The 53,823-nt window shown below is 66.6% G+C and carries 61 protein-coding genes (2 of these 61 cut by a window edge); 25 read left to right on the plus strand and 36 right to left on the minus strand.

What is annotated here, in order from left to right:
• Positions 1–297, plus strand: partial view of a hypothetical protein gene (locus AC3WS4_RS16705; protein ID WP_492736719.1) — the 3' portion only. 132 nt of this gene lie to the left of the window's left edge; the window shows 297 of its 429 coding nt (coding positions 133–429); the start codon falls outside the window, past its left edge; it ends in the stop codon at positions 295–297.
• Between the two features lie 183 nt (positions 298–480).
• On the opposite strand, the gene AC3WS4_RS16710 is transcribed toward AC3WS4_RS16705, so the two are convergent.
• From AC3WS4_RS16710 to AC3WS4_RS16725, 4 genes are all read right to left on the minus strand, one after another.
• Positions 481–825, minus strand: coding sequence for a winged helix-turn-helix domain-containing protein (locus tag AC3WS4_RS16710; protein ID WP_492736720.1), 345 nt, complete (start codon positions 823–825; stop codon positions 481–483).
• On the minus strand, positions 825–3,560 hold the full coding sequence (gene secA / locus AC3WS4_RS16715) for a preprotein translocase subunit SecA (protein WP_056346314.1): 2,736 nt from the start codon (positions 3,558–3,560) through the stop codon (positions 825–827). Before secA ends, AC3WS4_RS16710 begins: the two co-directional genes overlap by 1 nt.
• A 115-nt stretch (positions 3,561–3,675) precedes the next feature.
• The gene (locus AC3WS4_RS16720) at positions 3,676–3,921 is read right to left on the minus strand and encodes a hypothetical protein (RefSeq protein WP_235535621.1); all 246 of its coding nucleotides are present in this window, start codon (positions 3,919–3,921) and stop codon (positions 3,676–3,678) included.
• A gap of 117 nt (positions 3,922–4,038) precedes the next feature.
• Positions 4,039–5,079, minus strand: coding sequence for a TonB family protein (locus AC3WS4_RS16725; protein ID WP_492736722.1), 1,041 nt, complete (start codon positions 5,077–5,079; stop codon positions 4,039–4,041).
• Between the two features lie 158 nt (positions 5,080–5,237).
• On the opposite strand from AC3WS4_RS16725, the gene AC3WS4_RS16730 reads away from it, so the two are divergent.
• The gene (locus AC3WS4_RS16730; RefSeq protein ID WP_492736724.1) at positions 5,238–6,041 is read left to right on the plus strand and encodes an SDR family oxidoreductase; all 804 of its coding nucleotides are present in this window, start codon (positions 5,238–5,240) and stop codon (positions 6,039–6,041) included.
• A gap of 33 nt (positions 6,042–6,074) precedes the next feature.
• On the opposite strand, the gene AC3WS4_RS16735 is transcribed toward AC3WS4_RS16730, so the two are convergent.
• The 8 genes from AC3WS4_RS16735 to AC3WS4_RS16770 are packed head-to-tail and all read right to left on the minus strand — an operon-like array spanning position 6,075 to position 11,166.
• Positions 6,075–6,785, minus strand: coding sequence for a GIN domain-containing protein (locus tag AC3WS4_RS16735; RefSeq protein WP_492736726.1), 711 nt, complete (start codon positions 6,783–6,785; stop codon positions 6,075–6,077).
• 43 nt (positions 6,786–6,828) lie between these two features.
• Entirely contained in the window at positions 6,829–7,599 is a 771-nt protein-coding gene (locus AC3WS4_RS16740; protein WP_492736728.1) for a head GIN domain-containing protein, read from the minus strand.
• Between the two features lie 58 nt (positions 7,600–7,657).
• On the minus strand, positions 7,658–8,308 hold the full coding sequence (locus tag AC3WS4_RS16745; RefSeq protein WP_492736730.1) for an NrsF family protein: 651 nt from the start codon (positions 8,306–8,308) through the stop codon (positions 7,658–7,660).
• A 1-nt stretch (position 8,309) separates the two neighbouring features.
• Entirely contained in the window at positions 8,310–8,831 is a 522-nt protein-coding gene (locus tag AC3WS4_RS16750; RefSeq protein WP_492736731.1) for a sigma-70 family RNA polymerase sigma factor, read from the minus strand.
• Entirely contained in the window at positions 8,828–9,286 is a 459-nt protein-coding gene (locus AC3WS4_RS16755) for a DoxX family protein (RefSeq protein WP_187140911.1), read from the minus strand. The genes AC3WS4_RS16750 and AC3WS4_RS16755 overlap by 4 nt, the downstream gene beginning before the upstream one ends.
• Positions 9,274–9,996 (minus strand): HvfC/BufC family peptide modification chaperone, encoded by a 723-nt coding sequence (locus AC3WS4_RS16760; protein ID WP_492736734.1) that lies wholly within the window; start codon positions 9,994–9,996, stop codon positions 9,274–9,276. The genes AC3WS4_RS16755 and AC3WS4_RS16760 overlap by 13 nt, the downstream gene beginning before the upstream one ends.
• Entirely contained in the window at positions 9,989–10,858 is an 870-nt protein-coding gene (gene bufB, locus AC3WS4_RS16765) for an MNIO family bufferin maturase (protein WP_492736736.1), read from the minus strand. The genes AC3WS4_RS16760 and bufB overlap by 8 nt, the downstream gene beginning before the upstream one ends.
• Before the next feature lie 11 nt (positions 10,859–10,869).
• Positions 10,870–11,166 carry a BufA1 family periplasmic bufferin-type metallophore gene (locus AC3WS4_RS16770; RefSeq protein WP_492736737.1) on the minus strand — a complete coding sequence of 99 codons (297 nt, stop codon included), beginning with the start codon at positions 11,164–11,166 and terminating at the stop codon, positions 10,870–10,872.
• A gap of 159 nt (positions 11,167–11,325) precedes the next feature.
• On the opposite strand from AC3WS4_RS16770, the gene AC3WS4_RS16775 reads away from it, so the two are divergent.
• The 5 genes from AC3WS4_RS16775 (at position 11,326) to AC3WS4_RS16795 (ending at position 16,296) form a co-directional block, all read left to right on the plus strand.
• On the plus strand, positions 11,326–11,802 hold the full coding sequence (locus AC3WS4_RS16775) for a GreA/GreB family elongation factor (RefSeq protein WP_492736739.1): 477 nt from the start codon (positions 11,326–11,328) through the stop codon (positions 11,800–11,802).
• Positions 11,799–11,978, plus strand: a complete 180-nt coding sequence (locus AC3WS4_RS16780) for a hypothetical protein (protein WP_492736740.1) — start codon at positions 11,799–11,801, stop codon at positions 11,976–11,978. Before AC3WS4_RS16775 ends, AC3WS4_RS16780 begins: the two co-directional genes overlap by 4 nt.
• 6 nt (positions 11,979–11,984) lie before the next feature.
• Positions 11,985–13,163 (plus strand): BaiN/RdsA family NAD(P)/FAD-dependent oxidoreductase, encoded by a 1,179-nt coding sequence (locus AC3WS4_RS16785; RefSeq protein ID WP_492736742.1) that lies wholly within the window; start codon positions 11,985–11,987, stop codon positions 13,161–13,163.
• 128 nt (positions 13,164–13,291) lie between these two features.
• A complete protein-coding gene (locus tag AC3WS4_RS16790; protein ID WP_492736743.1) occupies positions 13,292–15,136 on the plus strand; it encodes a DEAD/DEAH box helicase in 1,845 nt (614 codons plus the stop codon).
• Positions 15,137–15,318: 182 nt separating this feature from the next.
• On the plus strand, positions 15,319–16,296 hold the full coding sequence (locus AC3WS4_RS16795) for a quinone oxidoreductase family protein (RefSeq protein ID WP_492736745.1): 978 nt from the start codon (positions 15,319–15,321) through the stop codon (positions 16,294–16,296).
• Positions 16,297–16,387: 91 nt separating this feature from the next.
• Here AC3WS4_RS16795 and fghA read toward each other — a convergent pair whose 3' ends face one another.
• A complete protein-coding gene (gene fghA / locus AC3WS4_RS16800; RefSeq protein WP_492736747.1) occupies positions 16,388–17,251 on the minus strand; it encodes an S-formylglutathione hydrolase in 864 nt (287 codons plus the stop codon).
• A 131-nt stretch (positions 17,252–17,382) separates the two neighbouring features.
• On the opposite strand from fghA, the gene AC3WS4_RS16805 reads away from it, so the two are divergent.
• Entirely contained in the window at positions 17,383–18,366 is a 984-nt protein-coding gene (locus AC3WS4_RS16805) for a serine hydrolase domain-containing protein (RefSeq protein ID WP_492742899.1), read from the plus strand.
• 304 nt (positions 18,367–18,670) lie between these two features.
• Positions 18,671–18,907 carry a hypothetical protein gene (locus AC3WS4_RS16810; RefSeq protein ID WP_492736749.1) on the plus strand — a complete coding sequence of 79 codons (237 nt, stop codon included), beginning with the start codon at positions 18,671–18,673 and terminating at the stop codon, positions 18,905–18,907.
• A 61-nt stretch (positions 18,908–18,968) separates the two neighbouring features.
• Here the strand turns inward: AC3WS4_RS16810 and AC3WS4_RS16815 are convergent, their stop codons facing one another.
• The 5 genes from AC3WS4_RS16815 to AC3WS4_RS16835 are packed head-to-tail and all read right to left on the minus strand — an operon-like array spanning position 18,969 to position 22,406.
• Positions 18,969–19,472 (minus strand): prolyl-tRNA synthetase associated domain-containing protein, encoded by a 504-nt coding sequence (locus AC3WS4_RS16815; RefSeq protein ID WP_492736751.1) that lies wholly within the window; start codon positions 19,470–19,472, stop codon positions 18,969–18,971.
• Positions 19,473–19,481: 9 nt separating this feature from the next.
• Positions 19,482–19,862, minus strand: a complete 381-nt coding sequence (locus AC3WS4_RS16820) for a VOC family protein (protein WP_492736753.1) — start codon at positions 19,860–19,862, stop codon at positions 19,482–19,484.
• A 32-nt stretch (positions 19,863–19,894) separates the two neighbouring features.
• Positions 19,895–20,371, minus strand: coding sequence for a hypothetical protein (locus tag AC3WS4_RS16825; protein WP_056346273.1), 477 nt, complete (start codon positions 20,369–20,371; stop codon positions 19,895–19,897).
• Between the two features lie 54 nt (positions 20,372–20,425).
• Positions 20,426–21,286 carry a formyltetrahydrofolate deformylase gene (gene purU, locus AC3WS4_RS16830; protein ID WP_492736755.1) on the minus strand — a complete coding sequence of 287 codons (861 nt, stop codon included), beginning with the start codon at positions 21,284–21,286 and terminating at the stop codon, positions 20,426–20,428.
• A gap of 7 nt (positions 21,287–21,293) precedes the next feature.
• Positions 21,294–22,406 (minus strand): S-(hydroxymethyl)glutathione dehydrogenase/class III alcohol dehydrogenase, encoded by a 1,113-nt coding sequence (locus tag AC3WS4_RS16835; RefSeq protein ID WP_492736757.1) that lies wholly within the window; start codon positions 22,404–22,406, stop codon positions 21,294–21,296.
• Positions 22,407–22,557: 151 nt separating this feature from the next.
• Between AC3WS4_RS16835 and AC3WS4_RS16840 the strand changes: the two genes are divergently transcribed.
• Both AC3WS4_RS16840 and AC3WS4_RS16845 read left to right on the plus strand, forming a co-directional pair.
• Positions 22,558–22,764, plus strand: a complete 207-nt coding sequence (locus tag AC3WS4_RS16840; protein WP_492736758.1) for a hypothetical protein — start codon at positions 22,558–22,560, stop codon at positions 22,762–22,764.
• Between the two features lie 73 nt (positions 22,765–22,837).
• On the plus strand, positions 22,838–23,227 hold the full coding sequence (locus tag AC3WS4_RS16845) for a hypothetical protein (protein ID WP_492736760.1): 390 nt from the start codon (positions 22,838–22,840) through the stop codon (positions 23,225–23,227).
• A gap of 18 nt (positions 23,228–23,245) precedes the next feature.
• On the opposite strand, the gene AC3WS4_RS16850 is transcribed toward AC3WS4_RS16845, so the two are convergent.
• The 7 genes from AC3WS4_RS16850 to AC3WS4_RS16880 all read right to left on the minus strand — a co-directional run bounded on the left by AC3WS4_RS16850 (position 23,246) and on the right by AC3WS4_RS16880 (position 32,684).
• Entirely contained in the window at positions 23,246–24,625 is a 1,380-nt protein-coding gene (locus tag AC3WS4_RS16850; protein WP_492736762.1) for an L-serine ammonia-lyase, read from the minus strand.
• Complete coding sequence (locus tag AC3WS4_RS16855; RefSeq protein WP_492736764.1) at positions 24,622–26,490, minus strand: acyltransferase family protein; 1,869 nt, start codon at positions 26,488–26,490, stop codon at positions 24,622–24,624. Before AC3WS4_RS16855 ends, AC3WS4_RS16850 begins: the two co-directional genes overlap by 4 nt.
• Before the next feature lie 116 nt (positions 26,491–26,606).
• The gene (locus AC3WS4_RS16860) at positions 26,607–27,218 is read right to left on the minus strand and encodes a superoxide dismutase (protein ID WP_492736766.1); all 612 of its coding nucleotides are present in this window, start codon (positions 27,216–27,218) and stop codon (positions 26,607–26,609) included.
• A 201-nt stretch (positions 27,219–27,419) separates the two neighbouring features.
• Positions 27,420–29,000, minus strand: a complete 1,581-nt coding sequence (locus AC3WS4_RS16865) for a cisplatin damage response ATP-dependent DNA ligase (protein WP_492736767.1) — start codon at positions 28,998–29,000, stop codon at positions 27,420–27,422.
• Positions 28,997–30,010 carry a ligase-associated DNA damage response exonuclease gene (locus AC3WS4_RS16870; protein WP_492736769.1) on the minus strand — a complete coding sequence of 338 codons (1,014 nt, stop codon included), beginning with the start codon at positions 30,008–30,010 and terminating at the stop codon, positions 28,997–28,999. Before AC3WS4_RS16870 ends, AC3WS4_RS16865 begins: the two co-directional genes overlap by 4 nt.
• Positions 30,010–31,425 (minus strand): UdgX family uracil-DNA binding protein, encoded by a 1,416-nt coding sequence (locus tag AC3WS4_RS16875; RefSeq protein ID WP_492736771.1) that lies wholly within the window; start codon positions 31,423–31,425, stop codon positions 30,010–30,012. The genes AC3WS4_RS16870 and AC3WS4_RS16875 overlap by 1 nt, the downstream gene beginning before the upstream one ends.
• Before the next feature lie 8 nt (positions 31,426–31,433).
• The gene (locus tag AC3WS4_RS16880) at positions 31,434–32,684 is read right to left on the minus strand and encodes a putative DNA modification/repair radical SAM protein (RefSeq protein WP_492736773.1); all 1,251 of its coding nucleotides are present in this window, start codon (positions 32,682–32,684) and stop codon (positions 31,434–31,436) included.
• A gap of 178 nt (positions 32,685–32,862) precedes the next feature.
• Here AC3WS4_RS16880 and AC3WS4_RS16885 point away from each other — a divergent pair, with 178 nt between their 5' ends.
• On the plus strand, positions 32,863–33,282 hold the full coding sequence (locus AC3WS4_RS16885; RefSeq protein WP_492736775.1) for a hypothetical protein: 420 nt from the start codon (positions 32,863–32,865) through the stop codon (positions 33,280–33,282).
• Between the two features lie 7 nt (positions 33,283–33,289).
• Here the strand turns inward: AC3WS4_RS16885 and AC3WS4_RS16890 are convergent, their stop codons facing one another.
• Entirely contained in the window at positions 33,290–34,027 is a 738-nt protein-coding gene (locus tag AC3WS4_RS16890; RefSeq protein WP_187140931.1) for a Crp/Fnr family transcriptional regulator, read from the minus strand.
• A gap of 19 nt (positions 34,028–34,046) precedes the next feature.
• The gene (locus tag AC3WS4_RS16895) at positions 34,047–35,522 is read right to left on the minus strand and encodes a GAF domain-containing protein (protein ID WP_492736777.1); all 1,476 of its coding nucleotides are present in this window, start codon (positions 35,520–35,522) and stop codon (positions 34,047–34,049) included.
• A gap of 254 nt (positions 35,523–35,776) precedes the next feature.
• On the opposite strand from AC3WS4_RS16895, the gene AC3WS4_RS16900 reads away from it, so the two are divergent.
• Positions 35,777–36,571 (plus strand): response regulator, encoded by a 795-nt coding sequence (locus tag AC3WS4_RS16900; protein WP_056346249.1) that lies wholly within the window; start codon positions 35,777–35,779, stop codon positions 36,569–36,571.
• 41 nt (positions 36,572–36,612) lie between these two features.
• Here the strand turns inward: AC3WS4_RS16900 and AC3WS4_RS16905 are convergent, their stop codons facing one another.
• Together AC3WS4_RS16905 and AC3WS4_RS16910 are read right to left on the minus strand one after the other, a co-directional pair.
• Entirely contained in the window at positions 36,613–37,227 is a 615-nt protein-coding gene (locus tag AC3WS4_RS16905) for a sigma-70 family RNA polymerase sigma factor (protein ID WP_492736779.1), read from the minus strand.
• Between the two features lie 136 nt (positions 37,228–37,363).
• Positions 37,364–37,759, minus strand: coding sequence for a BLUF domain-containing protein (locus tag AC3WS4_RS16910; protein WP_262408246.1), 396 nt, complete (start codon positions 37,757–37,759; stop codon positions 37,364–37,366).
• A 242-nt stretch (positions 37,760–38,001) separates the two neighbouring features.
• Here AC3WS4_RS16910 and AC3WS4_RS16915 point away from each other — a divergent pair, with 242 nt between their 5' ends.
• The 4 genes from AC3WS4_RS16915 (at position 38,002) to AC3WS4_RS16930 (ending at position 40,877) form a co-directional block, all read left to right on the plus strand.
• A complete protein-coding gene (locus AC3WS4_RS16915; protein ID WP_187140935.1) occupies positions 38,002–38,202 on the plus strand; it encodes a NepR family anti-sigma factor in 201 nt (66 codons plus the stop codon).
• Positions 38,199–38,831: a sigma-70 family RNA polymerase sigma factor gene (locus AC3WS4_RS16920; RefSeq protein WP_056346241.1), complete on the plus strand. Its 633-nt coding sequence runs from the start codon at positions 38,199–38,201 to the stop codon at positions 38,829–38,831. Before AC3WS4_RS16915 ends, AC3WS4_RS16920 begins: the two co-directional genes overlap by 4 nt.
• A gap of 67 nt (positions 38,832–38,898) precedes the next feature.
• Complete coding sequence (locus tag AC3WS4_RS16925) at positions 38,899–40,080, plus strand: PQQ-dependent sugar dehydrogenase (protein ID WP_492736782.1); 1,182 nt, start codon at positions 38,899–38,901, stop codon at positions 40,078–40,080.
• 47 nt (positions 40,081–40,127) lie between these two features.
• Positions 40,128–40,877 (plus strand): esterase/lipase family protein, encoded by a 750-nt coding sequence (locus tag AC3WS4_RS16930; protein WP_492736784.1) that lies wholly within the window; start codon positions 40,128–40,130, stop codon positions 40,875–40,877.
• Here AC3WS4_RS16930 and AC3WS4_RS16935 read toward each other — a convergent pair whose 3' ends face one another.
• A complete protein-coding gene (locus AC3WS4_RS16935; protein WP_492736786.1) occupies positions 40,878–41,390 on the minus strand; it encodes a GNAT family N-acetyltransferase in 513 nt (170 codons plus the stop codon). It abuts the gene before it with no gap.
• A gap of 195 nt (positions 41,391–41,585) precedes the next feature.
• Positions 41,586–42,935 carry a M1 family aminopeptidase gene (locus tag AC3WS4_RS16940; RefSeq protein ID WP_492736788.1) on the minus strand — a complete coding sequence of 450 codons (1,350 nt, stop codon included), beginning with the start codon at positions 42,933–42,935 and terminating at the stop codon, positions 41,586–41,588.
• Between the two features lie 131 nt (positions 42,936–43,066).
• On the opposite strand from AC3WS4_RS16940, the gene AC3WS4_RS16945 reads away from it, so the two are divergent.
• Together AC3WS4_RS16945 and AC3WS4_RS16950 are read left to right on the plus strand one after the other, a co-directional pair.
• Complete coding sequence (locus tag AC3WS4_RS16945; protein WP_492736790.1) at positions 43,067–43,525, plus strand: RrF2 family transcriptional regulator; 459 nt, start codon at positions 43,067–43,069, stop codon at positions 43,523–43,525.
• On the plus strand, positions 43,518–44,213 hold the full coding sequence (locus tag AC3WS4_RS16950) for a class I SAM-dependent methyltransferase (protein ID WP_492736792.1): 696 nt from the start codon (positions 43,518–43,520) through the stop codon (positions 44,211–44,213). Before AC3WS4_RS16945 ends, AC3WS4_RS16950 begins: the two co-directional genes overlap by 8 nt.
• Before the next feature lie 20 nt (positions 44,214–44,233).
• Here AC3WS4_RS16950 and AC3WS4_RS16955 read toward each other — a convergent pair whose 3' ends face one another.
• Together AC3WS4_RS16955 and AC3WS4_RS16960 are read right to left on the minus strand one after the other, a co-directional pair.
• Positions 44,234–44,662: a GFA family protein gene (locus tag AC3WS4_RS16955; protein WP_492736794.1), complete on the minus strand. Its 429-nt coding sequence runs from the start codon at positions 44,660–44,662 to the stop codon at positions 44,234–44,236.
• Positions 44,659–45,117 carry a GNAT family acetyltransferase gene (locus AC3WS4_RS16960; protein ID WP_492736796.1) on the minus strand — a complete coding sequence of 153 codons (459 nt, stop codon included), beginning with the start codon at positions 45,115–45,117 and terminating at the stop codon, positions 44,659–44,661. The genes AC3WS4_RS16955 and AC3WS4_RS16960 overlap by 4 nt, the downstream gene beginning before the upstream one ends.
• Before the next feature lie 237 nt (positions 45,118–45,354).
• Here AC3WS4_RS16960 and AC3WS4_RS16965 point away from each other — a divergent pair, with 237 nt between their 5' ends.
• Positions 45,355–46,674: a S41 family peptidase gene (locus AC3WS4_RS16965; protein ID WP_492736798.1), complete on the plus strand. Its 1,320-nt coding sequence runs from the start codon at positions 45,355–45,357 to the stop codon at positions 46,672–46,674.
• On the plus strand, positions 46,658–47,137 hold the full coding sequence (locus AC3WS4_RS16970) for a MarR family winged helix-turn-helix transcriptional regulator (RefSeq protein ID WP_492736800.1): 480 nt from the start codon (positions 46,658–46,660) through the stop codon (positions 47,135–47,137). Before AC3WS4_RS16965 ends, AC3WS4_RS16970 begins: the two co-directional genes overlap by 17 nt.
• Here AC3WS4_RS16970 and AC3WS4_RS16975 read toward each other — a convergent pair whose 3' ends face one another.
• The 3 genes from AC3WS4_RS16975 to AC3WS4_RS16985 form a co-directional block, all read right to left on the minus strand.
• Positions 47,138–47,626, minus strand: a complete 489-nt coding sequence (locus AC3WS4_RS16975; protein WP_492736801.1) for a GNAT family N-acetyltransferase — start codon at positions 47,624–47,626, stop codon at positions 47,138–47,140.
• Positions 47,623–48,024 (minus strand): acyl-CoA thioesterase, encoded by a 402-nt coding sequence (locus tag AC3WS4_RS16980; RefSeq protein WP_492736803.1) that lies wholly within the window; start codon positions 48,022–48,024, stop codon positions 47,623–47,625. The genes AC3WS4_RS16975 and AC3WS4_RS16980 overlap by 4 nt, the downstream gene beginning before the upstream one ends.
• 147 nt (positions 48,025–48,171) lie before the next feature.
• Positions 48,172–49,422 (minus strand): threonine ammonia-lyase, encoded by a 1,251-nt coding sequence (locus AC3WS4_RS16985; RefSeq protein ID WP_492736805.1) that lies wholly within the window; start codon positions 49,420–49,422, stop codon positions 48,172–48,174.
• A 60-nt stretch (positions 49,423–49,482) separates the two neighbouring features.
• Here AC3WS4_RS16985 and AC3WS4_RS16990 point away from each other — a divergent pair, with 60 nt between their 5' ends.
• The 4 genes in view from AC3WS4_RS16990 to AC3WS4_RS17005 are tightly spaced (at most 4 nt apart) and all read left to right on the plus strand, a layout consistent with a single transcriptional unit that may run on beyond the window.
• Positions 49,483–50,361: an NAD(P)-dependent oxidoreductase gene (locus tag AC3WS4_RS16990; RefSeq protein ID WP_492736807.1), complete on the plus strand. Its 879-nt coding sequence runs from the start codon at positions 49,483–49,485 to the stop codon at positions 50,359–50,361.
• Entirely contained in the window at positions 50,358–52,004 is a 1,647-nt protein-coding gene (locus AC3WS4_RS16995; RefSeq protein WP_492736809.1) for an amidohydrolase, read from the plus strand. Before AC3WS4_RS16990 ends, AC3WS4_RS16995 begins: the two co-directional genes overlap by 4 nt.
• 4 nt (positions 52,005–52,008) lie before the next feature.
• On the plus strand, positions 52,009–52,827 hold the full coding sequence (locus tag AC3WS4_RS17000; RefSeq protein WP_492736811.1) for a class I mannose-6-phosphate isomerase: 819 nt from the start codon (positions 52,009–52,011) through the stop codon (positions 52,825–52,827).
• A protein-coding gene (locus AC3WS4_RS17005) for an FAD-dependent oxidoreductase (protein ID WP_492736813.1) crosses the window boundary here: on the plus strand, positions 52,824–53,823 show its 5' portion. The gene runs 257 nt beyond the window's last position; 1,000 of the gene's 1,257 nt are visible here — the first part of the coding sequence; its start codon is at positions 52,824–52,826; the stop codon falls past the right edge of the window. The genes AC3WS4_RS17000 and AC3WS4_RS17005 overlap by 4 nt, the downstream gene beginning before the upstream one ends.

The following is a 53,823-nucleotide window of genomic DNA, read 5'->3' on the forward strand; positions in this document are numbered from 1 at the left end:
GATGCGGCGGCGCTCGCGATCGGGACGCCGGTGACCCTGCCGCTCGCCGATGGCGCCGCGTCGCGGCCGCTGACGATCACGACCGCCGGGCGTTACGGCCTCGCCGCAGGCAGCAAGGTGTGGATCGACCTCGTCGCGGGCGGCACCACGCAGACATCGGTCGAGCATGGCCACGGCCCCGCCTGTTCGGGAATCCGCAAGGTGGTGTGGTTCGACCTCAAGCCCGGGACCTATGATCTGGCGCTGTCGAAGGGCGAAGCCGCCAGCGTGCGCGTGCTGGTGGTGCGGGCGCCGTAGCCACTTTGCAGGCCCGGGCCGGTTGACGGGTCAGGGGCGGAAACGAGACCACCCTCTCTTTCGGTTCGTGTCGAGCGAAGTCGAGACACCCATCAAAAGCACTTGCCTTCGGGGTGTCTCGACTTCGCTCGACACGAACGGGAGATGCTGCGAATTTTTCGCCTCCTACCCCCAATCCCGTCGTCACTCCGGCTTGAGCAACTCGCCGACCGCCGCCAGCTCGCGCTCGGCCGCCTCGACCGCCGCCGCCTCGGCCCGCCGATATGCAGCCAGCACAGCCCGCGCGCCCTCGCTCACCTGCGCGCCCGCGCCCGGCCGCGTTTCGACCAATGGCGCCGCGAAGCAGGCGTTCATTTCCTCGACGAGCAGCCAGGCGCGGCGATAGCTCATGCCGATCGCGCGCGCCGCGGCCGAGATCGATCCGTGCGCGTCGATCGCGCCCAGCAGGTCGGCCTTGCCCGGCCCCATCGCGATGGCGTCGCCGAGCCGGATGCGCAGCCGAAGCTCGATCCGGCCGGCGTCCGCCATCACAGTGCGCCGTGGCAGTGCTTGTACTTGCGGCCCGATCCGCAAGGACATGGCGAATTGCGGCTGATTTCCAGTTCCGCATAGGGGTTTTCCCCCTGCGGCAGGTCGGGGCGCGGAATCTGCATCGGCGGCAGCGTATTGGCGATCGCCCCGAACGAACCGCCGTCGATATCGGCGCTGTTGTCGTCGCCGGTGAACGGGTCGATGTGCGTCGTCAGGAAATCGGGCAGGTCGGGCAGCGGCATCGGTTCGGGTTCTTCGAAGCGCAGGTCGATCCGCGCGATCGTACGCGTCACATCCTCGCGGATCGTCGACAGCATGCGTTCGAACAATGCGAACGCCTCCTGCTTATATTCGTTGATCGGCTGTTTCTGCGCATAGGCGCGCAGGAAGACGACCTGGCGCAGCGCGTCGAGGGTCGCCAGATGCTCTTTCCATTGATGGTCGAGGGTCTGCAACAGCACCGATTTCTCGATGCTCTTCCAGGTGTCGGCATCGACCAGCGCCGCCTTTTCGGCCGCGGTGGCGTCGGCGCGTTCCTGGATGCGTTCCTCGAACACCTCGGGGTCGACCGCATCTTCCTCCATCCACGCCTCGATCGGCAGGTCGAGGTCGAGCACGTTCAGCGCGCGTTCCTTCATGCCCTCGACATTCCACTGTTCGGGATAGCTGCCCGGCGGGCACGCATCGGCGACGATCGCGTTCACCGTCTCGGCGCGCATCGCGTACATCACTTCGTCGACGGTCTCGCTGTCGATGATCTCGCCGCGCTGTTCATAGATGACCTTGCGCTGGTCGTTCATGACGTTGTCATATTCGACGACCTGTTTGCGAATGTCGTAGTTGCGCGCCTCGACCTTCTTCTGCGCGGTCTCGATCGCCTTCGACAGCCATTTCGACCCGATCGCTTCGCCATCCTCGAGATTCTTGTTCATCATCTTGGAAAAGAGCGTGTCGGGGCCGAAGATGCGCAGCAGATCGTCGTCGAGGCAGAGGTAGAATTTCGACAGGCCCGGGTCGCCCTGACGCCCCGAACGGCCGCGCAGCTGGTTGTCGATGCGGCGGCTTTCGTGGCGTTCGGTCGCGAGCACGAACAGTCCGCCCGCGGCCTTCACCGCCTCGCGCTCGGCGGCGACCTCGGCCTGGATGCGCGCGATGCCGGCGTCGCGCTCGGGACCTTCGGGCAGGTCCTTGAGTTCGTCGTCGATGCGGAATTCTTCGTTGCCGCCCAGTTTGATGTCGGTGCCGCGGCCCGCCATGTTGGTCGCGATGGTCACCGCGCCGGTGCGGCCCGCCTGCGCGACGATATGCGCCTCGCTCTCATGGAAACGCGCGTTGAGGACGCTGTGCGGCACGCCTTCCTTTTCGAGATAGGAGGACAAAAGTTCCGACTTTTCGATCGACACGGTGCCGACCAGCACCGGCTGGCCGCGCTCGTTCGCTTCGCGGATCGTCTTAGCGATGGCGCCGAACTTGTCGGTGATATTCTTGTAGAATTCGTCCTCGTCGTCCTGCCGCGCGATCGGGCGGTTGGTCGGGATGGTGACGCAGTTCATCTTGTAGATGTCGAAGAATTCGGCGGCTTCGGTCGATGCGGTGCCGGTCATGCCGCTGAGCTTCGGATACATGCGGAAATAATTCTGGAAGGTGATCGACGCAAGGGTCTGGTTCTCGGGCTCGATCTGCACCCCTTCCTTCGCCTCGACCGCCTGGTGCAGGCCGTCGGACCAGCGGCGTCCGTCCATCATGCGGCCGGTGAATTCGTCGATGATCACGACCTTGCCGTCCTTGACGATATAGTCGGTGTCGATGCGGAACATGATGATCGCCTTCAGCGCCTGATTGACGTGATGGACGACCTGGGTGTTTTCGATGTCGTAGAGGTTGCTGCCCTGGAGCAGGCCCGCGGCCTCGAGCAGGCGCTCGACATGCTCGGTGCCGTCCTCGGTCAGGCTGATCGACTTGGACTTTTCGTCCTTTTCATAGTCGTCCTCGACGAGCTGGTGGACCACCTCGTTGACGCGGATATAGAGTTCGGACTTGTCGTCGGTCGGGCCCGAGATGATCAGCGGCGTGCGCGCCTCGTCGATCAGGATCGAATCGACCTCGTCGACGATGCCGAAGTTGAAGGTGCGGTGGACCATCTGCTGGCGGTCGAACTTCATATTGTCGCGCAGATAATCGAAGCCGAGTTCGTTGTTCGTCGCATAGGTGATGTCGCTGTTATAGGCGTCGCGGCGCTGCATTTCGTTGAGGTTGGGGACGATGATCCCGGTGGTCAGGCCGAGGAAGCTGTAGACGGTGCCCATCCATTCGGCATCGCGCGTCGCCAGATAGTCGTTGACGGTCACGACGTGGACGCCCTTGCCCTCGAGCGCGTTGAGATAGCAGGGCAGCGTCGCCATCAGCGTCTTGCCTTCGCCGGTCGCCATTTCGGCGATCTCGCCGCGGTGGAGGACGACGCCGCCGACCAACTGGACGTCGAAGTGGCGCATGCCGAGCGTGCGGACCGCCGCCTCGCGCACCGTGGCAAAGGCTTCGGGCAGGATGTCGTCGAGCGTCTCGCCGGCTTCGAGCCGGTCGCGGAATTTCTGGGTCTGTGCCTGCAGCGTGGCATCGTCGAACGACTGCATCGTCGGTTCGAAGGCATTGACCTTGTCGACGATCTTGCGGATCGAATTGACATAACGGTCGTTGGACGAGCCGAACAGGCTCTTGGCAATGCTGCCGAACATAGCGGATTTCCTTGGGATATGATGAAGGGGCGGACCGCAGCTGCGGTCGTCCGGCCGCGCGTCAAACGCTCGGCCGCAATAGGCGTCGGGCGCCGAAGCGCCCGGAGGTCAGACGCTATTCGAGCGCGCGGTCGCTGCCGATGAGCAGGCCGGGAAGGTGCGGCGGCGCGGTCTTGCGCGGCTTGCGTCCCGAGGTGACGGTCCGCCGGGGCGGCGTCGTGGTGACGGGGCGGCGATCATTGTCGGTCGTTTCGCTCTGTTGCCCGCTTTCGGCAAGCAACAGCATCGACCCCATCGCAGCCGGCGTCGCGGGCGCCGCCATAGCGCGATCGGCGCCGGCGAGTCCGGTAAGCAAAGCCAACAGGGTCAGCAACAAACGCAAAGAAATAAGCCCCTTTTTCGTCCAGTGCGCGGTTTATAGCACGCTGGATGCTGAACATAGGGTGAAAGGCCCGCGACGTCTAGGGGTTAGCCGGTGTCACTTCGTCGTCGCCTCGACCGTCGGCACGTCGCCGATACTAAGGTCGGTGGTCAGGACGATGCGCCGCGCGACCGGCTTGCCCGCGGCGTCGAGGAACGGCGCATAGCGATTCTTGCCGCCCAGCAGGTCGCAAAGATTGGCGCCCTGCGGCATCGCCGCATTGGCGCCCTTCACCGCAAAATCGCAGGCGCCGACGCTGCCGTCGGCGTTGATCACGATCGAGAATGAACCCGTGGCGGGTTCGCTCATCGGGAATTGCGGGACCCGCTTCCTGGGCAGTTCACCCAGCGCGTCGGCCAGTTCGGCCTCGTCCGGCGTCGCGACGACAGGCAGCTTCCACTGATAGTCCATGACGAAGCGGCCAGCCGTCGGCTTTCCATTGCCGTCCAGCGCCGGCACGAACTTCGCCTCGCGCCGCATCAGCGCGCAGGCCGCATTGTCGAGATCGTCCGACCCGCTGCCGCCGGTGACCATGCAATCAGTGACCGCCCCGCCCGCATCGACCGACAGCATCATGCGCACCTCGCCCTCTTCACCCGCGGCGAGCGCGGCTGCCGGATAATGGTCGGCGGGCTTGATCGTCGTCGTTTCGGGCGTCGGCAGCGCCGGTCGCGGCCAGCCTTCGAGCATCGCGTTCAGCCCCACCCCGCCGCCGTCGGGAAAATGGCGATGCCCGGCGGGAATCTGCCAGCGGATGCGGTTGCTATAGGTGCCGCCCACCGGCTTGCCGCGCGCGTCGGCACCTGGCTTGAAGCGCGCCCGGTCGAGGACGAGCCGGCACGTCGCCGCGTCGAGGTCGGCATGACCGCTCGGGCTGACGATCTCGCAGGCCGTCGGCTTGCCGCTGCTGTCGATCGTCAGGCGGAACCCGCTCGTCCCTTCGCGCCCCTCCAGCATCGCGCCGGTCGGATAATCGTCGTTGGTGGCCCAGCTTCCGGGGTTGCCCGCAGGAGCCAGCGGCTCCGACAGGTCGGTGATCCGCGCGAGCGGCGGCGCATCGCCCGGTGCCGCGATCGCGGCGGCGGCGCCGGCCAACATGGTCAAAACCCCCAGGAAAATTCGCACGCCATACCCCCATTTGCCCTAGGCACCGGATTGCCAGTCTCTCTCCGCCTTGCCAAGCCACGATTGCCGCTTGACCTCGCCGCCGGCATCGCATCATCTGCCGCTGACAAGAATGTAAGGAGAGGGCGCGGATGAGCAGGAAGGCGATTTTCATCACCGGCGGCGGATCGGGCATCGGCCGCGCGACCGCGCGCCATTTCGCCGCGCAGGGCTGGTTCGTCGGCATCGCCGACGTCAATGCGCAAGGGATCGACGAGACCGCCGCGCTGCTTCCCGAAGGCGCCTCGTCGCGCCATATCATGGACGTGCGCGACCGCGACCAATGGGCGGCGGCGCTCGCCGACTTCGCCAGGGCCAGCGGCGATCGCCTCGACGTGCTGTTCAACAATGCCGGCATCGGCACCGGCGGCCAGTTCGCCGACATGCCGCCGGCCGAGGCCGACCGGCTGATCGCGATCAACTTCGGCGGCGTCGTCAACGGCATCTACAGCGCCTTGCCGCTGCTCCGCGCGACGCCGGGATCGACGATCCTCAACACCGGCTCGGCCTCGGGCTTCTATGGCGTCGCGGGCCTCGCCATCTATTCGGCGACCAAATTCGCGGTGCGCGGATTGACCGAAGCGCTCGAGATCGAATTCGCCAAATATGGCATCAAAGTGCGCTCGCTGATGCCCGGCTTCATCGACACGCCCCTGCTCGACCAGGTCAGCGCCGACAGCAACGAACCCGCACGCGACCGCCTGTCGTCGAGCGGGTTCGAGATCGTCCCCGTCGAACGCGTCGGCGAAGCGGCGTGGGAAGCGGTGCATGGCGACAAGGTCCATGTCACCGTCGGCAAGATGGCCAAGCGCCTGTCGCGCCTCGCGCGCTGGTTCCCCGGGCTGATCGCGAAGCAGTCGAAGAAGATCGACGGGCTGGGGGCGGCGGGGCAATAGCGCCTCTCCTCCCGCAAGCGGGAGGGGAACCGTTTATTTCTTGACCCCGCACCGTACCGTCCCGGTCCCGGCATTGCGCACGGTGCACACCGGCTTGCCGAGGACCACCGTGCTGCCGACCCCGCGCGTCGTGATCGCGGCGCTCTTCACGGCGCTGAAGACATGGTCGCCGGTGCCTTCGCTGTCGGTGATCAGTTCGTCGACCGTCAGGCCGCCCGCGTCGACCACACCCGCCCCCGACAGCGACATCTGCGCCGTTTTGGCAGCGCCGCCCAGCGTCATCGTGCCGTTGCCGACCATCGCGACCGCCAGCCGGTCGCTGGTCACCGCGCCGACGATGAGCCGCCCCGGCCCGCGCAGCCCGATCGTCACCCTTGTGCCTTTGAGCTTGTCGATCTGCAGCGACCCTGCGCCGACGAGCGTCGCCGACCGCAGGTTCGCGGCGTTGATGCGCAGCGTCAGCGGGCCGAGCGGCTGGCGCCGATTCTCGTCGCCGGCATAGATTTTCTGCCCGACCATCAGCCTGCCGTCGCGCGCCTCGACGGTCAGCCGGTCGAGCGCGTCGGGCGATCCGCTCGCCACCGCGCCCACCGGCGCGCGCGTCACCACCTCGACGACGACGTCGGCATTGACCTCGATCGCCTCGAAACTGGTCAGGCCGAAACGCTTCTCCGCCGCCGATGCGGAGGCGACGGCGAGCAGGGCGGAGGCCGCGAGCGCGGCGCATCGGATCATCGAAGCCATGGCGCCGTCCTACCCCGTCCGGGCGGGCGGCGCCAGCGGCCGATCATTTGCAGGTCGCGGTGCCCGATCCCATGGTCTTGGTAGAACAGGTCGCGCCGCCCGTCAGGTCGACGTCACCCGAACCGAGGATACGGATATCGGCCTTGCCGGTCGCCTGCGCGCCGACGTTACCCGAACCGGTGACCGAAATGTCGAGCGTCTGCGCGACCAGCCCGCCCGCGTCGACGTCGCCCGACCCGGTGACACCGATCTCGCCCGAGGTGATGGCGCCGCCCGCGATCCCGATGTCGCCCGACCCCGATACGGTCAGGTCGGCGCTCTTTCCGGTCAGCTTCGCGATCTTGAGGTCGCCCGATCCGGTCAGCGCCGCCTCGACCTTGTCGCCGTCCACGGCATCGGCATCGACCGACCCCGATCCGGTCAGCCGCACCGTGTTCAGCCGCGGCATGGTGATCGCGATCTGGACCCCGTCATGGTCGCCGCGGCGGAAACTGAACCCCTCGCGCTTGCGCCCGACCGACAGCGTCGGGCCGTCGAGCTTGATCTCGAGCTCCTCGACCTCGGCCTTCGGCCCCTTGGCGGTGATCGAAAAGGCGTCGCCCTGGCGGATGGTGACATCATCGGGACCGGTCACCTCGACCTCGGTGAAACCGGTGAGCGCATAGCTTTGCGTCGTCGGCGGGCCGGCGTCGCTCGAACGCGTCTCGACCTTGTCGCTGTTCTCGGTCGTCACCGTGCCGCTGCATGCGGTCACCGTCACCGACAGGGTTAGAGCCAAGCCCAGCGGCAGCGCCGCCATCGTCCAGTTCCGCATCGTCCAATCTCCTTTGTGTATTGCATGAATAACACACAGGTTCGGACCTGTCCATATGCTACCAGCGCAGCAGCGGCGCCAGCAGGATGCGCCCGGCGACCCCCGACAGCGCGACCGCAAGGCCGTGCCACAGCGCGATATGCATCATGTCGTTCGACGCGCAGTGGAGCGCGACGATCGTCGCCCCGGCGGCCCCGGCGGCGATGCCGATCGCCCAGCCCGCACGCGTCGGTGAGGTCGGCGCGGCGCGCTTCAGCCAGGCGAACAGCGCCACGCCGACGCCCAGCCCCGACACCACGCCCTCGATCATGCAGCGCATGCCGTTTTCGGGCCGCGCCGCCTCCATCGCGGCGTGATGGTCGCCGAAACCGATAACGATCGCGGTGACCGGCAGCGCCAGCGCGGCGAGCCCGGCCCAGTGCCAGCCGCTGTAATCGCGGCCGACACCGGGCAACCCCATGCGCAGCGCACTCCACGCCGCCGCGACACCGAGCGCGACGATCGTCCAAAAGGCGAGCAGCGGCAACGCGGGCATCATCGTGCCCGCCGCAAGGTCGTGACGCATCCCGGCCAGCCACAACAAGGCGGCGGCCCCGACCAGCCAACCCGCGGCAACCCAGAGCGAGCCGCGCACGATCCGGCGCGGTTTCACCGGCCGCAGGTCGCCGGCCAGGCCGTCGATCAGCTCGTCGATCGATGCGTCGGTCATCTCATTCACTTTCAATCAGGAGCGCCAGCTTCTTGAGCCCGCGATGGATATTCACTTTGACCAGCGATTCGCTCTGGCCGCAAATCTGCGCGGCCTCGGCGATCGAGACGCCTTCGATCTTGACCAAAGTGATCGCCTGCGCCTGCCCCGCGGGCAGCTGCGTCAGCATGCGGTCGAGGCTGAGCCGCGCGTGGACCGCCTCGTCCTCGGCGTCGACAAAGGCGTCGTCGTCGTGGAGTTCGGCGGCATCGCGCTGGCGGCGCAGCGCATCGATCCAGCGATAGCGCGCGATCGCCGCGAGCCAGGGCAGGAAGGCGCGGCGGCTGTCCCAAGTATCGAGCTTGCGGTGCATCGACACCAAGGTTTCCTGCACCAGATCGTCGATCTGGTGCGGCGCGATGCGGCGCGCGAAATAACGCGCCAGCCAGCGCCGGCAATCGGTCAGCAGCGCGCGATAGGCGGCGCGGTCGCCGCGCTGCGACGCCGCCATCAACCGCGCCAGCGACGGTTCGTCGATACTCACCGGCCGCGCAGCTTCAGCGCCAGCGCGTCGAGCGAGAACAGCCCGCCGCCGCGCACGATCAGCACAGCCGCCATCGCTGCCCACAGGCTGTGCACCGGCCACCAGGCATCGGGAAAGACGAAAATCTGGATCACCAGCGTCATCACCAACAGCGCGCCCGCAGAAAAGCGCGTCGCCAGCCCTAGCAGCAACAGCATCGGAAAGACATGTTCGGCAAAGCTGGTCAGCGGCACCGCGATCGACGGGGCGAGCGGCAGGCCGGAAAATTCGGTGCGGAACAGGTCATAGGTGTCGGGGTTGATCCGGAACCAGCTGCCCTCGACCACCTTGGTCCGGCCCGAACGCCAGAACACCCCGGCCAGCGCGACGCGCAACAGCAACAGCGCCAGGCCCTCCGGGACGCGCGCGCCCGCGATGCTCACCGCGCGGTCGTACAGCGTCATCATTTTCGCCATCGTCGGACCCTCTCCAATGCACCCGCCGCGATCAGCGGCACGACGGCAGCGCCGTCTCCGTCCTGATGTTCGGCAAGGCGTTCGATCAGGTTACCGAGAGGTGTGATCTTTTGTGCAACCGCAAGCGTGGCGAGGGTCGCGAGCGTCGTGGGCAACAGCCGCACCTCTGCCTCTGGCCGGGTGATCAGCAGCGCGGCGGTGCCGGCGAGCAGATCGGGATCGAGGATCGGCGCGGCATCGCTCGCCAGCGTCACGGTCATGGCAGCGGGATGAAGCCGCACCGGCAGCGCCAGCAGGCTCGCCTCGTCCTGCCCGGCGAGATCGGCGAGCGTCAGCGCTGGGGCGTCGGCGGCGTGATAGGCGGTAAGCCAAGCCCATTCGACGCGCGCCATATCCGCCGCGAGCGCGCCGCTTTCGCGCGTCAGGAAATCGGGGAAGCCCGCCCCGATCTGCGCAGGCGCCCTTCCCTTCGCTCCGCCACGCTCGACGAAATCGCGCGACAGCCGGTTGAATTCGGGCTCGCCCAGCCAGGCGCGGGTACGCGGGAATGTGTCTTCGAGCGCGACGAGTCGCGCGTGCGAAATATTGTTGGCGTGCACCGTCATCGCGCGCAGCACATGCGCCCATTCGCCCGCGAACAGGTCGGGCGGCAAATGCGCGGGTCCTGCAACCAGCGCCGCCGCGATCGCCGCTTGGTCGCGTTCAAGCATCGACACGCATTTCGGTCAGCAACGTGTCGGCGGTCGCGACTTCGGCCATCAGCGTCGCGAAATCGGGGATATCGCTGTCCCATTCGACGAGCACCGGTTTCGGCCCGGCGCGGCGCAGGAAGGTCGCGAGCCGGTCCCAGCAGCTGACCCGCACCGCCGAACCATGATCGTCGATCGCGATCGTCCCGCCCATCCCGTCATCTTCGACCGCATGGCCCGCGACATGGATTTCGCCGACCAGCGCGGGGTCGAAGGCGGCGAGCCAGGCGTCGGGATCGAGTCCGAGATTACAGGCCGACACCTCGACATTGTTGATATCGAGAATTAGCCCGCAGCCGCTGCGGCGGCAGAGTTCGTGAAGGAAATCGACCTCCGACCAGTCGTCACCCGCATAGGCGACATAGCGCGAGGGATTTTCGATCAGCATCGGTCGGCGCAGCCGCTGTTGCACACGGCCCACCTGCACGGCGAAATGGTCCAGCGCGGCATGGCTGTACCGCACCGGCAGCAGGTCGGGAAATTTGTCGTCGGGGCCGTTGCTCCAGCTCAGATGGTCCGACACCATCGCCGGTTGATAGCGGTCGCACAGCAACGCAAGCGCTTCGAGTTCGTCCGCATCGACGCCCGCCGCCGAGCCGAGCGACAGCCCGACCGAATGGAAACTCAGCGGCAGATGCGCGGCAATCGCGGTCAGCCAGCGATGCGGAGGCCCGCCTGCGCCGAAATAATTTTGGGGGTGGATTTCGGCCCAGGCGGGCAGGGTCGCCCGCTCCGCCGCCGCCAGCACATCGGCATAATGCTCGGGCTTGAGCCCGAAGCCGGCGCGTCGCGGCAGGTCGCGGAACGAGCGGGGGGGTGTCATGATCGGACCGGTCAGCCCTTGCTGGCGACCGGTTTGGCGTTGCCCTTGTGCGCGGCCAGCGTGCCGCCCATCTTCACGCAACTGCCCTTGGGGACATTCTTCCAGGCATTGCCCTGATAATCGACGGTCGAGGTGCCGGCGCAGCTCGTGCCCGGGCCGGCAGCGCAGTCGTTCTTGCCCTTCAGCGCGACGCCATAGCATTTTTCCTTGGCGCCATCGGCGGCGAAGGCGGGCCCCGAAAGCGTGGCGCCAGCCGCCATGGCGAGGATAGCCGAGGCGGCGAGCGAGAGTTTGAGGCTGTTCGACATGCTGGATACTCCGTTTGAACCCTTGATGCGGGGGATGGCATCATGCTGCTCTTCGCAAGACCCCCGCGCCCGGTTACGCCCGCGCCGGAATTTCGCGCCATCTTGTCGCCACCTTCGTGGGGCAAAGGCGCCCTTCCCCCTGGACCAGAGAGACTGACGATGAGCGTCGCATTCCGTCGCGAAAGCGACGACGAGCATATGGAACCCGCGTTCGAATGGCCGATCCCGGTCGGCCCGAACCTGGTCACGCCGCGCGGCTTGCGGCTGCTCGGCGAGGAAGCGGCGCGGCTCGCGGATGCGATCGCGGGCGCGACCGCAGAGGAAGCGCGCAAGAAATTGCTGCGTCGGCAACGCTATGTCCACACCCGCCAGTCGACCGCCGAGGTGCAGCCCGCGCCCGCCGACGATGTCGTCGGCATCGGCAGCAGGGTGATTTTCGCGCTGAACGGCAACGAACGCACGCTGACCATCGTCGGCCATGACGAGGCCGACCCGGCGCAGGGCACCATCGCCTTTTCGGCGCCCATCGCGCGCGCGCTGATGGGCGCAGAAGTTGGCGAGACGCTCGAGTATCAGGGCCGCGAGGACGCATTGACGATCATCGCCGCCGCGACCGATCCGGAGACATGGGCATGAAAGACAAGTTCGAACGCCACAAACAGCCGTGGACCGCAGCCGAGATCGACAAGCTGCACACGCTGGCAAAGAAGGGCATGGCCTTGAAGGCCATCGCCAAAGCGCTGACCCGCAGCGAGGAATCGGTGAAGACCCGCGCCAAGGCCGACGGCCTGCCGATCGCCAAGCTGCACTGATCCGCCATGTCCGCCGCCAACTATGATGCCGTCGTGCTGGGCGCCGGCGCGGCCGGGCTGATGTGCGCCGCGGTCGCGGGGCAGCGCGGCAAGCGCGTGCTGCTGCTCGACCATGCCGATGCGGTCGGCAAGAAAATCCTCATTTCGGGCGGCGGCCGGTGCAACTTCACCAACATCCATACCAGCGCCGACCGCTATATCTCGGCGAACCCGCATTTCGCCAAATCGGCGCTCGCGCGCTACACCCCTGCCGATTTCATCGCGCTGGTCGATGCCTATGGCATTGCTTATCATGAAAAAACCCTCGGCCAGCTGTTCTGCGACGGCTCGGCGAAACAGATCGTCGCGATGCTGCTGGCGGAGTGCGCCAAGGGCGGCGTCGACGTCCGCTGCGGCGAACCTGTAAGACGGGTCGAGCATAGCGACGGCATTTTCCGCGGCACTTTCGGCAACTTCCATTTCTCCGCGCCCGCCCTCGTCATCGCCACCGGCGGCCCCTCGATCCCCAAGATGGGCGCCACCGGCTTCGCCTACGACCTCGCGCGCCAGTTCGGCCTGAAAGTCGTCGAACCCCGCCCCGCGCTCGTCCCGCTGACGCTCGGCGGCGACGATGTGCTGTTCCGCACCCTCTCGGGCATCGCCGCCCCGGTCGAGGCGCGTGCGGGCAAGGCGGCGTTCCGCGAGGCGGCGCTGTTCACCCACAAGGGCCTCTCCGGCCCCGCGATCCTGCAGGTCAGCAGCTATTGGCGGCACGGCGAGCCGGTGACGATCGACTTCCTGCCGGGCGCCCCACAAGGCTGGCTCACCGACGCCAAACGCAGCCGCCCGCGCGCCACCTTACGCGCAGCGCTCGGCGCCCACCTTCCTGACCGTCTCGCCGAAACCCTTGCCGACCGGCTGGCGCTGCCCGGCGAACTCGGCGCCTTGACCGATCGCAAACTGGCCGACGCCGAGACGCGTCTGGCAAGCTGGGCATTCCGCCCCAACGGCACCGAAGGTTTCGCCAAAGCGGAGGTCACGATCGGCGGAATCGCAACCGCCGGGCTGTCGTCGCAAACAATGATGGCCAAAAGCACCCAAAACCTCTATGCGATCGGCGAAGCCGTTGACGTCACCGGGTGGCTGGGCGGCTATAATTTTCAATGGGCCTGGGCCAGCGGACACGCTGCCGGACAGGCGCTCTAGGAAAAAACCAAGAATATTCCTCGGGATGCTGGCTGGGCGATGGCCCGGCCGCTTTGCATCAATTGCCTGATGGCGGCGAGGATACCCAGGAAAACGGCATATCGCCGCACAGGATAAGAAGAACAATAATGCCTTTCGAAACGATGTCTCCCGTCCTTGCGGACGCTCTGACCGCGCGCGGTTACGAAAATCTCACCCCCGTCCAGACCCACGTCGTCGAACCCGAAGCGGTTGGCCGCGACCTGCTGGTCTCGGCGCAGACCGGCTCCGGCAAGACCGTCGCCTTCGGCCTCGCGATGGCCGACCAGTTGATCGAGGACGGTCGCCTGCCCTTCGCGACCTCGCCGCTTGCGCTGATCATCGCCCCGACCCGCGAACTCGCGATGCAGGTCAGCCGTGAACTCAGCTGGCTCTATGCCAAGGCCGGCGCGCGCATCGCGACCTGCGTCGGCGGCATGGACGCCAGCAAGGAACGCCGCACGCTGAACCAGGGTGTGCAGATCGTCGTCGGGACCCCCGGCCGCCTGCGCGACCATCTCGAACGCGGCGCGCTCGACCTCACCGCGCTGCGCGTCGCGGTGCTCGATGAGGCCGACGAAATGCTCGATATGGGCTTTCGCGAAGACCTGGAAGAAATCCTCGACGCGACCCCCGAGACGCGCCGCACCCTGATGTTCTCGGCGACCATCCCCAAGCCGATCGCGAACATGGCGAAGCGCTATCAGCGCGACGCACTGCGTATCTCGACCGTGGGCGAGGATCGCGGTCACGGCGACATCAGCTATCAGGCGGTGACCGTTGCCCCCGCCGATATCGAGGGCGCGGTGATCAACCTGCTGCGCCTCCACGACGCCGAAACCGCGATGCTGTTCTGCGCCACGCGCGACAATGTCCGCCGCCTCCACGCCAGCCTGACCGATCGCGGTTTCGCCGTCGTCGCGCTGTCGGGCGAGCATAGCCAGAACGAACGCAACGCCGCGCTGCAGGCGCTGCGCGATCGCCGCGCCAAGGTCTGCGTCGCGACCGACGTCGCCGCACGCGGGATCGACTTGCCCAGCCTGTCGCTGGTGATCCACGTCGAAATCCCGCGCGACGCCGAAACCCTCCAGCACCGCTCCGGCCGCACCGGCCGCGCGGGCAAAAAGGGCACCGCAGTCATCATCGTTCCCTATCCGCGTCGTCGCCGCGTCGACGGCATGCTGCGCGGCGCGCGGATCAACGCCGAGTGGATGGAAGCGCCGACCGCCGCCGATGTCCGCCTGAAGGATCAGGAACGGCTGATCGAGAAATTGCTCGCCCCGGTCGAGCATGAGCCCGAGGATATCGAACTCGCGCAGCGCCTGATGGCCGAACGCTCGCCCGAGGACATCGCCGCGTCGCTCGTCCGCGCTCACCGCGCGCTGATGCCAGCGCCCGAGGATCTGATCGACAACAGCGCGCGCGGCCGCGACAGCGCCGGCCGCCCCGAACGCGGCGAGCGGTTCGAGCGTCCCGATCGCGGCGAAGGCGGCGGCGACCGCCGCGAAGGGTTCGAGGATAGCGTCTGGTTCCGCCTCAACATCGGCCGCCACCAGAACGCCGACCCGCGCTGGATCCTGCCGTTGCTATGCCGCCGCGGTCATGTGACCAAGGGCGAGATCGGCGCGATCCGTATCGGGCCGAAGGAAACGATGTTCAACATCCCCCGCGCGATCGCCGACCGCTTCGCAGAAGCGGTGGTGCGCAGCGCCAACGAGGATGGCGAGGACGACAGCGGCGTCGCGATCACCCCCGCGCCCGACGGCCCGACCTACCCGCCGCGCCGCGACAAGGGATCGGGCGACCGGGCACCGCGCGCGACGCTTGGTCGTGCCCCCGGCGGCGATCGATCGGGTCCCCGCGGACCGCGTGGTCCGGGCGGCCCCGGCGGCAACACCGAACGCTACAAGCCCAAGCCCTTCGGCCAGCGCAGCCCGCGCCGCCCGTCGAAGTAAGCGGCAGGCTATGATCTAAAACATCGTCATTGCGAGCGTAGCGAAGCAATCAGGGGCGGCCCTGTACCGCTCTGGATTGCCGCGTCGCCTTCGGCTCCTCGCAATGACGATGGTGATGAACGACTGCCCTTGCGCTCCCGCGCCCCGCCCACCAGATGGACGGGACAGCAGGAGAGCGGCGCATGCAAGCAACCCAAGCCTTTATCGAACGCCAAGGCGGCCCCGAAGTCATCGACTGGCGTGAGGTGACGCTCGGCGAACCCGGGCCGGGCCAGGTGCTGCTGCGCCAGACCGCGGTCGGGCTCAACTATCTCGACACCTATCACCGCGACGGCACCTATCCGATCGCGCTACCCAGCGGTCTCGGCGTCGAATCGGCCGGTGAAATCATCGCCGTCGGCGAAGGCGTGCTCGGCCTCCAGCCCGGCGACCGCGTCGCGACCTTCGGCCCCGATCGCAACGCCTATTCCAGCGCCCGTCTCCTCCCCGCTGCGTCGTTGTTCAAGCTGCCGCCGGGCATCGACGACGAAACCGCCGCAGCGGGCCTGCTCAAGGCCTGCACCGTCGAGATGCTGATCGAACGCTGCGCCAAGGTCGAGGCGGGCTGGCCGGTGCTCGTCCATGCCGCTGCGGGCGGGGTCGGGCTGATCCTCGTCCAATGGCTGAAGGCGGTCGGCGCGACGGTGATCGGCACCGTCAGCACCGAGGCCAAGGCGCAGGCGGCGCGCGAAGCGGGCGTCGACCATGTCCTGCTGTACAAATCCGACGATGTCGCGGCGCATGTTCGCGAACTGACCGACGGCCAGGGCGTGCCGGTGACCTTCGACGGCATCGGCATGGCGACGTGGGAGGTATCGCTCAAGGCCACCGCGCGGCGCGGACTGATCGTCAGCTATGGCAATGCCGGCGGCCCGGTGACCGGCGTCAACCTCGGCATCCTCGCGCAGCATGGCTCGCAATTCGTGACCCGACCGACCCTGTTCGACTATTACCTCCACCCCGGCGAACGCGCCGCGGGTGCCGCGCGGGTGTTCGACATGATCGAAAGCGGCGCGGTGAAGATCACCGTGGGCCAGCGCTACGGGTTGCAGGACGCGGCGCGCGCGCATGCGGACTTGCAGGCCGGGCGGACGACGGGGTCGACGGTGCTGATTCCGTGACGTCGCCCCCGCGAAGGCGGGGGCCGCTGGCGGCCTTGCCCAGCGCGGCTGCGTAAATGGCTAGCGGCCCCCGCCTTCGCAGGGGCGACGGTTACCCCTTCAACCGCTCCGCATGCCAGGCGACATGCTCGGCCAGAAAGGTCGAGATGAAATAATAGCTGTGGTCATACCCAGGCTGCATCCGGATCTCGGCCTTTTGCCCGTTGCGCTCGCAGGCATCGACCAGCAATTCGGTCTTGAGCTGTTCGACGAGAAAATTGTCGGCATCGCCCTGATCCACCAGCAGGTCGGGGACGCGCAGCCCCTGATCGAGCAGCGCACAGGCGTCATAGGCGTGCCAGTCCTCGCGCGCGTCGCCGAGATAGTTCGACAGCGCCTTTTCGCCCCACGGGCATTGCAGCGGCGCGACGATGGGCGAGAAGGCCGAGACCGAGCGGAACCGGTCCTGATTGCGCAGCCCGATGGTCAGCGCGCCATGCCCGCCCATCGAATGGCCGGTGATCGCCTGCCGCGTCAGGTCGGCGGCCGGAAAATTGCGCAGCACCAGCGAAGGCAGTTCGTCCTCGATGTACGAGCGCATCCGATAATGTTGCGCCCAGGGCTCCTCGGTCGCATCGACATAGAAGCCCGCACCGAGCCCGAAGTCCCACGCTCCCTCGGGATCGTCGGGCACGGCGTTTCCGTTCGAATCGGGCCCGCGCGGGCTCGTATCGGGGGCGATGAAGATCACGCCATGTTCGGTGCAGGCGGCGCGATATTCGCCCTTTTCCATCACATTGGCGTGGGTGCAGGTCAGCCCCGACAGATACCAGAGCACCGGCAGCTTCGCGCCCTCGGCATGATCGGGAATGAAGACCGCCAAGGTCATGTCGGTGCCCGTCGTGGTGCTGGCATGTTTGTACACACCCTGCGTGCCGCCATGGCTGCGGACAGAGGAGAGGGTTTCGATGGTCATATCTTTGTCCTGCTTGTCTTTTCGCGAGCCTAGTTCATGCTGGCCCGAAATCAAAAGGGGGAGAGCGCCGAGTGTTCGATAATAGCATTCACGGAACGTGTCAGGACCGCTTTGCTGCCGTCCGCCTCGGCATGGCCGCCAGCCTTGCGGCGGGAAGCGACGTCGGCCTGTCCTTTTGCGCGACGATCGAGGGCGAAACGGTGGTCGATCTGTGGGGCGGCCACGCCGACGCGGCGAAGACGCGGCCGTGGCAAGCCGACACGATCGTCAACGTCTATTCGACCACCAAGACGATGACCGCGCTGACCGCTCTGCTGCTTGCCGATCGCGGCGACCTCGATTTCGCGGCGCCGGTCGCGCGCTACTGGCCCGAATTCGCCGCCAACGGCAAGGACGGCGTCACCGTCGCGCATCTGATGAGCCACAGTGCCGGCCTGTCGGGCTGGGAAGCCCCCATCACGACCGAGGATTTCTACGACTGGGACAAGGTTACCTCGCTGCTCGCGGCGCAGGCACCCTGGTGGCAGCCCGGCAGCGCGCCCGGCTATCATGCGATCACCCAAGGCTATCTGGTCGGCGAAGTCGTTCGCCGCATCACCGGCAAGTCGCTCGGAACCGTCTTCCGCGAGGAGATCGCCGAGCCGCTTGGCGCCGACTTCCACATCGGCCTGCCCGCGTCGGAGGATCACCGCGTCGCCGACCTGATCCCGCCGCCCGAAATGACGATCGATTTCACCGGCGACGTCCATCGCAAGACTCTCGTTAATCCCGGCATCGACGTGTCGGCAACCCACACCCGCGCCTGGCGCGGCGCCGAAATTCCGGCGGCGGGCGGCACAGGCAACGCGCGCAGCGTCGCCGAAATCCACGCGCTGCTTGCCAACGGCGGCTTCGCCAAGGGCAAGCGTCTGCTGTCCGAAGCGGGGTGCCGCAAGGCGCTGGAACTCCAGATCGCGGGCACCGACATGATCCTCGGCGTCCCGATCCGCTATGGCATGGGTTTCGGTCTGCCGAGCGAACTGGTGCCGCTGCCCAATCCGAACACGATCTTCTGGGGCGGTTATGGCGGCTCGCTGATCATCATCGACATGGATGCCCGCGCGACCTTCAGTTAAGTGATGAACAGGATGGAGGTGGGACTGACCGGCGACCCGCGCTCCTTCGCGCTGATCGGTGCGATGTGGATGGCGATGGCGGCGGGCTGAGCTCCGCGGACCACCGGCCGAACCGTTGCGGGACGGCTCGGCTCGCCCCGCGTTCGAGTGCGTTCGTCCTGCGAACGGACATTTTGCGGCGAAGCGAGCAACTTTCGAATGATGCCAAGGCTTTGCCCTATGCCACAGTCTGCGGGAAACGGCGGGCATGGCCATCGTGGGCCGGTCGTTCGGCCCCTTCCATCATTCCACGATAGGGGAATTTATGCGTAAGATTTCGATTGTGACCGCTGCGGCGGCAAGCCTGTTCATCGCGCCGCTGGCGAGTGCCCAGGAACCCGATGCGCCCGCACCGAAGGAAGAACCGGCACCGGCACCGGCACCGGCCCCCGCACCCAGCGAAGAGCCGACCGCCGACCCCGCCCCGGCCCCGACCGACGAACCCGCGCCGAGCGACGAACCGGCCCCCAGCGAAGAGCCGGTGCCCGAACCCCAGGCTTAACAACGCCGCCGGGACTTCCCGGATGAAGAAGCCGTCGAAGCCCAAGCGCTTCGGCGGCTTTTCACTGTCCGTCTTGCATGGGAATCCCGGCAACCAATGGCTGGTGCCCCCAATGGCGCAGCAAATCCAGGATCGCGGCGCCCGACAGCCCCAGCGTCCCGGTGTTGCGCAGCGGATGAATATTGACCGTTTCCGCCGCCGCCAGCCCAGCGTCGATCACGACCGTGATGCTTCCCGGCGGTGCGTTGATCGCCGCGAGCGGGGTGACCGACCCCGGCTTGATTCCGAGCAGCCGTTCCATATCCTCGGCTTTGCCGAAGCTGACGCGCTTGCTGCCGATCGCGGCGGGTAGCGCCTTCAGATCGACGCGCGCCTCGCCCGGCACGGTGACGAGCCAATATGCCCCGCCATTGTCCTTCAGGAATAGATTCTTGGTATGCGCCCCCGGTATCGCGGCGTTGACCTCGTCGCTCTCGGCGACGGTGAACACCGCAACATGCTCGAACGAGACGAAGGGAATGGCAAGCGCATCCAGATCCGCCAGCAATCCCGCTTCGCCCCGCATTACTCCTTCTCAGACGACGCGATGCAGCGCGCAGAGCTTGTTGCCCGACGGATCGCGCAGATAAGCGAGATAGAGCTGGCCGAACCCGCCTTCGCGAACGCCCGGCGGGTCTTCGATCGAGGTGCCGCCGTTGGCGACGCCGGCATCGTGCCACGCCTTTGCGTGTTCGGGGCCTTCCATCGCGAAACCGATGGTGCAGCCGTTGCCGACCGTCGCCGCTTCGCCGTCGATCGGCGCCCCGACGAGGAACAGCCCGCCATTGTGCATATAGATCAGGCGGCCCTTGTCGTCCTGGATCGCCGGCTTGCCGCCGATCGCCTGAAAGGTCGCGTCATAGAATTTCCGGGCGGCCTCGAGGTCGTTCGACCCGACCATGTTGTGACTGTACATGTCTCTCTCCTCTTCGTTGATTTTGTTGGGCGCTACGGCGTGCTGCAGCCGCCGGCGCGCACCGGGTCCCAGACGCGGATACCGCCGCTCCAGCCGAGATCGGCGCTCTCGCGGTTCGCCATCGAGTGGGTGACCCCGATGATCTTGAAATACCATTCGCCGGGTTTCAGATAATGCGCCTTGTTCGCGCCCCATTCGATCAGCTGGCCGGGGCGCGTCTCGTCCATCCGCATGTCGAGCATGAAGCACACCGGTTTTTTGCTCAGGTTGCGCGCGTGATAGAGCAGGCCCGGCAGTTGCGCCGGCGTCACGCACTCGGGGCAGATCAGCGTGGCGATATTGTCCTGCTGCACCGCGACGCGCCCGTCCTTCGATTCGAAGCGCGCGGCGCTGTGCTTGGTCGTCACATAGCTGGTGTCTGGTGCCGGGCCGGCGTCGAGCTTTTCGGCGGCGAACGCCGGCCCGGCGAGCAACAGCGCGAGGGCGGTGCCCAGCAATCTCTCGGTCATCGCGTGAAGTCCCGTTATGCGTTGCGAATCCAGACGGACATGCTGCCCGCTTTGTCAGCGAAATACCACCGTCTTGCGGCCGTCGATCAGCACCCGCTGCTCGGCGACCCAGCGTACCGCGCGTGCCAGCACCTGCGCCTCGACGTCGCGGCCGATGCGGATCAGGTCGTCGATCCCGTCGCGATGGTCGACGCGCTCGACCGCCTGTTCGATGATCGGCCCCTCGTCGAGGTCGCCGGTGACAAAATGCGCGGTCGCGCCGATCAGCTTGACCCCGCGCTCGTGCGCGCGGTGATAGGGTTTGGCGCCCTTGAAGCCCGGCAGAAAGCTGTGGTGGATGTTGATGCAGCGCCCCGCGAGCTTTGCCGACAGGTCGCCCGACAGGACCTGCATATAGCGCGCGAGCACCAGATATTCGGCGCCCGCATCGGCCATCACCTGCAGGATCGCGGCCTCCTGGCTTGCGCGGTTCGCATCGCTCACCGGCAGATGGTGGAACGGCACCCCGTGCCATTCGGTCAGCCGCCGCTGATGCTCGTGGTTCGACACCACCGCCGCGATATCGATCGCGAGATTGCCGGTCGACCAGCGGTGGAGCAGATCGTTGAGGCAATGGCTGCCCTGCGACACCGCGATGACGAAGCGCGGCTTGACCGCGCTGTCGCTGATCCGCGCGTCCATCGCGAAGCGCTCGACCACCGGAGCGAACGCCGCCTGCACCTCGGCAAGCCCATCGGGAAAGCGCGGCCCGGCGCCGCGAAAGGCGACGCGCATGAAAAAGCGTCCGGTGTCGAGGTCGGCATATTGCTGGCTGTCGAGGATGAAGCCGTCGCGCTCCGCGAGCAGCCCCGTCACCGCCGCGACGATGCCGACCGCATCGCCGCAGCTGAAGGTCAGGACATAGGGTCCGGTCATACCCGGATCAGAACACCACGACGCTGCGGATGCTCTCACCCGCGTGCATCAGGTCGAACCCCTTGTTGATCTCTTCCAGCCCCATGACATGGGTGATCATCGGGTCGATCTCGATCTTGCCGTTCATATACATGTCAACGATCTTTGGCACGTCGGTGCGGCCCTTGGCGCCGCCGAACGCGGTGCCGCGCCAGTTGCGCCCGGTGACGAGCTGGAACGGGCGCGTCGCGATCTCCTTGCCCGCCTCGGCGACGCCGATGATGATCGAGGTGCCCCAGCCGCGGTGACAGGCTTCGAGCGCGGTGCGCATCACTTCGGTGTTGCCGGTGGCGTCGAAGGTATAGTCGGCGCCGCCGTCGGTCAGTTGGACGATCGCGGCGACCGTGTCTTCGCGGCTCATGCCCTTCGTGTTGAGGAAGTCGGTCATGCCGAACTTGCGGCCCCATTCCTCGCGGTCGGGGTTGATGTCGACGCCGATGATCTTGTCGGCGCCGGCGAGGCGCGCGCCCTGGATCACGTTCAGCCCGATGCCGCCGAGGCCGAAGACGACGACATTGTCGCCGACCTGGACCTTGGCGGTATTGATGACCGCGCCGACCCCGGTGGTCACGCCGCAGCCGATGTAGCAGCTCGACTGGAACGGCGCGTCCTCGCGGATTTTCGCGACCGCGATCTCGGGCAGCACGGTGAAGTTCGAGAAGGTCGAACAGCCCATATAGTGGAAGATCGGCTGGCCCTTGTAGCTGAACCGCGTCGTGCCGTCGGGCATCAGCCCCTTGCCCTGCGTCGCACGGATCGCGGTGCAGAGGTTGGTCTTGCCCGACAGGCAGCTTTTGCACTGGCGGCATTCGGGGGTGTAGAGCGGGATGACATGGTCGCCGGGAACGACGCTGGTGACGCCCGCGCCGACCTCGCGCACGACGCCCGCGCCCTCATGCCCCAGCACGCTCGGGAAGATGCCTTCGCTGTCGAAGCCGTCGAGCGTATAGGCGTCGGTGTGGCAGATGCCCGTCGCCATGATCTCGACCAGCACCTCGCCCGCCTTCGGGCCTTCGAGGTCGAGTTCGACGATTTCGAGCGGCTTCTTCGCTTCGAACGCAACGGCGGCGCGGGTCTTCATGGGCGGGTCTCCTTCTCGGCGGCTCCAATCAGGCAAATGGGGCGGCAATGCAAGACGCGAGGAAGCTTCGGCGACGGAGATTACCCGAAATGAGCGCGCGAAACTCGCATAACCGTCACCCCGGGCTTGACCTGGGGTCCCGCTGGCGACGGTGAAAAGCGGGACCCCAGGTCAAGCCCGGGGTGACGATGAAAGGAAGGCCGCGCTCGTCTCGCTCCTCGACCCGCTGCGCCCGCAGGAGGACTCGATCTGGGCCGTCTATCCGCAGCGCCGCCATTTGTTACCGAAGGTGCGGCTGCTGACCGACAAGCTACGCGAAGAATTGCCGGAGGCGTTGCCGCGGAGTGAGTTGGTATGAGACAAAGAGGCAAATGGGAGGCTAGAGGAAAAGCATCGTTTAAACCACGAACGCAGCAGTTTGCGGGGGACCTATGGTGAACTGGTTCAAAAACATGCTTGCCGGCAAATCGGCCAATGCTGAGGATACTCCGCTTGGTAATCCAGAGCCTAGACCCGACCCTTATCGCATTGAAACCGTCGATGACCTCTGGAACCATATCGCATATGTGCGCGGTTACGCTCCAAACCACTTCAAGGAAGAGGATTTCTTGCTTCCGGAAGAACAGATGACGTTAGACCGTGCTTTCAAGCTGCTCGATGACGGAATCGATGTCGCGTACCCAGAGGCTGCTTTCTCAAAGAAGCGCGTGGAATTGCGTGATGCGCTGTCACGCGCGCTCCAAGCCTACCGTGCTGATGATGAAATCGCCGGAGCAACCATACTTCAAGACGATTTTGAAGATCGGATTTTCAAAACATAATTGGGTGCCTGATCGCCCTCAACACTCCACCACGCTGACCGCCAGCCCGCCCTTCGACGTTTCTTTGTACTTATCGCGCATGTCGCGCCCCGTCTGCAGCATCGTCGCGATCACCGTGTCCAAACTCACCACATGCGTGCCGTCGCCAATCATCGCGATGCGGCTGGCGTCGATCGCCTTGATCGACCCCATCGCGTTGCGTTCGATGCACGGGATCTGCACCAGACCGCCGATCGGATCACAAGTGAGGCCGAGATTATGCTCCATGCCGATCTCGGCGGCATTTTCGACCTGCGCGTTCGTCCCGCCGAGCGCCGCGGTCAGCCCCGCCGCCGCCATCGAGCAGGCGACCCCGACCTCGCCCTGGCAGCCGACCTCGGCGCCCGAGATGCTGGCGTTGCGCTTATAGAGCGCGCCGACCGCGCCCGCGGCGAGCAGGAAGGTCCGCACCCCCGCATCATCGCCGCGATAACCGCGTCGATAGAAGCGGATCACCGCGGGAATGATCCCCGCCGCGCCGTTGGTCGGCGCGGTGACGACCTTGCCGCCCGCGGCATTTTCCTCATTCACCGCCATCGCCCACAGGTTGATCCAGTCCATCATCGCGAGCGGATCGGTCAGATTCTGTTCGTGGCGGTTGCGGATGTCGGCGGCGATCTGCGGCGCGCGGCGCTTGACCTTGAGCCCGCCGGGCAGGATTCCGTTGCTGCAGCAGCCCGCGTCGATCGAGGCGTCCATCGCGCCGGCGATCGCGTCGAGCCCGGCGTTCACCTCGTCGAGGCTGCGGTGCACCAGCTCATTCTCGAGCATCATTTCGGCGAAGCTCTTGCCCGCCGCGGCGCCCATGCTCAGCAAATCGGCGCCCGAGGTGAAAGCGAAGGGCAGGCTCACCTCGTCCTCGGCGCCGCGGCTATTGCGCCCCGCTTCGTCCTCGTCGACGACGAAACCGCCGCCGATCGAGAAATACATGCGCTTCGCCAAAATCTCTCCGCCCGCGTCGCGCGCGGTGAAGCTCAGCGCATTGCTGTGGAACGGCTGGCGCTGGCGCATCTGGAAATGCAGGTCGCGCGCCGGCTGGAACCGCACGCGCTGGCGGCCGAGCAGATAGAGGAAACCCTCGCCCTCGGCGCGGTCCCAATGCGCCTTGATCGCGGCGAGGCTGGTCGAGGCCGGGATTTCGCCCGCCAATCCCGCGACGATCGCGGTGTCGGCGGCGTGACCCTTTCCGGTCAGCGCGAGCGAGCCGTAGAGGTCGGCCTCGACATGCGCGGTCTTCGTCAGCAAATCCTGCTCGTCGAGCCACACGGTAAAGCGCCGCGCCGCGACCATCGGGCCGACGGTATGCGAACTCGACGGGCCGACGCCGATCTTGAACAATTCGAACAGGCTGATGGTCATGGTTTTGCCGGGGCAATCGCTTCGAGGGGGAATTTCGCGACGATCTCGCGCGAGGCCTGCAGCGTATAATGGCCGTAGTCGAAATGGAAAGGCGAACCGTCCGACGCGAACAGCGGGCAGACGGTTTTCGGACATTCCAGATCCTGCAAGGACACGTAGGTCGCACCCGCCGCCCCGACGCGCCGCGCCATCTCGCGATCGAGCGCCATCCGTTCGGGGTCGCGGCCGCTGCGGACCAGCGCGAAATCGTCGCGGGCGATCGCGCGCGCGAGCAGGCGCGGCATCGGCTCGTCATATTCGACCGTCGGACCGATGACGGTGACCGGCACGCCCTTGGCGCGAACATGCGCGATGGCGCGAAGCAGGCCGTCCATCTCATCGGCGCGCCAGCGGCCCGAGAGGATCACCCGGTCGAGCCGGCCCGTACCCGGAAGCGTGCCGAAGCCGATCTCCATCACTTCGGTGCAGCGCTTGTCGCCCGCCGTCGGCCAGACCGGGCGGCACCCCGAAGCGGTCACCTGCATCACATTCATATCCGCGAGGCGCTCGCCCAGCGCGCGCGCCAGATGCCCGGCGTGACTGTCGCCGAGGATCATGATGTTCGGCCGGTCGGGACGCAGCGTCGCACACCGCGCAACGTCGAAATGCGGCGTGTCGCTGTTCGCCATGCAGATGCCGTTGCGGAACTGCAAAATTCCTTCGGGCGCATAGTCATAGTCGAGATAGGTCAGCACGCGCGCGATGCGCGGATCGGCGATCCGCTCCTTCGCCGCCTGCACCGCGAGCAGTGCCGCGGCGCCCGCGACGAGCAGCATCGCGGCGAGCGCGGCCCACAACACGCGCGGCGTCGCCCACGCCCTGCCGCGCCGAAGGAAGGGCTGTTCGATCAGGCGATAGCTGAGGATGGCGAGCGCAAAGGAAATCGCGATCGTCGCGGCCATTTCGCCCGCGTCGAGCGTCAGCCCGCGCTCGAAGCGCCAGAAGGCCATCACCGGCCAGTGCCACAGGTAAAGCGAATAGCTGATATCGCCGACGAAGCGCATCGGCGCGAGCGACAGCAGCTTCGCGGTGCCGCCGGTCTCGCCATAGGCGATGAGCAGCGCAGTGCCGATGCACGGCAGCAACGCCCAGGGCACCGGGAACGCCATCTCTTCCTCGATCACGAACAGCGCCGCGACGACCATCGCAAGGCCCGTCCAGGTCGCGACGGCGCGCAGCCGCGGGCCAAGCGTGGGGAAGCCGCCGGTGGCGACCAGCCCGCCGAGCGCCAGTTCCCAGGCGCGCGACGGCAGGAGATAGAAACTCGCCTGCGCCTTGTTGATGTGGATCAGCCCATAGCCGATCGCCAGCGACACCGCCGCGATCACCCATAGTGCCGCGACAATATGACGCGGCAGCCAGCGGCGCAGCGCGATCAGCAGCAGCGGGTAGAAGATATAGAATTGCTCCTCGACCCCCAGCGACCAGGTGTGGAGCAAGGGGGTGAGTTCGGCGTCCCCGAAATAATTGACGGTGCGCCAGAACCAGATGTTCGACCCCGACAGCGCGGTCGCCGAGGCGCTCCACGACAGGTCGCGCATGTCCTGCGGGAACAGGCGCCACCAGCCGACCGCGAGCACGACCGCCAGCATGACGAGCAGCGCGGGCAGGATGCGCAGCGCACGGCGGCGATAGAAACCGGTCAGGGTGAAGCGATCGGCGTCCATCTCCTTCAGGATGATGCGGCTGATCAGATAGCCCGAGATGACGAAAAAGATGTCGACGCCGACGAACCCGCCGGGGATCGCGGTGAGCCCGGCGTGGACGAGCAGGATCGGCAGGACGGCCAGGGCGCGCAGTCCGGCGATGTCGTTGCGATACTGCATGATCCCCCAAATAGGCTGGCCGGCGCGCGCGCCGCGCGGCGGCCCGGACCTAGACGCTTGGCGTCATTTGGGAAAGGGGGGATGGGCGGACGGCATGCGCCGCCCGCCCGATCGGATCAGGGATAGGTCCAGCTGCCTTCGCGCGCGAAATTCTCCGCCGCGAAATCCCAGTTCAGCAGATTGTCGACGGTCGCATTGACATAGTCGGGGCGGACATTCTTGCGATCGATATAATAGGCATGTTCCCACACATCGACGACGAGCAGCGGCTTGATCCCCGCGGTCAGTTCGGTGCCCGCGTCGTGGGTGTCGGTGACCGACAGCGTGCCGTCGCGCGAGACGAGCCACGCCCAGCCCGACGCGAAATGGTTGATCGCGGTTTCCTTGAGCTTCTTCTTCAGATCGTCGAGCGACCCGAAATCGCGGTCGATCGCGGCGGCGAGGTCGCCCTCGGGCGCGGTCGCATTCGGGGTCAGGCTGTTCCAGTAGAAACCGTGGTTCCACGACTGGGCGGCGTTGTTGAACATGCCCTTGTTGCCCGACCCTTCGGCATGGTGGATGATTTCCTCGAGGCTCTTGTCGGCGAGTTCGGTGCCCTCGATCGCGGCGTTGAGCTTGTCGACATAGGTCTTGTGATGCTTGCCATGGTGCGTCTGCAGCGTTTCGGCCGAAATATGCGGCGCGAGCGCGTCCTCGGCATAGGGCAGGACGGTGAGAGCGATCGTCATGGCAGTCTTCCTTTTTTATCGGGGAGTATGGGCCCCTTAACTCGGGATAGCGCGCCGCGGTTGCAAGGTTTGAGGGGCAAATTTTCAGAACCTTGGCGCCCAAAACATCGCCATTGCGAGCGAAGCGAAGCGATCCAGAGCCGGTTTACGCACGCTCTGGATTGCCGCGTCGCCTCCGGCTCCTCGCAATGACGAGGTGAATCAGGTCGCCATCGCCAGCAATGTCGCCACCCGGTCCGCCTCCTCCGCCGGCTTGTCGCGCCGGATCCGCGATATCCGCGGGAAACGCATCGCCAGCCCCGATTTGTGGCGCTTCGACACGTGGATCGAATCGAACGCCACCTCGAGCACCAGCGACTTTTCGACCTCGCGCACCGGGCCGAAGCGGTTCAGCGTGTGGTCGCGCACGAACTTGTCGAGCCATTTCAGCTCCTCGTCGGTGAAGCCCGAATAGGCCTTGCCGACCGGCAGCAATTCGCCCGCGTCGGACCAGCAGCCGAAGGTATAATCCGAATAGAAGCTCGCGCGGCGCCCGTTGCCGCGCTGCGCATACATCATCACGCAATCGGCGGTGAGCGGGTCGCGTTTCCATTTGTACCACAGCCCGGCGCGGCGCCCTGCGACATAGGGCGCGTCGCGGCGCTTGAGCATCACCCCCTCGATCGCCGCATCGCGCGCGCCGGCGCGGCGTTCGGCGAGGTCGTCCCAATCCTTCGCCTCGATCAGCTGCGACAGGTCGAAATGGCTGTCGGCGAGGCGCGGGACGAAGGCCTCCAATTGCCGCCGCCGCTCGGTCCATGGCAGGGCGCGCAGATCGGTGCCATCGACCGCGAGCAGGTCGTAGACGCGCACGAAGGCGGGATAGTCGGTCAGCATCTTCTTCGATACCGTCTTGCGCCCCAGCCGTTGCTGCAGCGCATTGAAGCTTGCCGCCTCACCCCCCTGCGCATCGCCCCGCACGAGCAACTCGCCATCGATCACCGCATCCTGGTCGAACGCCGCGACCAGTTCGGGAAAGGCGGCGCTGATCTCCTCGCCGCCGCGGCTGTAGATGCGCGTCTCGCCGTCGCCCCCCTTCCCACCACGCACGATCTGGACGCGAATGCCGTCCCATTTCCACTCGGCGGCATAGTCGGCGAGATCGACACTTTCTTCCTCTAGCGGATGCGCGAGCATGAAGGGGCGGAAAAAGGCGACGTCGGCGAGATCGGGCCGCTCGGCGCGGCCTTCGCCCCAGGCGAACAGCGGCGCATAGGGCGGCGCAATCGCGTGCCACAGCTCCTCGACATCGTCGACCGGCACATCGAACGCCAAAGCGAACGCCTGTTTCGCGAGCCGCGCCGACACTCCGACGCGCATGCCGCCGAGCGCCAGCTTGAGCAGCGCATAACGCCCGTCGGCGTCGAGCCGGTCGAGCAGCGACGCGACGACAGCGGGCGCATCGCTGCGGGAGGCGCCCGCGAGCGCATCGACCGCTTGCGACACGCTGAGATCATCCTCCACCCCCGGCGCATCGGGCCACAGCAGCGCCGCGGTCTCCGCCGTATCGCCAACGAAATGCCGCGACAGCCGGAACAGTTCCTCGTCGACCCGCGTCGCCAGCAATGTCCGCACCATCGCCGACTTCACCGCCGGAAAATCAAGGCTCTCGGTCAGCGCGGCGATTGCCCAGCCGCGATCGGGGTCGGCGGTGTGTTTCAGATAATCGGCGATCAGCGCCAGCTTGCTGTTGCGCGAGCGGGTGTAGATCAACCGGTCGATCAGCGCGGCGAAGGCCTTCACGCCTCCTCCTCCAGATCACGCCCGACCAGATGCAGCGCGCGCGCCTTGCGCTGATGCAATTCGCACCAGCGCAGCAAGCCGTCCTCGCTGCCATGGGTGATCCACGTCTCCTTCGGGTGCACATCGGTGATCGTCGCGGTGAGTTCGTCCCAGTCGGCATGGTCCGAAATCACCAGCGGCAGTTCGACCATCCGCTGCCGCGCGCGCTGGCGCACCCGCATCCAGCCCGACGCCATCGCGGTGACCGGATCGGGCAATCGCCGCGACCAGCGGTCGTTGAGCGCCGACGGCGGCGCGACGATGATCTGTCCCGCCATTTCGGTCTTGTCGGTTTCGCTGACCAGCCGCAGTTCCCCAAGATCGACACCGTGCATCGCATAAAGCTGGCACATCTTTTCGAGCGCGCCGTGGATATAGATCGGCGCGTCCCAGCCCGCGCCGCGCAGTTCGGCAATCACCCGCTGCGCCTTGCCGAGGGCATAAGCACCGACGAGTACCGAGCGATCAGGCTCGGCACGCACCGCGCCGATCAGCTTGGCGATCTCGTCGGTCGTCGGCGGATGGCGGAACACCGGCAGGCCGAAGGTCGCCTCGGTGACGAAGATGTCGCACGGCACCACCTCGAACGGCGCGCAGGTTGGATCGGCGCGGCGCTTGTAGTCACCGGTGACGACGATGCGCTCGCCGGCATATTCCATCAGGATTTGCGCACTGCCCAGCACATGCCCCGCCGGATGAAAGCTGAAGCGCACCCCGCCGCGCTCGAATCCGTCGCCGTAGGGAAAAGCCGCATTGTGGCTCGCCTCGACATCGACGCCATAGCGCAGCGCCATGATCGCCAGCGTCTCGGGGGTCGCGAACACCGCGCCATGGCCGCTGCGCGCATGATCGGCGTGGCCATGGGTGACCGCCGCGCGCTCGACGGGGCGCGACGGGTCGATCCACACATCGGCGGGCTTGACGTAGATGCCGCTCGGGTGCGGCTCGATCCAGGTCCTGGCCTTCGCCATCAGGCAGCGAGCTTTCGCGCCCGGGCCAGATCGGCCACGAACGCCGTCCGCTCCTCGGCCGCGCGATCGTGATCGGGCAGGCGCAGCAAGAAGGAGGGGTGGATCGTCGCGATCAATTTCGTGCCCCCCGCCAGTTCGTGCACCGTGCCGCGCATCGATGTGATGCTCGCGCTCTTGCCCGTCACCCCGCGCAGCGCGCTGCCACCCAAGGTGACGATCAGCTCGGGCTGCACCAGCGCGCGCTCCTTGTCGAGCCACCAGCGGCAGATGTCGATCTCGCCCGTCGTCGGATTCTGGTGGAGCCGGCGCTTGCCGCGCGGCTCGAACTTGAAATGCTTGACCGCGTTGGTGAGGAAGACCGACGTGCGATCGAGCCCCGCCTCTTTGAGCACTTCGTTCAACAACTGTCCCGCCGGGCCGACGAAAGGCCGCCCTTCGAGGTCCTCGCGATCGCCCGGCTGTTCGCCGACGAGCATGATCCGCGCCGCGCCGGGACCCTCGCCCGTCACCGCCTGCGTCGCGTTGCAATGAAGCGGGCAGCGTGTGCAGCCGCCGATGGCGCGCGCGAGGTCGGCGAGCGTGTCGATATCGTCGGTCAGGGCCAGGTCGTCGATCACGCGGATTCGCCATTTGTCGGTTTGCGGGTTCGCTAGCGAAACGGCGGTCTCGCGCATCCGTTCCACCCGCGCCCCGGCCCCGGCAAGCAAGGACGCGATATCCTGCGCCTCGGGCAGATTGTGCCAATATTTCTTCGGCATCTCGGCGCGCATCGCGTCGATCTTGACCCGCGCGGGGTTGAAGATCGCGCCATAATAAGTGCGCCACTGATCCTCGACGACATCGCTGCCCGGCACCTCGTCCTTCGTCCCGCCGTCGCCATAGCGCAGTATCTCAGCCTGCCAAATCGCGCGCGCGTCGGGGGTGACGATCGCCCAATCCATGCCGGTAAAGCGGCGCTGAAAGAAGGGTGCGGTCAGCCGCAGGATGCGATGATCGGGCTCGAACCAAGCCGCGAAACTTTCGCGCCCCGCCTCTTCACCCAAGCGCCGGAATCGCACGAACGCATGCATCTTGTGAATGTCGCGGCGGATCGCCTTGTCGGTCTTGCGCAGCCAGTCGACATCGGCATCGGTCGTTCGCGCGAGCAATTGCCGATCGCGCGCCGCGCGCCAGACGAGGCGATACAGCCGCGCCGGGACTTGCGGGTCGCGGTGACAGATCACCCGGTCGGCCATTTCGAGCAGTTCGCGCGGCAGCGACACCGTACCCGCCGATGCGTGCACCTCGTCACCACCGAACAGCGAAGCCCCCTCCTTCGCGCCGCGCCAGTTCACATCATCGGGCGCGATGCCGCCCGCCAGCAACCCGCGCGCCACCGCGCGCCACTCGGCGAAATCGCCGGGCGTCCGCAGCACCGCCTCCCTCACAGCGCGAGCGCCAGTTGCTCGGCGGGTGGCGCAAAGCGCGCGCGCAAATCGGCGCTGTCGGTGAGCTTCCCCGGCCGCCAGTCGAGCGTCACGATGAAGGGCAGGACCTTTTTCACCGACGCGGTCAGCTTCGCAAGGTCGCCGAGCCGCAGCTTGCCCGTCCGCCGCACCGCGACGATGCGCTCGACCGCGCGCGTCCCCAGCCCGGGCACGCGCAGCAGCAATTCGCGCGGTGCGCGGTTGATATCGACTGGAAAAATCTCGCGCCGCATCAAGGCCCAGGCGAGCTTGGGATCGATCGCAAGGTCAAGCATGCCCCCGCTCGCCCCCTCCATGATCTCGCTGCGCGCAAAGCCATAGAAACGCAGCAGCCAGTCGGCCTGGTACAGGCGATGCTCGCGCATCAAGGGCGGGCGCACCGGGGGCAGCGCACTGCTCGCATCGGGGATCGGGCTATACGCCGAATAATAGACGCGGCGCAGGTGATAGCCCGAATAGAGATTGTCGGCGGTCGCGAGAATATCGTCGTCGCGCGCGGCGTCGGCGCCGACGATCATCTGGGTCGATTGTCCCGCCGGCGCGAAGCGCGGCGGTGCCGCCTTGCCGATCAGCCGGCTCTTCGCCGCCTCGATCGCATCGTCGGCGCCGACGCGCACCGATGCCATCGTCTTGCGGATCGTCGCGGGCTTTTTCTCTGGCGCGAAGCTCGACAGCCCCGCCTCGGTCGGCAGTTCGACATTGGTCGACAGCCGATCAGCATAAAGCCCCGCCAGCGCGATCAGGCCCGGGTCGGCCCCCGCGATCGTCTTCAGATGGATATAACCCTGAAACAGATGCTCCTCGCGCAGGATTCGCGCGACCTCGACCAATTGCTCCATCGTATAATCTTCGGAACGGATGATGCCCGAGGAGAGGAACAGCCCCTCGATATAATTGCGCTTGTAGAAATCGAGCGTCAGCGTGACGACCTCTTGCGGCGAAAACCGCGCGCGCTCGACATTGCTCGACGCGCGGTTGATGCAGAAGCGGCAGTCGTAGATGCAGAAATTGGTGAGCAGGATTTTCAGCAGCGAGATGCAGCGCCCGTCGGGGGCATAGCTGTGACAGATGCCCATGCCCTCGGTCGACCCGATGCCCCTGGTCGCCAGCGAATCGCGTTTGACCGTCCCCGACGACGCGCAGGACGCATCATACTTCGCGGCGTCGGCGAGTAGCGCGAGCTTCTGGAGAATCGTCTTGCGGCTCATGCCGGCCACCATAGCATCCGGAACAAATAAAGAACAAACTTAGGTTAAGGGGCTTCGGCGGCGTCCGACCTTGTTGACAGGCGCGGCGTGCGGCATGATGCGGCCGCGGGGTTTTTCGTTTGGAGCGAGAGCTTTGGGATCAAGGACGCGGCGATATATTTGGGCTCCGCTGGTCGCGATGACGCTCATCGCTTTCTGGAGCCTGATCACCGGGCGAACGCCCGGTCTGTCGCTGATGGTCTCGACATTGGCGGCCTACTGGGCTTCGGCCTATTTTTCGGGTCGCGGTGCGGCCGATATGGACGATATGGACGCACCGCCGACGCGAAAGGATCTCGTCTGGGCTGTGGCATGCGCGCCATTTGCGATCCTGGGACTCGGTTTTTGGGGCTATCAGCTGGCGATCGGCCTCGACAAAGGCATATTGCTCGTGGCGCGGAACTGGACCGTGTCGTGGGCCGACTATCCCTTCGGCTTTGCCTTCACCATCGCCATGTATCTGGTCTTCGCGGCGCTGATGCTCGCAATGCTCTATTATTCCTGGTTCACGATCCGCGAGTGGATCGACGAGCGCCGCGCCGCAACGGAGCGCCGCTGAGCGCTGGTCACCCCCGCCCCAGCCGCATCCGGAACGCGTCGAGGTGAAAATAGCTCGGGTCGAAATCGCACATCGCCGCCAGCGCATCGGGATCGAGGAAGCGGATCCACTGCCGACTCATCTCGATATAGCCCTCGCGTACCAGCCGCCGCAGCACGCGGTTGGTGTGGATCGGGGTCAGCCCCAATGTGTCGGCGATCTGCGTCTGGGTCATCGGCAGGCGCAGCGTATCGTCGCCCGCCAGCTTGACGATCTGCGCGCGGCGATGGAGTTCGAGCAGCAGATGGCCGATCCGCTCCTGCGCGCTCTGGCGCCCGTTGCGGACGATCTGTTCGCGCAGGAACGCCTCCTCCTGCACCTGCGTCCACCAGAAGGCCATGGTCAGCGCGCCCGATCCCGACATCAGGTCGCGCACCGCTTGCGGCGCGATCGCATAGGCCGACCCCTGGGTGATCGCGAGCACGCTGTGGTCGGCCTCGGCCGCCACCAGCACCTGCAGGTCGAAGATGTCGCCGGGGAGCAGGATGTTGAGGATCTGGCGCCGACCGTCCTCGAGCTCCTTGTAGCGCGCTGCCCAGCCTTCGCGCATCACCAGCACCGCGTCCATCGGCTGACCGGCGGTCACGATCTCGCTGTTCGCGGCAAAGCTGCGCACCTTGCCGCCGAGCGCGAGCATCTGCTCTCGCTCGTGCGCGCCGAGGTCACTGTAAAACTGCAAGCGCGCCACCAGCGCTTCCAACGTCATAAAGCCCCCGCCTCGATCGTTAAGCTTCGCGCCACCGCGCGGGCAATGTGATGGTACAGACCAGGCCGCCGGGTTCCCAGCGTCGCTCGATCGTCCCGCCAAGGTTATTACGCACACTGCGCTCCATCAACAAGGTGCCAAAGCTGGTACGCTGCGGCGGACCGGCGATCGGCGTGCCGCCGCTCTCGGTCCAGATCAGGCGGAACTGCCGGTCGGCGTCGCCCTCGGCATCCTGCGACCAGGCGACATCGACGCTCCCGGTCTCGCTGGCGAGCGCGCCGTGCTTGACCGCATTGGTCGCCAGTTCGTTGAACAACAGCGCCATCGCGACCACCGCATTTTCGGGCAGCTCGAGATCGGGACCAGACCAGGTGATGCGCGGGAACGCCGCCTCGACCTCACGCAGCAGCGCGTGCATCGACCCGGTCAGGAAATTGGCGCCGAGCAGGACATTCTGTGCGCGGTTGAGCGCATCGAGCCGGCTGCTGATCCGCTCGACATAATCGTCGACATCGACGGCGGCATGGCGGGTCAGCGAAATGATCGCGCCGACGGTCGCGAACAGATTGCGCATCCGGTGGTGCAACTCGCGCATCAATATCGTGTCGTTGTCGCGCCGATTACGCTGCTCGGTGATATCGATGCTGACCCCCGTCAGCATCGCGTCGTTCGACCGCACGTCCCAGTCGCCGCGGATCGACAGCCAGCGGATGCCGCGTTCGGGGTGCAGGATGCGATGCTCGACCGAATAGGGGGTGCCGTTCGCGATCGAATCGTCGAGCACCGCGTGCACCAGCGCATGATCTTCGGGGTGGATGCGCTCGAAGGCCAGCGCGGCGGTGGCGAGCGCCGTTTCATGATCGGCGCCCCACAATTCGGCGACCGCACCATGCCATTGCAAAACATCTGTGCGCGGGTCGAGCTGCCAGGTCGCGACCCCCGAAAAATCGAGCGCACGCTCAAGCATGTGGCGCGCGGCGTCGCGCTCCATGCCGATCCGCCGCAGATCGGCCTCGGCCATGATGATCGAGGCGAAATCCGCGAGCCGTTCGAGCTCCTTGGGCGTCAGCGCCGAGCGCGGCTTGCGGTCGATGATGCACAGCGTTCCGAGTATGGCCCCGTTATAGGCGTAGAGCGGCACCCCGGCATAGAATCGGATGTCAGGCGCCCCGGTGACCAGCGGATTGTCGCGAAAGCGCGGATCGGTCGAGGCGTCGGTGACCACCACTGGCCGGCCCTCGGCGACGACGAACTGACAGAAGCTGATGTCGCGCGGCGTTTCAGGCACGTCGAGGCCGAAGGCCGATTTGAACCATTGGCGGCAGTCGTCGATCAGCGACACGAGCACGATCGGCGCGTCGAACAGGTCGGCGACGAGTTTGGTCACCCGGTCGAATGCCGGTTCGGGCGCCGTGTCCAGGATGCGATATTCGCGCAGCGTCCGCAGCCGCCGACTTTCATCGTGCGCGAGGTCCCTGTCCTCACCGTCCGCCAAATTTGCCCCCCTGTCGTCCCCTGGCGTCATCGCGCCGTGCCCTGGGGTCGCTGTGCCATGAAACCGGTCCTCAAAAAAGCATGGTGGCTGCCCGGATCGAAGAAAGGCGGAAATCCGCCCCTTCGCGCCGCAGCCTGATAGCGTCCCGCGGTGTCTTACGCATTGCGCGCCAACAAGTTGCGCAGATTTAGCACAGCAATCGGAACCCGATCGCACGGCGCGGCGTATGACGTCATTGAGTGGGAGGTCTTTGCATGAGCCTGGGTGATGAAATTCGCGGCCATTTGCCGTTTCTGCGCCGCTACGCGCGCGCGCTGACCGGTACCCAGCAGCACGGCGACAATTTCGTCCACACGATGCTCGAAGTCATCGTCGCCGCTCCCGACGAGTTCCGGTCCGAAAACGGCATCCGCATCGACCTCTACCGCACCTTTCACCGCATCTGGGAAAGCGCCTTCATCGACGATGGCGAGGGGAGCGACGATGCGGAAGACCCCATCGTCCGCGCCGCCAACCGCCGCCTCGCGCGCATCACCCCGCTCGGCCGCCAGATATTGCTGCTCACCGCGCTCGAAGGCTTTTCGACCGAGGAAGCGGCGATCATCACCGGCACCGACGGACCGACCGTCGAAAGCCTGCTCGCCGAAGCGGTCGGCGACCTCGACCGCGAATCGCGCACCTCGGTGCTGATCATCGAGGACGAACCGCTGATCGCGATGGAACTCGAAGCGATCGTCCGTGCCCTCGGTCACGAAGTCGCCGGCATCGCGACCACCCACGACGACGCCGTCGCGGCATTCGAGGCGACCGATGCCGGGCTGGTGCTCGCCGATATCCAGCTCGCCGACGGATCGTCGGGGATCGACGCGGTGCAGGACATATTGGCTCTGGCGCCGGTGCCGGTGATCTTCATCACCGCCTTCCCCGAACGGCTGCTCACCGGCAATCGCGTCGAGCCGACCTTCCTGATCTCGAAGCCGTTTCGGGAGAATACGGTACGCGCCGCGATCAGCCAGAGCCTGCTCTTCACGCCGCAGCTGGCGATTTAAACACGGACGCCGCTTCTCCTCTCCCGCGAGGGGGGACCTCCTTACCCCGCGCTCGGTCCCTCGCTGGTCAGTTTGTCGACGCCGTCCATGATATCGCGAAAGGCGTCGCTCGCCGCCGTGGTGTCGGCGCTGCGCAGCGGCATCTGCCCACCCTCCAATATCTCCTGCAGCGCGGTGCGGGCGCGCGACACGCGGCTCTTCATCGTCCCCACCGCGCACTCGCAGATCGCTGCCGCTTCCTCATAGGACAATTGTCCCGCGCCGATCAGCACCAGCGCCTCGCGCTGGTCGACCGGCAGCATAAGCAGCCCGCGCTGGACGTCGGCGAGATGCAAGCTGTCGTCCTGGTCGTCGGGCGCGACGAGCAGCCGCTCGGCGGCGAGTTCGTCATAGTCGGCGGTGAATTTCTTGCGCCGCATCTGCGACAGGAAACAGTTGCGCAGGATGACGAAGGCCCAGCTCTTCATGCTCGACGGCCCGGGAATATATTGTTCGCGCGCCTTCCACGCCTTCAGCATCGTTTCCTGCACCAGATCGTCGGCGAGGTCGGCGTTGCCGCACAGGCTGCGGCCGAAGGCGCGAAGATGCGGGAGCATCGCGGCGAGTTCACGCTTGAAGGTCGCGTCGTCGAGCGGCTGGGCGGTGTCGCTGGTCATCCGGCGCGTCGTTCCCGACGCTTGGGCATTGCCTTGAAGAATAACATCATCTTGTCCCGGCTTACCCCGTTCGGTGACCGATGCAAACCCATATGGCGCGCGGGCGGCGCGGGCGGCGTTTCCCAACCGGGTGCGATCACCCCGCCCCGCTGCGCCGACCGAGCGCAAGGAAGTTCGCCATCAGCCGCTCATCCTGCGGGTCGAGCACGCCGCGCGCCGCCAGCCGCGCCAGATCCTGGTCGTGGTTGCGGAACAAGGGACTGTACAGCATCGAAAAGTCGGCGAACTCGCGCTCCTCGATCCGGCGGCGGCGGATCTCGATCATGCCATTGTGGCGCAGGTCGGCGCGAATTCGCGCGAGGCAGGCCTCGACCTTCGGTACCGGTCCTTCGAGCAGCTGCATGAAGTTCTGGCCGTTGTAGATCAACGCGCCGGTCAGCGCGTCGCGGGCATTGTTCGCCTGCGCCCCGCCCACCATCGCGGTGATATCGCCGGGCGCCAGTCCGGGGTCAGCCACGCTGACGTAAATCACAGAAAGCAAGAAACGACCCTCCCACGTGCCGGGGCGATGCCCCGCTGCATCGCCGACCCCTACACGCCCGCCGGTTGGCTTATGCTAACTTGCGTTAATCGCGCGAATCTTTTGTCGCTGCCGCGATCCGTCGCAAAAAACGACCTTACCCGGGAACTTGGGGCCTTCTTCTTCGTTCCTCGGGCATGGCAACGCACGGCGAACATAGGACAAAAAGCGACGGCGCCCCGCAGCGTGTTCCGATGGAGCGCCGGTCGGGCCCGGGCAGTTTTCCCGGAACCGGCAGCGACCAATGGTATCGCGCGCTCACCGGGCGGCAGGCGCCCGAACCGGTCAGCAACAAATTGCGCATCATCTACGGCAATATCGTCGCCGAACCACTGCCCGACGGCATGCTCGACCTTCTCTCGCAGATCGATCAGAAAGCGCCCGATCAGGAATGACCCAGGCCAGTGCCGTTTCGTCGCGGGAGGGGGGAAGTCTGTCCGACCGCGAGTTCAAGACTCTGCTCGCCGGGGTCATCCCCCATTTGCGCGCCTATGGCCGCAGCCTGTCGGGCAATCCCGACCTCGCCGACGACCTGACGCAGGACACGATGGTCAAGGCCTGGGCGTCGCGCGAACGGTTCGAGGCGGGAACCTCGATCAAGGCGTGGACCTTCGTCATCCTGCGCAACACCTTCCTGTCGCAGATGCGCCGCAACAAATTCGTCGGCGACTATGACGAGACCGCGGTCGAACGCACGCTGTCGACCCCCGCCAGCCAGGAAGAATCCGGCGAAATGGCCGATCTCCAGCGCGGGCTGATGGAATTGCCGCAGGACCAGCGCGAGGCGCTGATCCTCGTCGGCGCCGGCGGCATGTCGTACGAGGAGGCGGCGAGCATCTGTGGCTGCGCGCTCGGCACGATGAAGAGCCGCGTGTCGCGCGCGCGCCACGCGCTCGAGGAAATCATGAACAGCGGCCATTTCTCGCAAAAGCGCGCCGAAGCGGCCCCCGCGAGCGAGGCGATCGACGCGATCATGGACAGCGTCGAAACGATCGCCGCGCGCCACGAAGCGCTGGGCCGCTGACCCCTCGACTTTGCGGGCCGGGCGCGCCAGATTGTCCGCCCCTCCCCCCAGCCAAGCGAGCTCAGCCATGAAAACCGCCTCTCATTTCGTCCTTGCCGCCGCAATGCTGGTCGGTGCTTGCACCTCGGGCGCAACGCCTAGCGACGCCGCCGCTGCGACCGACACGGCCACGATCGACGCCAATGGCACGCAGCCCGCGACACCGCTCGCCGATGCCCCCTTCACGGTGCAGGAGGTCGCGAGCTTCAACGAACCCTGGGCGATGACCTTCCTGCCCGGCACCCCCTTCGCGCTCATCACCGAAAAGTCAGGCAAGCTGAAATTATGGAGCGAGCGCGGCGCGCCCATCGACGTCGCGGGCGTACCGACCGTGGCCTATGGCGGCCAGGGCGGCTTCGGCGATGTGATCGCCGCGCCCGATTTCGCGACCAGCGGCACCATCTATCTCAGTTGGGTCGAGGAAGGCAGCGGCGGCACCTATGGCGCGGTCGTCGGCAAGGCCCGGTTCGACCAGAGCGGCGCCCCTGCCCTGAAGGACCTGCAGATCATCTGGAAACAGGATCCGAAGGTCAGCGGCCGCGGCCATTTCTCGCACCGCCTCGCTTTCTCGCCCGACGGCCAATATCTGTTCATCGGGTCGGGCGAGCGCCAGAAATTCGACCCCGCGCAGGACATGAAGGCCAATCTCGGCAAAATCCTGCGCCTCAATCCCGACGGCAGCGTCCCCGCCGACAATCCCTTCGCGTCCGAAGGCGGCGTCACGGCGCAAATCTGGTCGCTCGGCCACCGCAACATCCTCGGCCTCGCCTTCGACGGGTCGGGCAAACTGTGGAACCAAGAAATGGGCCCGAAGGGCGGCGACGAGGTCAATCTCGTCGCGGCGAAATCCAATTACGGCTATCCGATCGTCTCGAACGGCGACCATTATGACGGCAAGGATATCCCCGATCACCCGACGCGTCCCGAATTCGCCGCGCCGAAACTGTGGTGGAACCCCTCGGTCTCGCCCGCCGGACTCGCCTGGTACGGCGGCGACCTCTATCCCGGCTGGAAGAACAGCCTGCTGATGGGCGCGCTGTCGGGCGAAGGGCTGATCCGCATGGCCATCGACGGCGACAAACTGCACAAATCCGACCGCTGGGATTTCGGCAAGCGCATCCGCGAGGTCGAGGTGCGCGGCGACGGGTCGGTCTGGCTGCTCACCGATGGCAGCGACGGCAAGCTGGTGAAGCTCGTCCCCAAGGGTTGAATGGGCCCCGGCTTTCGCCGGGGAACGGTAATGACTATATCGCCCGCATGCTCCGCGACCTCCTCGCCCGGCGCGCCGAATGGCCGGCGCGCATCGCCGATCCCGACGCGCCGCCGTCGCTCGGCCTGCTCTGGCGCGAGGCGACGTCGCTGCTGCGCGCGCTGTGGGGCCGCATCCGCGCGATGCCGCCCGAACCTAATCCCGACAGCGAGCATCCGCCGGTGATGGTGCTGCCGGGTTTCCTGTCGGGTGACTGGGCGACCAAGGCGCTGCGCGGCGATCTCCGCCGTGCGGGCTTTCGCTGCTATGGCTGGGGTCTCGGCTTCAACCGCGGCGCGACCCCGGACATCATCGAGCGCATCGACACCCGCGTGCAGTGGATCATCGACCGTACCGGTCACGCCCCCGCGCTCGTCGGCTGGTCGCTCGGCGGCATCTATGCCCGCGAATATGCCAAGCATCATCCCGAAAAGGTCTCGCGCGTCGTCACTTTGGGCTCGCCCTTTTCGGGCAGCCGCCGTGCCAACCGCGCCTGGCGCCTCTATCATCTGATCGCGCGCCACCCGGTCGACAACCCGCCGATCGACTTCCACCCCGCCCCGCGCCCCGAAATGCCGACCTTCGCACTCTGGTCCTCCTATGACGGCGTCGTCGCGGTCAACAGCGCGCGCGGCGCCCCGCACGAAAGCGACCGGCAGGTCGAGGTCGACTGCGGCCATATGGGCTTCGCTTATGCCCCGACCTCGGTCGCGGCGATCGTCAAGGCGTTGAAGGAAGAGGTGACGCCCGCCGCCTGATCAGCACACGTCGATCCCCGATCCCGGACGCCATTTCATCAGCACCCGGCCCGGCCGCCGGCCGATCTGCCCCGTCGCGAGAAAGCCGACGCGCCGCAGCAGCGCGCGCGACCGTTCATTGTCCGGATGGCATTCGGCCACGATCGCCGCCCCCGGACGCGAGCCGGCGATTTCGCGCACCACCGCATTGACCGCCTCGGTTGCCAAACCCCGACCGCGCGCCGAGGCCGCGAACCAGTAACCGACCTCGACCTCGCGCGCGTCGCGGCGATGGACGCCGATCACGCCCTGCAGCCGCCCCTCGCCGCGGTCGCGCACCGCATGGAACACATCGCCGCCGCCCGACCCGGCGATCAGCGCGCGGGCATCGGCCTCGGTGAAGGGCGTTGGCAGGAAATGTACCTGCGCCGTCACCGACGCATCGGTGATCGCGGCGAGCGCGGCGGCATCGTCGGCGTGGAGCGGTGCGATACGGCACCGGTCGGTCGAGAGGGCAAGCAATGTATCGGTCATGTCGCGTCTTCCAGAATGCGCGCACCGTGACCGGATGGGGGAAAAGATGGATAACCATTCGCCTGTCCGAACACGGCGGCGATGGTCAAAGGTGATGCCATGCCGCTCCTATGTAAAGGAGCGCCAATATGCCTTGAATCGGGGTTGCAGGGCGTCGGTCATCGCGGGCGTGGCTAACCGCTTTGGCCGCCCCGGTCAATCGCCAAGCAAGTCCGCGATCACCGGCGCCGCATCGGGCATCCCTGCGCGCAGCGTTTCGATCCGCGCGATCTGTTCGGACGACACCCCGAATTTGCGCGCGGCGGTCAGCCACTCCTGTGCGGTCAGCTTGCCGTCCTTGTCGGTGGCGATCAGGGTGCGCACGAAATCGGCGAAGCCCTTGCCGCGCGGCCGTCCCGCCGCCTCGACCGCCGCCGCGAACAGCGAACCGCACGCATAATAGGCGCGCTGGTCGCTCCGCCGCCGGGCATCGGCGAGCGGCCCCTTGGCCAACGCGGCCGCACAGTCGCTGCGCGCCTTGGCCAGGAAGTCGACCGCATCGAACCCGGCATCGGCGCGCAACGCGGCGCCCATCGCCAGATAATCGGCACCGCCCTCGGTGATCCAAGCCTCATCCGGGGTCGCGTAGCCGACCGTCTGCCCCAGCCAGAAATGCGCCGCCTCATGCGCGATGAACCAGCGCATCCGGTGAAGCGCGCCCGGCGTCTCCTTCAAGAGCTGCGTGCCTTCGAGCCGCATCGTGATCAGCCCGGGCGACACGCTGCCACCGGTGCTGGCCCCGCGAAACTCCGAGCCCGCCCAGCTCGCGATCACCATCGGCCGGCTGCTCTTGTGCGCGCCCATCATCGCCTCGAAATCGCGGAACACCGACGGGGTAAAATCGCGCAGCTGTCCCGAAATCCAGCCCGGCAGGCCCGGATCGAGGATCGTCGCGACCGGGTCGCCCGGCGCCAGCGCGACGTCGCCGACATAGACATAACGATCGCCCACCGCCTCGGCGCGCGTCACCCGCTGGCCGTCGAACAGCAAGGGCGCGCCCGCCGCGGTCAGCGCAATCTGCGTCGGATATTCCTTCGGCTCGCGCAGCGCCGCGACCGCCTCGCGGCTGTCCATCGGAAAAGCGTTGAAATGCCCGCCGTAGATAGCGAGCGAACCGTCCGACAGGACGATCGCCGGATCATAATCGGCGATGATATCCTCGGCGAGCGGGCGGAAGCGGATCACCACCTCGCGCGGGACGGTCCCCGTGTCGGCGACCAGCGCGTCGAAGTCGCCGATCCGGACCAGCGACACCCCCGGAGTCGCCGCCTCCCAGCTTTTCGGGCGCCAGGGCGTCTCTTCGCGGCGCAGCAGCGCCGACCGCTCGAAGGCCCAGAGCGGGGCATCTTCGGCGAAACGGAAACGCGCCTGCCACCCCGCATCGTCGCGCGTGATCTCGACTTCGGCGCCAGCGGGCGCCGCGACCGAAACAGAAGCCGGAACGGCGGGATTTGCGGCGCAAGCCGACAGCGCGGCGAGCATCGCCAATATCGCAGGAATCTTCATCGCATCATCGCCCCAATGAAAATCCCCGGGCGGGAGCATCTAAGCGATTCAGCCCGTGCCGGTCAACAACTGTATTATTCTAACAACTCAGCTTGGTTGACATTGCTCAATCACGCACTATTTAAAGTTACATGAAACGAGACAGCCGACTCTCGGGCGTCCTGCACGTCCTGCTCCACATGGCGGAGCATCAAACGCCGATGACGTCGGAACAGCTCGCCAGAGCGATGCAGACCAACCCGGTCGTCATCCGCCGCATCCTCGGCGGGCTGCGCGACGCGGGGTTCGTGCATAGCGAAAAGGGCCATGGCGGCGGCTGGACGATCGCGCGCGACCTGTCAGCCATCACGATGCGCGACGTCTATGATGCGATCGGCCGCCCCAGGCTGATGGCAATGGGCAATCGCAGCGAGGCGCCCGGCTGCCTCGTCGAACAAGCGGTCAACGCCGCGCTCGACAGCGGCTTCCGCGAGGCAGAGGCGCTGCTGCTCAATCGTTTCGCCGACGTCACGCTCGCGCAGCTCAGCGCCGATTTCCACGCGCGCATGGCGGAGCGATCCCACCTTGCACAGGAGCATAGTCATGGCTGAAGGCGCGCAACATTTCCTCGACAGCTTCAAGGATCCGGCCGCGGTCGCGCGCTACACCGAAGGGCCGCGGCGCTTCGTCCCCGGCCTCGACGCGCTGCACCGCATGACCGGCCTGCTGCTCGCCGAGCGCGTGCCCGCTGATGCGCATATCCTCGTGCTCGGCGCGGGCGGCGGACTTGAGCTGAAGGCGCTGGCCGACGCCTATCCCGGCTGGACCTTCACCGGCGTCGATCCCGCCGGCGCGATGCTGCGCCTGGCCGCGCAGACGCTTGGCGCGAACGCCGATCGCGCAGAGCTGGTTGAGGGCGTGATCGACGACGCCCCCGCCAGCCCCTTCGACGGCGCGGTGTGCCTGCTCACCCTCCACTTCCTCGCAACCGATGAACGCATCCGCACCGTGTCGGAAATCCGCCGCCGCCTGAAACCCGGCGCGCCGTTTGTCGCCGCGCATGGCAGCTTCCCGCAAGGCGCGGGCGAGCGCGACCGCTGGCTCGACCGCTATGCCGCCTTCGCCATCGCGTCGGGCGGCGATCCCGATCAGGTTGCCAAGGGCCGCGAGGCGGTCGCCACCCATGTCGCGATGCTCAGCCCCGAGGCCGACGAGGCGGTGCTGCGCGCGGCGGGCTTCACCGGCGTCGAGCAATTCTACGCCGCCTTCACCTGGCGCGGCTGGGTGGGATATGCGTGATGCCGGACTGAACCCGGTGATCAATCGACGGGTTGGCGCGGCGGCGGGCTCAGTTCATGCGGCATGATGCCGTCGGGAAGGGTTAGCCAGCGATGCTTGTCGCGTGTCCAGACCGATTGTTCGGGTGCCGGAAAGTCGGGGTCGGCGAAGGCCCCGGCGGCGACACCGACCAACGCCGGCATGCGCTCCGGCTCCCAGAACATATTCGATCCGCAGCGCGGGCAGAAATGGAATTTCACCGATTTTCCGCTCGCCGATGGCCGCTCGAAACTCGCCGCTTCGCCGCGTTCGACGCGAACCATGTCGCGCGCGTAAAATACCGCGATGCTGAACGCGCTCCCCGTTCGGCGCTGGCATTCGAGGCAATGGCACATCGAAACCTTGCGCGGCTCGCCGCTGCAAACCAGTTGAAGCCGCCCGCAATGGCAGGTCGCGGTGCGTGACGTCATGGCAATGCTCCGCCCTGGAGCCGTTTGCCCAGGCTCACCCGTTCTTCGATGGCATAGCCCAGCCGTTCGTAGAAGCGGACGACCGCGGCATTCGTCGCCCGGACCTGCAGATTGACCTTCGCGCATCCCAGCGCTTGCAAGGCCTGCTCGGCGTGCCGCACCAGCGCCGTTCCCACGCCGCCGCGCCGGACGCCCTGCCCCACCGCAACCGAATAAAGCCAGCCGCGATGGCCGTCATACCCGGCCATGACCGACCCGACCACCCCGCCGTCCTCGACCGCCACGAACAGCAGATCGGGTTGGAAAGCGAGCTTTTCCGGGATCGCGATTTCGGCGTGATTCCATGGCGGATCGTTCGGGAACGCCTCGTCCCACAGCGCTGACACCCCGTCGAAATCGGACGTTTCATAGGGTCGAATGTCCACCGCACGATCGCCTTTTGCTGCCAGGGCCATTCGGCATAGTGCCGCCGAAAGCGGCCCACGGCAAATATCCATCGGCAGCTCTTGTCGGGCGACGGCAGCCGGCAAAGCTCCACCCGGACAGCCGACCTCCACCGACGGCGCACAACGCCGCTGTCGATCGCCCCCGCCCTTGCTGCCGCTTACCGCCCTTCAAACCCCTTGCCTGATGCTATTATACAATATATTGCGCAATATATTGTACGAATCACATCGCAGGTGAAGAACGAGATGAAAAAGAAGCGCTGGACGATCCTTTTGGCCGCCACGACCGCATGGCTCGTCACGCCGGCCATGGCCGACGAAGCCCCGCTGACCGCCGCCGACAAACGCACGATCGTCGAACAGCTCGGCCAGACGCTGGAGGCGAATTATGTCTTTCCCGACAAGGCGAAGACGATCGCCGCGACGCTGCGTCGCAATCTCGACGCCGGCGCCTATGATGCGGCGGCCGACCGGCGCAAGCTGGCGAGCGAGCTCACCGACGACCTGATCGCCGCCAGCAACGACCTGCATTTTTCGGTCGGGGTCGATCCCGAATGGGTCGCCGACTATGCCGCAAAGCAGGACCCGGCGCGCGCCGCCGCGCTGCGCGAACAGGACCGCCGCGACGAGGCGCGCCAGAATTTCGGTTTCACCGGGCTACGCTATCTCGACGGCAATATCGCCTATGTCGACCTGTCGCATTTCGCCGACCCCGAACTCGGTTACGACGCCGCCGCCGCGGCAATGCGTTTCGTCGAGAATGGCGACGCCGTGATCTACGACCTGCGCTACAACAATGGCGGTTATCTGGAGATGGCGCAGTTGCTCGCGAGCCAGCTGTTCCCCGGCGACAAGGACCAGGAGCTGTTCGATTATGATTATAATCTCGACGGTCGCCGCGTCGCGCGCGGCCAATGGGTGCTCCCCGCGCTGCCCGCCAAGCGGCTGACCGGCAAGCCCGTCTATGTCCTCACCGGTTCGACCAGTTTCTCCGCCGCCGAATGGTTCGCCTACACGCTCAAGAAACTCGGCCGCGCGACGCTGGTGGGCGAGCGCACCGCGGGCGGCGCGCATCCGGTCGACCGCAAGCCCGTCGGCACCGACTTCTTCCTGCAGGTCCCGATCGGCCAGATCCGCGACCCCGTCGATCGCGGCGATTTCGAGGGGCAAGGCGTGACCCCCGACCATCTTGTCCCCTCCGCCGACGCGCTCGCCGTCGCGCACCGCCTCGCGCTCGCCGACCTCGCCAAAGCCGATCCCGCGAAACAGGCCGACGCCGACTGGCTCGCGCCGATGCTCGCCCCGCGCCCCGCGCCGACCGCCGCAGCGCTGAAAGCGATCGCCGGCCGTTACGAAGGCCGGCGCATCGACCTGGTCGATGGCAAATTGCTCTATACTTGGCGCGAACGGCTCCGCCTCACGCTCGAACCGCTGGGCGGCGACCTGCTGGCGATCGAGGGGGTGCGCGACTTCCGCTTTCGCATCGCGCGCAAAGGCGGCAAGATCGTCGCGCTCACCCGCATCGACCGCGACGGAACGACGACCGACTATGCCCGCCTCCCCTGATACCGCGTCCGATCTCGACGACATCTCGTTCCTCGGCCGCCTCAGCGAAGCGCTGAGCACGCGAATCGAGGAACAGACGCGTCCGCTGTTCGACGCCGCCGGCATCACCGTCCCGGTGCGCTCCTGCTCGCTGCTCACCGCGCTCGGCGAGGCGGGCGAGGCGTCTGCAGCTGAACTCGCACGCACGCTTGGGCAGTCGCACCAGCTGGTGATGCAGAAATGCCCGGCGCTGCTACGCCTCGGGCTGATCACCCAGCACCCCGACCCCGGCGACGCGCGGCGCAAGATGTTTCGGCTCACCGACGCGGGCCGCGACCAGCTTGCGCGCATCGACGCCTATAGCGAGCGGATCAGCGACGTGTATCGCACGCTCTTCGAAGAGGTTGGCGATGTTCATGGCGCGATATTGAGAGCGCTGAACGCGCTCGAGGCAAGGCCGCTCAGCGAACGCGCCAAGGAATAATCACAGCGCCCGAAACATCACCAGCGCATCGACAAAGCCCAGCGCCGGATGGTCGAACGCCCCCGGCAACCGCCCGACGATGTCGAACCCCAAAGATTGCCACAGCCCGACCGCGCGGGCGTTGCTCGCGACAACGAAGTTGAACTGCATCGCGCGAAAGCCGCGCACCTTCGCCGCGTCGAAGCTGTGCAGCGCCATAGCCCGCGCCACCCCGCGCCCGGTCGCGGCCGCGGCGGTCATATAGCCGCAATTGCAGACATGCGCCCCGCCGCCGTCCTGGTTGGCGCGGAGATAATAGGTACCGAGGATGACGCCATCCGCCTCGGCGACGAACACCGCCTTGTCCGCCGCGAACCAATAAGCGAGCGCTTCGGCCTCAGGCATGTCGCGGTCGAGCGTATAGGTCTCGCCCGCGCGGATCACCGGTTCGATAATCGCCCAGATCGCCGCGGCATCGTCGGACGTGGCGGGGCGGATCGAAAGCGTCACGCTTCCGGACCGAGGAACGGCGCCACCACCTCCGCCGTCACCCGCAACGGCCGGCCGCTCGCCTTGTCGAGCAGCGCCCACACGGTGCGCGCGCGGACATGCACTTTGCCGTCGGCGCCGGTGAACTCCATATAGCGGTCGAACTTCGCGCCCTGCGGCTTGTCGGCGACCCACGTCCGCGCGGTCACCGTCTCGCCGGGGCCGAGCGCGCGGAGGTAATCGATCTCGTGGCGCACCACGACCCAGATATAGGCGTCCTTGTGCGATGGCGGCGCTGCGGCGTCCCAATGGCCGGTCGCGACCTGCTGGATCCACTGGACCCAGACGGCATTGTTGACATGGCCGAGCTCGTCGATGCTGTCGGGGGTGGCGGTGAGGGAGAGGGTGAAGGATTTCATTGGACGTGCTTAGCCTCGGCGCCTGGCGACAAAAAGCCTCGTCATTGCGAGGAGCGAAGCGACGCGGCAATCCAGAGCCTGCGTAAACCCGCTCTGGATTGCTTCCCCCGGCTTTCGCCGGGGTCGCAATGACGATGGGACTGGAGGTTAAGCCAGCTCGACCGTCGTCACCATATAACCCGCATCGCGGAGCGCGGTCACCAGGCTGTCGAGATGCTCGCGGTCGCGTGCTTCGCATTCGATGTCGGTGATCAGGCCCTTCGCCGGCAAGGTGGTAAAGATGCGCTGGTGATAGATTTCGATGATGTTGACCTGCTTCTCGTCGAACAGCTTCATCACCTTGAACAGCGCGCCCGGACGGTCCTGCAAGCGAATGCGCAGCCGCGCGATCCGTCCCGAGCGCGCGAGATCGCGCAGCAGCACATTGGCGAGCAGCCGCGTGTCGATATTGCCGCCGGTCAGCACGAGGCCAACCTTGCGGCCCTTGAACTCCTCGGGATGCGCGAGCATCGCCGCGAGCCCCGCAGCGCCAGCGCCCTCGACCACGGTCTTTTCGATCTGCAGCAGCAAGCTCACCGCGCGCTCCAGATGGCGTTCCGCCACCAGCACGATATCGTCGTTGAGTTCGGCGACGAGCTTGCGCGTGTACGACCCCGGCTCCTTCACCGCGATACCCTCGGCCAGCGTGTCGCCCTCGCACGCCATGTCGACGCCGTTCAGCTCGGCGTACATCGACGGATAAAGCTCGGCCTGCACGCCCACCAGGCGCATGTCGTTCTTGATCCCGCGCGCCGCGGTGCCCATGCCCGCGAGCAGCCCGCCGCCGCCGATCGGCACGATCAGCGTGTCGAGCTCGGGCACATCCTCGAGCATTTCGAGCGCCACCGTGCCCTGCCCCGCCGCGACATGCGGATGGTCGAAGGGGTGGACGAAGGTCAGCCCGCGTTCCTTTTCGAGCACGCGCGCATGGGCATAGGCATCGTCGAATTTCTCGCCATGGAGGACGATCGTCGCGCCATGGCTCGCGGTCTGCGACACCTTCACCTGCGGCGTCGTGCTCGGCATCACGATCGTCACCGGCACACCGAGGCGCTTGCCATGATAGGCCAGACCCTGCGCATGATTGCCCGCCGACGCCGCGATCACGCCGCGCGCGCGCGCCTCGTCGTCGAGCAGCAGCAGCGCGTTGAGCGCCCCGCGCTCTTTATACGCCGCGGTGAACTGCAGATTTTCGAACTTCAGCCACACCTCGGCGCCGACCATTTCGGACAGCGTCTGCGAATGAAGCGTCGGCGTGCGCACGACCGCGCCGTTAATTCGCTCCGCCGCCGCGCGCACATCGTCCAATGTGATCGCCGGATAATCGGCGGCGGAGGTCAGGGTGAGTTGCTCTGTCATAACGCGGCTGGCCCTAGCCTATCTGGCGCGCCGCGCAAACCGCCGTTATGACCCCTCGCCATGAGCGAAGAAACATTGCGCATCAGCTTCATCGGGACCGGCGTCATGGGCGGACCGATGGCGGGCCATCTGGCGAAAGCCGGCCACGCCCTCACCGTCTACAACCGCACCCGCGCCAAGGCCGACGCCTGGGTCGCGCTATATGGCGGAGCGGCGGCGGCGACCCCCGCCGAAGCCGCCGAAGGCGCCGACGTCGTGCTGACCTGTGTCGGCAACGACGACGATCTGGCGCAGGTGACGCTCGGCCGCGACGGCGCCTTCCGCGCGATGCGGCGCGGGGCGCTGTTCATCGACCACACCACCGTCTCCGCCCGCATCGCCCGCCAGCTGTCGGTCGAGGCCGAGGCGCCGGGCCTGCTCGTCGTCGACGCCCCCGTGTCGGGCGGTGAAGCCGGCGCGCAAAACGGCACGCTGTCGATCATGTGCGGCGGCAGGAAGGCCGCCTTCGAGGCTGCGGCGCCGATCATGCAGGCCTATGCCGCGCGCATGGTCCATATCGGCGGCCCCGGCGCGGGGCAGACGACCAAGATGGTCAACCAGATCGCGATCGCCGGCGCGCTGCAGGGCGTGTCCGAAGCCTTGCGTTTCGCGCAAGCCTCGAAGCTCGACACCGACAAGGTGTTCGAGGCGGTGTCGGGCGGCGCCGCGGCAAGCTGGCAGATGCTCAACCGCTGGGGCACGATGGCGAAGGACGAATTCGACTTCGGCTTCGCGGTCGACTGGATGCGCAAGGATCTGGGGCTGGCGCTCGAGGAAGCACGCTCGAACGGCGCGACGATCCCGGTCGCAGCGATCGTCGACCAATTTTACGCCGATGTCCAAAAGGCGGGCAATGGCCGCCGCGATACCAGTTCGCTCGTGACGAGGTTGCCGAAATGAAGCGCCTCCTCCTCGCATCGCTCGCCCTCCTCCTCGCCGGCCCGGCGCACGCCGACACGCTGGTCGACAATGTCAACGGCATCACGCTCGACAAGGACGGCAAGCTCGTCCGGTTCACCGGGCTCGTCATCGACAGCCAAGGCAAGGTCAAGCAGCTGCTCGACCGCAAGGACAAGCGCCCCGAACGCCCCGATTTCAAGGAAGACGGCAAGGGCAAAACGCTCATCCCCGGGCTGATCGACGCGCACGGCCATGTCATCGGCATGGGGTTCCAGCTGATGCTGCTCGACCTCAGCGAGACGAAATCGCTCGCCGAGGCGCAAGCGGCGATCCGCAAATATGCCGCCGACAATCCCGAAATGCCCTGGATCATCGGATCGGGGTGGAATCAGGAGAAATGGGGCCTCGGCCGCTTCCCGACCGCCGCCGACCTCGACGCCGCGGTGCCCGACCGCGCGGTCTGGCTTTCGCGTGTCGACGGCCATGCCGGCTGGGCCAACACCGCCGCGATGAATGCGGCGAAGATCACCGCGACCAGCAAATCGCCCGCGGGCGGCCGGATCGAGATGGAGGGCGGCAAGCCCAGCGGAGTCTTCGTCGATGCCGCGATGGCGCTGGTCGACAATGCCAAGCCGAAACCGCTGGCCCGCGACGTCGACCGCGCACTCTATCTCGCGCAGCAGAAACTGCTCGAACAGGGGATCACCGCGATCGCCGACATGGGCACGACGATCGAGGAATGGCAGGCCTATCGCCGTGCCGGCGACAAGAAGCAGCTCGCGGTGCGGATCATGAGCTATGGCGGCGACATCGACAATATGACGCTGATCGCGGGCGGCGAACCGACGCCCTGGCTCTATGACGACCGGCTGCGCATGGTCGGAGTGAAGCTCTATCTCGACGGTGCGCTCGGCTCGCGCGGTGCCTGGCTCAAGGCGCCCTATAGCGACGCCCCGGGGCAGAAGGGCCTGCCCCTGCTCACCCCGGCGCAACTGCGCAACAAGATGGTGCGTGCCTCGATGGACAAGTTCCAGGTCGCGATCCACGCGATCGGCGATGCCGCCAATGCCGAAGCGCTCGACGCGATCGCCGACCTCAACGCCGATCTGCCCGGCGAGCGGCGCTGGCGCATCGAACATGCGCAGATCATCGACCCGGTCGACATTCCGCGCTTCGCGCAATTGAGGGTCATCGCCTCGATGCAGCCGGTCCACCAGACCAGCGACCGGCTGATGGCCGAAGCGCGGCTCGGTCCCGACCGGCTGAAGGGCGCCTATGCCTGGCGCAGCCTGCAGACCGCCGGCGCCCGCCTCGCTTTCGGGTCGGACGTCCCTGTCGAAAGCGCCAACCCCTTCCCCGGCATCGCCGCCGCGATCTCGCGCACCGACGCGAGCGGCCAGCCGTTCGGCGGCTGGCGCCCAGAGGAGGCGGTCAACCGCGAAACCGCGCTCGACGGCTTCACCCGCACCGCCGCTTATGCGGGGTTCGCCGAGGACCGCATCGGCACGCTGATGCCCGGCATGCGCGCCGACTTCCTGATCGTCGACAGCGACCCGATGCTCGCCAGCCCCGACGAGATCCGCCGCATGACGCCGCTCGAAACCTGGATCGGCGGCTATCGTTATTACAAGAAGGGCAACTGACGGCGTGCCAGCGACCCGTCTGATCCCGCGCCGCGTCGCCAAGCCATGGGGCCACGACGACATCGGCCCGCTTTTCGATGCAGGCGGCGAGCGGATCGGCGAAATCTGGTTCGAACTGCCCGCGGGCTCGCCCGAGCCCGCGCTGCTGGTCAAATATCTCTTCACCTCCGAAGCGCTGTCGGTGCAGGTCCACCCCGACGACGCGCAAGCACGCGCCGCCGGCGCGCGGCAGGGCAAGGAGGAGGCGTGGGTGATCCTCGACGCCGAGGATGACGCGGTGATCGGGCTCGGCCTCGAACAGCGTGTGTCACCCGATCGGCTCCGCGCTGCCGCGCTCGACGGCAGCATCGAAGACCTCATCGACTGGAAACCCATCGCGCCGGGCGATCATTTCCACGTCACCCCCGGCACGATCCACGCGATCGGCGGCGGGCTGACGCTGATCGAGGTGCAGCAATATGCCGACATTACCTACCGCCTCTACGACTATGGCCGCCCGCGCGACCTGCATCTCGACGAAGCGATGGCCTGTGCCGAAGCCGGTCCCTATCTCACCGCGAACCTGCGCACGCCAATCGCGGTCGGCATCGACCGCCTCGTCGACGGCCCGAAGTTCGTGCTGATCGATGCGCATAGCGAGGATTTCGGCGCGCTGCCCCAACTCAGCGCCCATGGCCCTATCTGGTTCATCCCGATCGACGGCGGCGGCACGGTGGGTGCCGGTCGATGGCAGCCCGGCGAATGCTGGTTGCTCGACGACATCGCCGATCTGGCGACACTCGGCGGCGCCGGCCGCGCGCTGATCGCCTGGGCGACGCGATGACGACGCGCCGCGCCCTCCTCACCGGTCTCGCCGCGCTCCCCGTGGCGACCGCCGTCGCGGCGGCCGAGCGCAAGGAGCGCCGTTCGAAAAAGCGAAAGGACGCCAAACCGACCGTCCAGCATGTCGATGTCGCGGTGATCGGTGCCGGGGTGTTCGGCGCCTGGACCGCCTGGCACCTGCTGCGCGCGGGCAAATCGGTGCGTCTGTTCGACGCCTATGGCGCCGCCAATGCGCGCGCCTCGTCGGCTGGCGAAAGCCGCGTCATCCGCATGGGCTATGGCGCCGACACCATCTATTCCGAGATGGCGCGCGAATCCCTGCCCTATTGGAAAGAGCTGTCCGACAGCGCGAGCGCGCCGATCTTCCACAACACCGGCGTGCTCTGGTTCGCGCCGCAGGGCGACGCCTATACCGCGCAGTCGCTCGCCTGGCTCCAGGCGAACCGCATCGGCCACGAACAGGGCGACGTGAGCTGGCTCCAAAATAAATATCGCCAGATCCAGTTCTACCAGGGCGAAACCGGCATCCTCGAAACCGAAACCGGCGCGCTGATCGCCGCACGCGGCGTGCAGGAAGTGATCGCCGACGCACAGATTACGGTCGAACCCGTCGTCATGCCCGCGCCGCTCTTGTCGAAGAAGATCCAGCGCCACACGCTGCCCGACGGCGGCACCGCCGACCATCTCGTCTATGCCTGCGGACCCTGGCTCGCCGAAATCTTCCCGCAGCATCTGATGGGCAAGATCGTCGCAACGCGGCAGGAAGTCTATCATTTCGGCGCGCCGCAGGGCGACACCCGCTTCGCCCCGCCGAACCTGCCGGTGTGGGCCGATTTCAACAACGGCCGTATCGTCTATGGCATCCCCGACCTCGAAGGCGCGGGGTTCAAGATCGCGATCGACGTGCATGGTCCGGTGGTCGACCCCGACACGCAGGAGCGCGCCCTCACCCCCGCGGGCATCGCCGAGGCGCGCGCCTATGTCGCGCGCCGCTTCC

The organism is Sphingopyxis sp. EU05-FHT14B03 (assembly GCF_058790875.1).

What these genes read in the sequence shown, in the direction of transcription:
- AC3WS4_RS16710 (WP_492736720.1), bottom strand. Translation starts at nt 825, where the DNA reads ATGGCGGACGCCGGCCGGATCGAGCTTCGGCTGCGCATCCGGCTCGGC.
- secA (WP_056346314.1), bottom strand. Translation starts at nt 3,560, where the DNA reads ATGTTCGGCAGCATTGCCAAGAGCCTGTTCGGCTCGTCCAACGACCGT.
- AC3WS4_RS16725 (WP_492736722.1), bottom strand. Translation starts at nt 5,079, where the DNA reads ATGTTGGCCGGCGCCGCCGCCGCGATCGCGGCACCGGGCGATGCGCCG.
- AC3WS4_RS16730 (WP_492736724.1), top strand. Translation starts at nt 5,238, where the DNA reads ATGAGCAGGAAGGCGATTTTCATCACCGGCGGCGGATCGGGCATCGGC.
- AC3WS4_RS16735 (WP_492736726.1), bottom strand. Translation starts at nt 6,785, where the DNA reads ATGGCTTCGATGATCCGATGCGCCGCGCTCGCGGCCTCCGCCCTGCTC.
- AC3WS4_RS16740 (WP_492736728.1), bottom strand. Translation starts at nt 7,599, where the DNA reads ATGCGGAACTGGACGATGGCGGCGCTGCCGCTGGGCTTGGCTCTAACC.
- AC3WS4_RS16745 (WP_492736730.1), bottom strand. Translation starts at nt 8,308, where the DNA reads ATGACCGACGCATCGATCGACGAGCTGATCGACGGCCTGGCCGGCGAC.
- AC3WS4_RS16755 (WP_187140911.1), bottom strand. Translation starts at nt 9,286, where the DNA reads ATGGCGAAAATGATGACGCTGTACGACCGCGCGGTGAGCATCGCGGGC.
- AC3WS4_RS16760 (WP_492736734.1), bottom strand. Translation starts at nt 9,996, where the DNA reads ATGCTTGAACGCGACCAAGCGGCGATCGCGGCGGCGCTGGTTGCAGGA.
- bufB (WP_492736736.1), bottom strand. Translation starts at nt 10,858, where the DNA reads ATGACACCCCCCCGCTCGTTCCGCGACCTGCCGCGACGCGCCGGCTTC.
- AC3WS4_RS16770 (WP_492736737.1), bottom strand. Translation starts at nt 11,166, where the DNA reads ATGTCGAACAGCCTCAAACTCTCGCTCGCCGCCTCGGCTATCCTCGCC.
- AC3WS4_RS16775 (WP_492736739.1), top strand. Translation starts at nt 11,326, where the DNA reads ATGAGCGTCGCATTCCGTCGCGAAAGCGACGACGAGCATATGGAACCC.
- AC3WS4_RS16780 (WP_492736740.1), top strand. Translation starts at nt 11,799, where the DNA reads ATGAAAGACAAGTTCGAACGCCACAAACAGCCGTGGACCGCAGCCGAG.
- AC3WS4_RS16785 (WP_492736742.1), top strand. Translation starts at nt 11,985, where the DNA reads ATGTCCGCCGCCAACTATGATGCCGTCGTGCTGGGCGCCGGCGCGGCC.
- AC3WS4_RS16790 (WP_492736743.1), top strand. Translation starts at nt 13,292, where the DNA reads ATGCCTTTCGAAACGATGTCTCCCGTCCTTGCGGACGCTCTGACCGCG.
- AC3WS4_RS16795 (WP_492736745.1), top strand. Translation starts at nt 15,319, where the DNA reads ATGCAAGCAACCCAAGCCTTTATCGAACGCCAAGGCGGCCCCGAAGTC.
- fghA (WP_492736747.1), bottom strand. Translation starts at nt 17,251, where the DNA reads ATGACCATCGAAACCCTCTCCTCTGTCCGCAGCCATGGCGGCACGCAG.
- AC3WS4_RS16805 (WP_492742899.1), top strand. Translation starts at nt 17,383, where the DNA reads ATGGCCGCCAGCCTTGCGGCGGGAAGCGACGTCGGCCTGTCCTTTTGC.
- AC3WS4_RS16810 (WP_492736749.1), top strand. Translation starts at nt 18,671, where the DNA reads ATGCGTAAGATTTCGATTGTGACCGCTGCGGCGGCAAGCCTGTTCATC.
- AC3WS4_RS16815 (WP_492736751.1), bottom strand. Translation starts at nt 19,472, where the DNA reads ATGCGGGGCGAAGCGGGATTGCTGGCGGATCTGGATGCGCTTGCCATT.
- AC3WS4_RS16820 (WP_492736753.1), bottom strand. Translation starts at nt 19,862, where the DNA reads ATGTACAGTCACAACATGGTCGGGTCGAACGACCTCGAGGCCGCCCGG.
- AC3WS4_RS16825 (WP_056346273.1), bottom strand. Translation starts at nt 20,371, where the DNA reads ATGACCGAGAGATTGCTGGGCACCGCCCTCGCGCTGTTGCTCGCCGGG.
- purU (WP_492736755.1), bottom strand. Translation starts at nt 21,286, where the DNA reads ATGACCGGACCCTATGTCCTGACCTTCAGCTGCGGCGATGCGGTCGGC.
- AC3WS4_RS16835 (WP_492736757.1), bottom strand. Translation starts at nt 22,406, where the DNA reads ATGAAGACCCGCGCCGCCGTTGCGTTCGAAGCGAAGAAGCCGCTCGAA.
- AC3WS4_RS16845 (WP_492736760.1), top strand. Translation starts at nt 22,838, where the DNA reads ATGGTGAACTGGTTCAAAAACATGCTTGCCGGCAAATCGGCCAATGCT.
- AC3WS4_RS16850 (WP_492736762.1), bottom strand. Translation starts at nt 24,625, where the DNA reads ATGACCATCAGCCTGTTCGAATTGTTCAAGATCGGCGTCGGCCCGTCG.
- AC3WS4_RS16855 (WP_492736764.1), bottom strand. Translation starts at nt 26,490, where the DNA reads ATGCAGTATCGCAACGACATCGCCGGACTGCGCGCCCTGGCCGTCCTG.
- AC3WS4_RS16860 (WP_492736766.1), bottom strand. Translation starts at nt 27,218, where the DNA reads ATGACGATCGCTCTCACCGTCCTGCCCTATGCCGAGGACGCGCTCGCG.
- AC3WS4_RS16870 (WP_492736769.1), bottom strand. Translation starts at nt 30,010, where the DNA reads ATGGCGAAGGCCAGGACCTGGATCGAGCCGCACCCGAGCGGCATCTAC.
- AC3WS4_RS16880 (WP_492736773.1), bottom strand. Translation starts at nt 32,684, where the DNA reads ATGAGCCGCAAGACGATTCTCCAGAAGCTCGCGCTACTCGCCGACGCC.
- AC3WS4_RS16885 (WP_492736775.1), top strand. Translation starts at nt 32,863, where the DNA reads ATGACGCTCATCGCTTTCTGGAGCCTGATCACCGGGCGAACGCCCGGT.
- AC3WS4_RS16890 (WP_187140931.1), bottom strand. Translation starts at nt 34,027, where the DNA reads ATGACGTTGGAAGCGCTGGTGGCGCGCTTGCAGTTTTACAGTGACCTC.
- AC3WS4_RS16900 (WP_056346249.1), top strand. Translation starts at nt 35,777, where the DNA reads ATGAGCCTGGGTGATGAAATTCGCGGCCATTTGCCGTTTCTGCGCCGC.
- AC3WS4_RS16905 (WP_492736779.1), bottom strand. Translation starts at nt 37,227, where the DNA reads ATGACCAGCGACACCGCCCAGCCGCTCGACGACGCGACCTTCAAGCGT.
- AC3WS4_RS16915 (WP_187140935.1), top strand. Translation starts at nt 38,002, where the DNA reads ATGGAGCGCCGGTCGGGCCCGGGCAGTTTTCCCGGAACCGGCAGCGAC.
- AC3WS4_RS16920 (WP_056346241.1), top strand. Translation starts at nt 38,199, where the DNA reads ATGACCCAGGCCAGTGCCGTTTCGTCGCGGGAGGGGGGAAGTCTGTCC.
- AC3WS4_RS16925 (WP_492736782.1), top strand. Translation starts at nt 38,899, where the DNA reads ATGAAAACCGCCTCTCATTTCGTCCTTGCCGCCGCAATGCTGGTCGGT.
- AC3WS4_RS16930 (WP_492736784.1), top strand. Translation starts at nt 40,128, where the DNA reads ATGCTCCGCGACCTCCTCGCCCGGCGCGCCGAATGGCCGGCGCGCATC.
- AC3WS4_RS16935 (WP_492736786.1), bottom strand. Translation starts at nt 41,390, where the DNA reads ATGACCGATACATTGCTTGCCCTCTCGACCGACCGGTGCCGTATCGCA.
- AC3WS4_RS16940 (WP_492736788.1), bottom strand. Translation starts at nt 42,935, where the DNA reads ATGAAGATTCCTGCGATATTGGCGATGCTCGCCGCGCTGTCGGCTTGC.
- AC3WS4_RS16945 (WP_492736790.1), top strand. Translation starts at nt 43,067, where the DNA reads ATGAAACGAGACAGCCGACTCTCGGGCGTCCTGCACGTCCTGCTCCAC.
- AC3WS4_RS16950 (WP_492736792.1), top strand. Translation starts at nt 43,518, where the DNA reads ATGGCTGAAGGCGCGCAACATTTCCTCGACAGCTTCAAGGATCCGGCC.
- AC3WS4_RS16955 (WP_492736794.1), bottom strand. Translation starts at nt 44,662, where the DNA reads ATGACGTCACGCACCGCGACCTGCCATTGCGGGCGGCTTCAACTGGTT.
- AC3WS4_RS16960 (WP_492736796.1), bottom strand. Translation starts at nt 45,117, where the DNA reads ATGGCCCTGGCAGCAAAAGGCGATCGTGCGGTGGACATTCGACCCTAT.
- AC3WS4_RS16965 (WP_492736798.1), top strand. Translation starts at nt 45,355, where the DNA reads ATGAAAAAGAAGCGCTGGACGATCCTTTTGGCCGCCACGACCGCATGG.
- AC3WS4_RS16970 (WP_492736800.1), top strand. Translation starts at nt 46,658, where the DNA reads ATGCCCGCCTCCCCTGATACCGCGTCCGATCTCGACGACATCTCGTTC.
- AC3WS4_RS16980 (WP_492736803.1), bottom strand. Translation starts at nt 48,024, where the DNA reads ATGAAATCCTTCACCCTCTCCCTCACCGCCACCCCCGACAGCATCGAC.
- AC3WS4_RS16985 (WP_492736805.1), bottom strand. Translation starts at nt 49,422, where the DNA reads ATGACAGAGCAACTCACCCTGACCTCCGCCGCCGATTATCCGGCGATC.
- AC3WS4_RS16990 (WP_492736807.1), top strand. Translation starts at nt 49,483, where the DNA reads ATGAGCGAAGAAACATTGCGCATCAGCTTCATCGGGACCGGCGTCATG.
- AC3WS4_RS16995 (WP_492736809.1), top strand. Translation starts at nt 50,358, where the DNA reads ATGAAGCGCCTCCTCCTCGCATCGCTCGCCCTCCTCCTCGCCGGCCCG.